Source organism: Streptomyces sp. NPDC047028, assembly GCF_040644095.1.
Classification (GTDB): domain Bacteria; phylum Actinomycetota; class Actinomycetes; order Streptomycetales; family Streptomycetaceae; genus Streptomyces.
Window position 1 is genome coordinate 114,165 of sequence record NZ_JBEYVS010000005.1, and the last position, 57,671, is coordinate 171,835.

Annotated in this window: 44 protein-coding genes and 6 pseudogenes (2 of these 50 cut by a window edge); 21 read left to right on the top strand and 29 right to left on the bottom strand. The window is 70.0% G+C overall.

Annotated elements, in window-relative coordinates; all coding sequences use genetic code 11:
- On the bottom strand, positions 1–465 hold the start of the coding sequence (locus tag ABZ854_RS06920) for an ATP-dependent RecD-like DNA helicase (RefSeq protein WP_361205438.1). It extends 1,857 nt beyond the left edge of the window; the window shows 465 of its 2,322 coding nt (coding positions 1–465); its start codon is at positions 463–465; the stop codon falls past the left edge of the window.
- A 113-nt stretch (positions 466–578) separates the two neighbouring features.
- Between ABZ854_RS06920 and ABZ854_RS06925 the strand changes: the two genes are divergently transcribed.
- On the top strand, positions 579–1,484 hold the full coding sequence (locus ABZ854_RS06925; RefSeq protein WP_361205441.1) for a ribokinase: 906 nt from the start codon (positions 579–581) through the stop codon (positions 1,482–1,484).
- A 58-nt stretch (positions 1,485–1,542) separates the two neighbouring features.
- Here the strand turns inward: ABZ854_RS06925 and ABZ854_RS06930 are convergent, their stop codons facing one another.
- From ABZ854_RS06930 to ABZ854_RS06940, 3 genes are read right to left on the bottom strand one after another with little or no spacing between them, the layout of a single operon-like run.
- Positions 1,543–2,388, bottom strand: coding sequence for a sugar phosphate isomerase/epimerase family protein (locus ABZ854_RS06930; RefSeq protein WP_361205443.1), 846 nt, complete (start codon positions 2,386–2,388; stop codon positions 1,543–1,545).
- Positions 2,388–3,536, bottom strand: a complete 1,149-nt coding sequence (locus ABZ854_RS06935; RefSeq protein WP_361205446.1) for a dihydrodipicolinate synthase family protein — start codon at positions 3,534–3,536, stop codon at positions 2,388–2,390. The genes ABZ854_RS06930 and ABZ854_RS06935 overlap by 1 nt, the downstream gene beginning before the upstream one ends.
- Positions 3,533–4,684, bottom strand: coding sequence for a Gfo/Idh/MocA family oxidoreductase (locus tag ABZ854_RS06940; protein WP_361205449.1), 1,152 nt, complete (start codon positions 4,682–4,684; stop codon positions 3,533–3,535). The genes ABZ854_RS06935 and ABZ854_RS06940 overlap by 4 nt, the downstream gene beginning before the upstream one ends.
- Positions 4,685–4,926: 242 nt before the next feature.
- Between ABZ854_RS06940 and ABZ854_RS06945 the strand changes: the two genes are divergently transcribed.
- The 3 genes from ABZ854_RS06945 to ABZ854_RS06955 all read left to right on the top strand — a co-directional run bounded on the left by ABZ854_RS06945 (position 4,927) and on the right by ABZ854_RS06955 (position 7,616).
- Positions 4,927–5,973 (top strand): LacI family DNA-binding transcriptional regulator, encoded by a 1,047-nt coding sequence (locus tag ABZ854_RS06945; RefSeq protein WP_361205735.1) that lies wholly within the window; start codon positions 4,927–4,929, stop codon positions 5,971–5,973.
- Positions 5,974–6,212: 239 nt separating this feature from the next.
- Positions 6,213–6,755 carry a GNAT family N-acetyltransferase gene (locus tag ABZ854_RS06950; protein WP_361205452.1) on the top strand — a complete coding sequence of 181 codons (543 nt, stop codon included), beginning with the start codon at positions 6,213–6,215 and terminating at the stop codon, positions 6,753–6,755.
- A gap of 60 nt (positions 6,756–6,815) precedes the next feature.
- Positions 6,816–7,616 carry a sugar phosphate isomerase/epimerase family protein gene (locus ABZ854_RS06955; protein WP_361205455.1) on the top strand — a complete coding sequence of 267 codons (801 nt, stop codon included), beginning with the start codon at positions 6,816–6,818 and terminating at the stop codon, positions 7,614–7,616.
- Here the strand turns inward: ABZ854_RS06955 and ABZ854_RS06960 are convergent.
- From ABZ854_RS06960 to ABZ854_RS06995, 8 genes are all read right to left on the bottom strand, one after another.
- A complete protein-coding gene (locus ABZ854_RS06960) occupies positions 7,583–8,275 on the bottom strand; it encodes a hypothetical protein (protein ID WP_361205458.1) in 693 nt (230 codons plus the stop codon). The genes ABZ854_RS06955 and ABZ854_RS06960 overlap by 34 nt on opposite strands.
- A 111-nt stretch (positions 8,276–8,386) precedes the next feature.
- The gene (locus ABZ854_RS06965) at positions 8,387–10,153 is read right to left on the bottom strand and encodes a glycoside hydrolase family 3 N-terminal domain-containing protein (protein ID WP_361205461.1); all 1,767 of its coding nucleotides are present in this window, start codon (positions 10,151–10,153) and stop codon (positions 8,387–8,389) included.
- 228 nt (positions 10,154–10,381) lie between these two features.
- Positions 10,382–11,185 (bottom strand): dienelactone hydrolase family protein, encoded by an 804-nt coding sequence (locus ABZ854_RS06970; RefSeq protein WP_361205463.1) that lies wholly within the window; start codon positions 11,183–11,185, stop codon positions 10,382–10,384.
- A 192-nt stretch (positions 11,186–11,377) separates the two neighbouring features.
- Complete coding sequence (locus ABZ854_RS06975; protein WP_361205466.1) at positions 11,378–11,791, bottom strand: hypothetical protein; 414 nt, start codon at positions 11,789–11,791, stop codon at positions 11,378–11,380.
- Positions 11,792–11,850: 59 nt separating this feature from the next.
- The gene (locus ABZ854_RS06980) at positions 11,851–15,570 is read right to left on the bottom strand and encodes an ABC transporter ATP-binding protein (RefSeq protein WP_361205469.1); all 3,720 of its coding nucleotides are present in this window, start codon (positions 15,568–15,570) and stop codon (positions 11,851–11,853) included.
- Between the two features lie 75 nt (positions 15,571–15,645).
- The gene (locus ABZ854_RS06985; protein WP_361205472.1) at positions 15,646–16,674 is read right to left on the bottom strand and encodes an esterase-like activity of phytase family protein; all 1,029 of its coding nucleotides are present in this window, start codon (positions 16,672–16,674) and stop codon (positions 15,646–15,648) included.
- Positions 16,675–16,735: 61 nt separating this feature from the next.
- A complete protein-coding gene (locus tag ABZ854_RS06990; protein WP_361205737.1) occupies positions 16,736–17,560 on the bottom strand; it encodes a serine hydrolase in 825 nt (274 codons plus the stop codon).
- Positions 17,561–17,732: 172 nt separating this feature from the next.
- Positions 17,733–18,059, bottom strand: coding sequence for a hypothetical protein (locus tag ABZ854_RS06995; protein ID WP_361205475.1), 327 nt, complete (start codon positions 18,057–18,059; stop codon positions 17,733–17,735).
- A gap of 97 nt (positions 18,060–18,156) precedes the next feature.
- Between ABZ854_RS06995 and ABZ854_RS07000 the strand changes: the two are divergent.
- Both ABZ854_RS07000 and ABZ854_RS07005 read left to right on the top strand, forming a co-directional pair.
- A pseudogene (locus tag ABZ854_RS07000) lies at positions 18,157–18,566 on the top strand (site-specific integrase); the annotation flags it as partial.
- 122 nt (positions 18,567–18,688) lie between these two features.
- Positions 18,689–19,147, top strand: a pseudogene (locus ABZ854_RS07005) (tyrosine-type recombinase/integrase); the annotation flags it as partial.
- Positions 19,148–19,258: 111 nt separating this feature from the next.
- Here ABZ854_RS07005 and ABZ854_RS07010 read toward each other — a convergent pair.
- From ABZ854_RS07010 to ABZ854_RS07030, 5 genes are all read right to left on the bottom strand, one after another.
- On the bottom strand, positions 19,259–19,615 hold the full coding sequence (locus ABZ854_RS07010; protein ID WP_361205478.1) for a hypothetical protein: 357 nt from the start codon (positions 19,613–19,615) through the stop codon (positions 19,259–19,261).
- On the bottom strand, positions 19,612–20,043 hold the full coding sequence (locus tag ABZ854_RS07015) for a hypothetical protein (RefSeq protein WP_361205481.1): 432 nt from the start codon (positions 20,041–20,043) through the stop codon (positions 19,612–19,614). Before ABZ854_RS07015 ends, ABZ854_RS07010 begins: the two co-directional genes overlap by 4 nt.
- A 517-nt stretch (positions 20,044–20,560) precedes the next feature.
- The gene (locus ABZ854_RS07020; protein WP_361205740.1) at positions 20,561–20,941 is read right to left on the bottom strand and encodes a hypothetical protein; all 381 of its coding nucleotides are present in this window, start codon (positions 20,939–20,941) and stop codon (positions 20,561–20,563) included.
- Complete coding sequence (locus ABZ854_RS07025; protein ID WP_361205483.1) at positions 20,941–21,366, bottom strand: ATP-binding protein; 426 nt, start codon at positions 21,364–21,366, stop codon at positions 20,941–20,943. The genes ABZ854_RS07020 and ABZ854_RS07025 overlap by 1 nt, the downstream gene beginning before the upstream one ends.
- 46 nt (positions 21,367–21,412) lie before the next feature.
- Positions 21,413–21,820: an NUDIX hydrolase gene (locus ABZ854_RS07030; RefSeq protein WP_361205743.1), complete on the bottom strand. Its 408-nt coding sequence runs from the start codon at positions 21,818–21,820 to the stop codon at positions 21,413–21,415.
- Between the two features lie 110 nt (positions 21,821–21,930).
- Between ABZ854_RS07030 and ABZ854_RS07035 the strand changes: the two genes are divergently transcribed.
- The 5 genes and pseudogenes from ABZ854_RS07035 to ABZ854_RS07055 all read left to right on the top strand — a co-directional run.
- Complete coding sequence (locus tag ABZ854_RS07035) at positions 21,931–22,719, top strand: GntR family transcriptional regulator (RefSeq protein ID WP_361205486.1); 789 nt, start codon at positions 21,931–21,933, stop codon at positions 22,717–22,719.
- Between the two features lie 171 nt (positions 22,720–22,890).
- Positions 22,891–23,247: a hypothetical protein gene (locus ABZ854_RS07040; RefSeq protein WP_361205489.1), complete on the top strand. Its 357-nt coding sequence runs from the start codon at positions 22,891–22,893 to the stop codon at positions 23,245–23,247.
- On the top strand, positions 23,247–24,626 hold the full coding sequence (locus ABZ854_RS07045; protein WP_361205492.1) for an FtsK/SpoIIIE domain-containing protein: 1,380 nt from the start codon (positions 23,247–23,249) through the stop codon (positions 24,624–24,626). Before ABZ854_RS07040 ends, ABZ854_RS07045 begins: the two co-directional genes overlap by 1 nt.
- A 66-nt stretch (positions 24,627–24,692) precedes the next feature.
- Positions 24,693–24,899: pseudogene (locus ABZ854_RS07050) on the top strand (DUF2637 domain-containing protein); the annotation flags it as partial.
- A pseudogene (locus ABZ854_RS07055) lies at positions 24,881–25,546 on the top strand (site-specific integrase); the annotation flags it as partial. The pseudogenes ABZ854_RS07050 and ABZ854_RS07055, both read left to right, overlap by 19 nt.
- Before the next feature lie 565 nt (positions 25,547–26,111).
- Here ABZ854_RS07055 and ABZ854_RS07060 read toward each other — a convergent pair.
- The 4 genes and pseudogenes from ABZ854_RS07060 to ABZ854_RS07075 form a co-directional block, all read right to left on the bottom strand.
- Positions 26,112–26,543, bottom strand: a complete 432-nt coding sequence (locus ABZ854_RS07060) for a hypothetical protein (RefSeq protein ID WP_361205495.1) — start codon at positions 26,541–26,543, stop codon at positions 26,112–26,114.
- Between the two features lie 168 nt (positions 26,544–26,711).
- Positions 26,712–26,933: pseudogene (locus ABZ854_RS07065) on the bottom strand (helix-turn-helix transcriptional regulator); the annotation flags it as partial.
- A 29-nt stretch (positions 26,934–26,962) separates the two neighbouring features.
- Complete coding sequence (locus tag ABZ854_RS07070; protein ID WP_361205498.1) at positions 26,963–27,301, bottom strand: helix-turn-helix transcriptional regulator; 339 nt, start codon at positions 27,299–27,301, stop codon at positions 26,963–26,965.
- Positions 27,298–27,681: a type II toxin-antitoxin system RelE/ParE family toxin gene (locus tag ABZ854_RS07075; protein WP_361205500.1), complete on the bottom strand. Its 384-nt coding sequence runs from the start codon at positions 27,679–27,681 to the stop codon at positions 27,298–27,300. Before ABZ854_RS07075 ends, ABZ854_RS07070 begins: the two co-directional genes overlap by 4 nt.
- Positions 27,682–27,848: 167 nt before the next feature.
- Between ABZ854_RS07075 and ABZ854_RS07080 the strand changes: the two are divergent.
- A pseudogene (locus ABZ854_RS07080) lies at positions 27,849–28,134 on the top strand (replication initiator); the annotation flags it as partial.
- Positions 28,135–28,391: 257 nt separating this feature from the next.
- Positions 28,392–28,694 (top strand): hypothetical protein, encoded by a 303-nt coding sequence (locus ABZ854_RS07085; RefSeq protein ID WP_361205745.1) that lies wholly within the window; start codon positions 28,392–28,394, stop codon positions 28,692–28,694.
- Here the strand turns inward: ABZ854_RS07085 and ABZ854_RS07090 are convergent.
- Together ABZ854_RS07090 and ABZ854_RS07095 are read right to left on the bottom strand one after the other, a co-directional pair.
- A complete protein-coding gene (locus tag ABZ854_RS07090) occupies positions 28,691–29,215 on the bottom strand; it encodes an SMI1/KNR4 family protein (RefSeq protein ID WP_361205503.1) in 525 nt (174 codons plus the stop codon). The genes ABZ854_RS07085 and ABZ854_RS07090 overlap by 4 nt on opposite strands.
- Before the next feature lies 1 nt (position 29,216).
- The gene (locus ABZ854_RS07095; protein ID WP_361205506.1) at positions 29,217–37,916 is read right to left on the bottom strand and encodes a ricin-type beta-trefoil lectin domain protein; all 8,700 of its coding nucleotides are present in this window, start codon (positions 37,914–37,916) and stop codon (positions 29,217–29,219) included.
- Positions 37,917–38,240: 324 nt separating this feature from the next.
- Here ABZ854_RS07095 and ABZ854_RS07100 point away from each other — a divergent pair, with 324 nt between their 5' ends.
- Together ABZ854_RS07100 and ABZ854_RS07105 are read left to right on the top strand one after the other, a co-directional pair.
- Positions 38,241–42,143, top strand: a complete 3,903-nt coding sequence (locus ABZ854_RS07100) for a LamG domain-containing protein (RefSeq protein ID WP_361205509.1) — start codon at positions 38,241–38,243, stop codon at positions 42,141–42,143.
- Between the two features lie 494 nt (positions 42,144–42,637).
- The gene (locus tag ABZ854_RS07105; protein WP_361205512.1) at positions 42,638–43,483 is read left to right on the top strand and encodes a GNAT family N-acetyltransferase; all 846 of its coding nucleotides are present in this window, start codon (positions 42,638–42,640) and stop codon (positions 43,481–43,483) included.
- A gap of 20 nt (positions 43,484–43,503) precedes the next feature.
- Here the strand turns inward: ABZ854_RS07105 and ABZ854_RS07110 are convergent, their stop codons facing one another.
- Genes ABZ854_RS07110 through ABZ854_RS07120 form a run of 3 tightly spaced genes read right to left on the bottom strand, consistent with a single transcriptional unit; the run spans position 43,504 to position 47,681 of the window.
- Complete coding sequence (locus ABZ854_RS07110) at positions 43,504–45,189, bottom strand: thiamine pyrophosphate-binding protein (protein ID WP_361205515.1); 1,686 nt, start codon at positions 45,187–45,189, stop codon at positions 43,504–43,506.
- Positions 45,186–46,154 carry an agmatinase gene (gene speB / locus ABZ854_RS07115; protein WP_129309061.1) on the bottom strand — a complete coding sequence of 323 codons (969 nt, stop codon included), beginning with the start codon at positions 46,152–46,154 and terminating at the stop codon, positions 45,186–45,188. Before speB ends, ABZ854_RS07110 begins: the two co-directional genes overlap by 4 nt.
- A gap of 54 nt (positions 46,155–46,208) precedes the next feature.
- Positions 46,209–47,681 carry a sodium:solute symporter gene (locus tag ABZ854_RS07120; protein WP_361205518.1) on the bottom strand — a complete coding sequence of 491 codons (1,473 nt, stop codon included), beginning with the start codon at positions 47,679–47,681 and terminating at the stop codon, positions 46,209–46,211.
- A gap of 191 nt (positions 47,682–47,872) precedes the next feature.
- On the opposite strand from ABZ854_RS07120, the gene ABZ854_RS07125 reads away from it, so the two are divergent.
- The 5 genes from ABZ854_RS07125 (at position 47,873) to ABZ854_RS07145 (ending at position 54,025) form a co-directional block, all read left to right on the top strand.
- Complete coding sequence (locus ABZ854_RS07125; RefSeq protein ID WP_361205521.1) at positions 47,873–49,507, top strand: helix-turn-helix domain-containing protein; 1,635 nt, start codon at positions 47,873–47,875, stop codon at positions 49,505–49,507.
- Between the two features lie 79 nt (positions 49,508–49,586).
- Positions 49,587–50,375 (top strand): phosphatase, encoded by a 789-nt coding sequence (locus ABZ854_RS07130; RefSeq protein ID WP_361205524.1) that lies wholly within the window; start codon positions 49,587–49,589, stop codon positions 50,373–50,375.
- Between the two features lie 201 nt (positions 50,376–50,576).
- The gene (locus ABZ854_RS07135; RefSeq protein WP_361205527.1) at positions 50,577–50,987 is read left to right on the top strand and encodes a hypothetical protein; all 411 of its coding nucleotides are present in this window, start codon (positions 50,577–50,579) and stop codon (positions 50,985–50,987) included.
- 132 nt (positions 50,988–51,119) lie between these two features.
- Entirely contained in the window at positions 51,120–51,737 is a 618-nt protein-coding gene (locus ABZ854_RS07140) for an ABC transporter ATP-binding protein (protein WP_361205530.1), read from the top strand.
- Positions 51,734–54,025, top strand: coding sequence for an FtsX-like permease family protein (locus ABZ854_RS07145; protein WP_361205533.1), 2,292 nt, complete (start codon positions 51,734–51,736; stop codon positions 54,023–54,025). The genes ABZ854_RS07140 and ABZ854_RS07145 overlap by 4 nt, the downstream gene beginning before the upstream one ends.
- Positions 54,026–54,048: 23 nt before the next feature.
- On the opposite strand, the gene tesB is transcribed toward ABZ854_RS07145, so the two are convergent.
- The 3 genes from tesB to ABZ854_RS07160 form a co-directional block, all read right to left on the bottom strand.
- Positions 54,049–54,915 (bottom strand): acyl-CoA thioesterase II, encoded by an 867-nt coding sequence (gene tesB / locus ABZ854_RS07150; RefSeq protein WP_361205536.1) that lies wholly within the window; start codon positions 54,913–54,915, stop codon positions 54,049–54,051.
- 37 nt (positions 54,916–54,952) lie between these two features.
- A complete protein-coding gene (locus ABZ854_RS07155; protein ID WP_129309055.1) occupies positions 54,953–56,110 on the bottom strand; it encodes an acyl-CoA dehydrogenase family protein in 1,158 nt (385 codons plus the stop codon).
- Between the two features lie 161 nt (positions 56,111–56,271).
- Positions 56,272–56,889 carry a TetR/AcrR family transcriptional regulator gene (locus ABZ854_RS07160; RefSeq protein ID WP_361205538.1) on the bottom strand — a complete coding sequence of 206 codons (618 nt, stop codon included), beginning with the start codon at positions 56,887–56,889 and terminating at the stop codon, positions 56,272–56,274.
- Positions 56,890–56,985: 96 nt separating this feature from the next.
- Between ABZ854_RS07160 and ABZ854_RS07165 the strand changes: the two genes are divergently transcribed.
- Positions 56,986–57,671, top strand: the 5' end (the start) of a protein-coding gene (locus ABZ854_RS07165; RefSeq protein ID WP_361205541.1) for a carboxyl transferase domain-containing protein. Its footprint extends 931 nt past the window's final position; the window shows 686 of its 1,617 coding nt (coding positions 1–686); it begins with the start codon at positions 56,986–56,988; its stop codon lies off the right edge, out of view.

Consider the following 57,671-nt stretch of genomic DNA (forward strand, 5'->3'; position numbering starts at 1 on the left):
CTCCTCCCAGGCGTCGGCGATCTTCCTCGTCCGCTTCGGCCCGAGCCCCGGCACCTCGATCAGCCGCTTGGGCTCCTCCTCGATGATCCGCAGGGTGTCCAGCCCGAAGTGCTGCGTGATGCGGTCGGCGAAGACCGGCCCGATGCCCTTGACCAGCCCGGAGCCGAGGTAGCGCCGGATGCCCTGCACGGTGGCGGGCAGCACCGTCGTGTAGTTCTCCACCAGGAACTGCTTGCCGTACTGCGGGTGGGAGCCCCAGCGTCCCTCCATCCGCAGCGACTCCCCCACCTGCGCGCCCAGCAGCGCCCCGACGACGGTGAGCAGATCCCCGCCGCCCCTGCCGGTGTCCACCCGGGCGACGGTGTACCCGTTCTCCTCGTTGGCGTAGGTGACTCTCTCCAACACCCCTTCGAGCACCGCGAACCGCCGCTCGCCACCCGTGGAACTCCCCGCCTCCTGAGCCATGATCCGACGGTACCGGCGAGGACTGACAACGAGCACTGTTACTGTGCGTGCCCGTGACACCGCGGCCCGGACGGTGGTGCCGGCCTGCGGGGCTGACGGGAGTGGGTGGGCACATGTACGACTACGACCTGTTGGTCGTCGGGTCGGCCAATGCGGACCTGGTGGTGGGTGTCGAGCGGCGGCCGGGTGCCGGTGAGACCGTGCTCGGTGGGGACCTGTCCGTGCACGCGGGTGGGAAGGGTGCCAACCAGGCCGTCGCCGCGGCCCGCCTCGGGGCGCGTACGGCGCTGCTGGCCCGGGTCGGCGACGACGACCACGGCCGGCTGCTGCTCGACTCGCTCCGCTCGGCCGGGGCGGACACGGTGGGCGTCCTGGTGGGTGACGTGCCGACGGGCGTCGCCCTCATCGCCGTCGACCCCTCCGGCGACAACAGCATCGTGGTGTCGCCCGGCGCCAACGCCCGTCTCGCGCCGGCGGACATCCGGGTGGCGGGCAGCCTCCTGTACGCCTCCCACGTCATCTCCGCGCAGCTGGAGATCCCGCTGGAGACGGTCGTCGAGGTCGTGCGGAACCTGCCCGAGGACAGCCGGTTCGTGCTGAACCCCTCCCCGCCCCGCCCGCTCCCCACCGAAGTGCTGGCCGCCTGCGATCCGCTGGTCGTCAACGAGCACGAGGCCCGGGTGATCCTCGGCGGGGCCCTCGTCAGCGAGGACCCCGCGGACTGGGCGCGGCTGCTGCTCGCCAAGGGCCCGCGTTCGGTGGTCGTCACACTGGGCGCACGGGGCGCGCTGGTCTGCGACGGCGCCGAGGTGACCCGGGTGCCGTCGCCCGAGGTGGACGCGGTGGACACCACGGGCGCGGGCGACGCGTTCGCGGCCGCCCTGGCCTGGCGCCTGGGCGCGGGCTCCCCGCTCCGGGAGGCGGCCGCCTACGCGGCCCGGGTGGGCGCGGCGGCGGTGACCAGGCGGGGCGCGCAGGAGTCGTACCCGACGGCGGCCGAGGTCGAGAAGCTGCACTGAACCGGCGGTTCCCACGGCCGTCGGGGCGGGTCGGCGTGCCGCCTCGGACCCTTCCGCGTCATCGCCGGCCCACGTGCGTCACGTACCGCTCGACCGTTTCCGTCAGGACCTCCCTGCCGTCGCGGGTCCACAACTCCTCGTTGAACAGTTCGACTTCGATGGGGCCGGTGTAGCCGGCGGCGTCCACGTGCTCCTTCCACGCCCGCAGGTCGATCGTGCCGTCGCCGAGCTGGCCGCGGCCGTTGAGGACGCCCGCGGGCAGGGGGACGGTCCAGTCGGCGAGTTGGAAGGCGTGGATGCGGCCCGCCGCGCCGGCGCGGGCGATCTGGGCGGGGGCCCGGTCGTCCCACCAGACGTGGTACGTGTCGACGGCGACGCCGACCTGGCCGGCGGGGAAGCGTTCCGCGAGGTCCAGGGCCTGGGCGAGGGTGGAGACGACGCAGCGGTCGGCGGCGTACATCGGGTGCAGCGGCTCGATCGCGAGGCGGACCCCGCGGTCGGCGGCGTACGGCGCGAGGACCGCGAGTGCGTCGGCGACGCGTTCACGGGCTCCGTGCAGGTCCTTGCCGGACAGGGGCAGGCCGCCGGAGACCAGGATCAGGGTGCCGGTCCCGAGGGTGGCGGCCTCGTCGATCGCCGCGTGGTTGTCGCCGAGGGCCTCCTGCCGCTCCACGGGGTCGTCCGCCGTGAGGAAGCCGCCCCGGCACAGGGTGGTGACGGTCAGCCCGGAGTCCCGCATCAGCTTGGCCGCCGCCTCGACGCCGTAGCGCCGGACCGGCTCCCGCCACAGGCCGACCCCGCGTACGCCGGATTCGGCGCACGCCTCGGCGAGTTCGGGGAGGGAGAGCTGCTTCACGGTCATCTGGTTGACGGAGAGGCGCTCCGGTGCCGGGTCCGCGCTCATCACATCACTCCGTACAGGGACAGCAGGGTTCTCATCCGGGCCTCGGCCAGATCCGGATCCGGGAACAGGCCCAGGGCGTCGGCGAGTTCGTACGCCCGGGCGAGGTGGGGCAGCGAGCGCGCCGACTGCAGGCCGCCGATCATCGTGAAGTGGTTCTGGTGACCGGACAGCCAGGCCAGGAGGACCACGCCGGTCTTGTAGTAGCGGGTCGGGGCCTGGAACAGGTGCCGGGACAACTCGACCGTGGGGTCGAGGAGTTCCCGGAAGGTCGCGGTGTCGCCGGTGTCCAGGGCGCGTACGGCCCCGGCCGCCAGGGGGCCCAGCGGGTCGAAGACGCCGAGCAGGGCGTGGCTGAAGCCCTGGTCGTCGCCCGCGATCAGCTCGGGGTAGTGGAAGTCGTCGCCGGTGTAGCAGCGCACGCCCGCGGGGAGGCGCCGGCGCAGGCCGGTCTCGCGCCGGGCGTCCAGCAGGGACACCTTGATCCCGTCGACCTTCCCGGGATGCGCGGCGATGACGTCCAGGACGGTGCGGGTCGCCGTATCGAGGTCGGGCGAGCCCCAGTAGCCCTCCAGCGCCGGGTCGAACATCGGGCCCAGCCAGTGCAGGACGACCGGCCTGGTGGCCTGGCGCAGGAGGTGGCCGTAGACCTCCAGGTAGTCGTCGGGGCCGGTGGCGGCGCGGGCCAGGGCGCGGGACGCCATGAGGACGGCCTGCGCGCCCGACTCCTCGACGACGGCGAGCTGTTCCTCGTAGGCGGCGCGGACCTCGGCCGGCGAGCCCGACGCGATCTGGTCGGTGCCCGCTCCGCAGGCGATACGGCCGCCCACGGCGGCGGCCTCGGCGGCGCTGCGCCGGATCAGCTCGGCCGCGCCGGCCCAGTCCAGGCCCATCCCGCGCTGGGCGGTGTCCATCGCCTCCGCGACGCCGAGCCCGTGGGACCACAGGTGGCGGCGGAAGGCGAGGGTGGCGTCCCAGTCGACGGCGGCGGGGCCGTCGGGGGTGGTGTCGGCGTACGGGTCGGCCACGACGTGGGCCGCCGCGAAGACCGTACGGGAGGTGAGGGGGGCGCCGGGGGTGAGGGCGAGGGGTGCGCCGCGCGGCTCGTAGGTGCTCCATCCGCCGGTGCCGTCCGGGAGCCGGATGCTCACAGCGTGACCTCCGGGACCTCCACGCGGCGGCCTTCGGCGGCGGACTTCAGCCCCAACTCGGCGAGTTGGACGCCGCGTGCGCCGGCCAGCAGGTCCCAGCGGTACGGGGTGCCGGCGTGGACGTGCTTCAGGAACAGCTCCCACTGGACCTTGAAGGCGTTGTCGAAGGTGCCGTTGTCCGGGACGTCCTGCCACTGGTCGCGGAAGACGTCACCCGCCGGGACGTCCGGGTCCCAGACCGGTCTGGGGGTCGCCGAGCGGTGCTGGGCGCGGCAGCCGCGCAGGCCCGCGACCGCCGAGCCCTCGGTGCCGTCGACCTGGAACTCGACGAGTTCGTCGCGGTGGACGCGGACCGCCCAGGAGGAGTTGATCTGGGCGACGGCGCCCCCGTCGAGTTCGAAGACGCCGTAGGCCGCGTCGTCGGCGGTGGCGTCGTACGGCCGGCCCCGCTCGTCCCGGCGGCGCGGGATGTGGGTGGCGGTGAGGGCCTGGACGGAGGTGACGCGGCCGAACAGTTCTCTCAGGACGTACTCCCAGTGCGGGAACATGTCGGCGACGATGCCGCCGCCGTCCTCGGCGCGGTAGTTCCACGAGGGCCGCTGGGCCTCCTGCCAGTCGCCCTCGAACACCCAGTAGCCGAACTCGCCGCGGACGGAGAGGATCCGGCCGAAGAAGCCGCCGTCGACGAGGCGCCGCAGCTTCAGCAGGCCGGGCAGGAAGAGCTTGTCCTGGACGACTCCGTGCCGGACGCCCCTGGCGTGGGCCAGCCGGGCCAGTTCCAGGGCGCCGTCCAGGCCGGTCGCGGTCGGCTTCTCGGTGTAGACGTGCTTGCCGGCCGCGATCGCCTTCCTGAGGGCCTCCTCGCGCGCGGAGGTGACCTGGGCGTCGAAGTAGACGTCGACGGTGGGGTCGGCGAGGACGGCGTCCAGGTCGGTGGAGACGTGCTCCAGGCCGTGCCGGCGGGCGATCTCCCGCAGGACGTGCTCGCGGCGGCCGAGAAGGATCGGTTCGGGCCACAGCACGGTGCCGTCGTCCAGGGCGAGGCCGCCCTGTTCACGCAGGGCGAGGATCGACCGGACGAGGTGCTGGCGGTATCCCATGCGTCCGGTCACGCCGTTCATGGCGATACGCACCGTCTCGCGTGTCACGTGGAGCCCCTTCCAGCCGCTTAGCAAGCGCTTTCTACCGCTGTCGAAGCTAGCCTCTCGGCAGCCGTCCCGACAAGGGCCGGTCGAGTCAAGGTTGTTCGAGGGGGCGAACAACCCGGGTGGTTGGCCGTATGGTCTGCTCGGCACGCCCCGCCGGCGCCCGCGGAACCGGGGCCGGGACGGGCGTGTCCAGGAAGACGTACGACCCGTACGACGAACATGCGCGACCGGAGGACGACGACATGACGGTGACCCTGGCGGACGTGGCGGCCCGCGCGCAGGTCTCGCCCGCGACGGTGTCGCGCGTGCTGAACGGCAACTATCCGGTGGCCGCGTCCACGCGTGACCGGGTGCTGCGCGCGGTCGACGAGCTGGACTACGTCCTCAACGGTCCCGCGAGCGCCCTCGCCGCCGCCACCTCCGACCTGGTCGGCATCCTCGTCAACGACATCGCCGACCCGTTCTTCGGGATCATGGCCAGCGCGATCCAGGGCGAGATCGGCGGGCCGGGCGGCCGGGCCGGCGGGGAACGGCTGGCCGTCGTCTGCAACACGGGCGGGTCGCCGGAACGCGAACTGACCTATCTGACGCTGCTGCAGCGGCAGCGGGCGGCCGCCGTGGTGCTGACCGGCGGGGCCGTGGAGGACGAGCCGCACGCGGCGGCGGTCGCGGCGAAGCTGCGGAAGCTGGCGGACGCCGGCACCCGGGTGGTGCTGTGCGGGCGGCCCCCGGTGCCGGACACCGGCGCGGTCGCGCTGGCCTTCGACAACCGGGGCGGGGCGCGGCAGCTCACCGAGCACCTGACCGGCCTCGGACACCGGCGGCTCGGCTACATCGCCGGCCCCGAGGAGCGGACCACGACCCGGGACCGGCTGGAGGGACACCGCCAGGCCCTGGAGGCGGCCGGCATCGAGGAGGACCCCCGCTGGACCGTGCACGGCCGCTACGACCGGCGGTCCGGGTACGAGGCCACGCTGGAGCTGCTGCGCCGGGACCCCTCGCTGACGGCTGTGGTGGCCGCGAACGACTCCGTCGCGCTCGGCGCCTGCGCCGCGCTCCGCGAGTCCGGCCGGCGCATCCCGGACGACGTCTCGGTGGCCGGCTTCGACGACCTGCCCTTCAGCGTCGACGCCGTCCCCGCTCTGACGACGGTACGGCTGCCCCTCGCCGAGGCGGGCGCCCGCGCGGGCCGCATCGCCATGAACCGCGAGGAACCACCCCTGGGCGGAACCGCCACGGTTCCGGGCGAGCTGATGGTCCGCGGCTCCACGGCGGTCCCGCGCGCGTGACGGGGCATCGGCTGCACCGAGGACGGCACGAGGGCACCTGACACCGCCCACTCCGCAAAGAAGGACACGAGGGCCCACCACACTCCCGCGCCCCCGGCACCACCCGCCCCGCCGAGGAAGGCACGAGGGCCCACCTCGGCCCCGCGCGCCCGACACCATCCGCTCCACCGCTGAGGCCCAAGGGCCCCCACAGCCGGCGCCCCCGACACCACCCGCCCCGCCGAGGAAGGCCCGTCGACTTGCCCGACCCCTTCGCTCCCTACGTCCCCCGCCCCCCGTCCCGTCCCGTTCCGGTCACCGCCGCGCTCAGCGAGGCGGCCCCGGGCGACCTCCCGCGCCTTGGCGCCCTCCAGGCGGAGGTGAGAGGAGGCACGGCGGAGCGGTGGGCCGACCGGCTGCGACGGCTCGTCGAGGGGGCGGGCACGGTCGTCGTGCGGGCGGACGTGGACGGGGAGACCGTCGGCTTCGGCAGTGCCGCCCTCCTCCCTCCGCACGCCGAGGACGGCGCACCCGGCGGCTGGTACCTGACCGGTGTGACCGTGGCCCCCTCGTGGCGCCGGCGCGGGATCGGCCGGGCCCTCACCCGCGCCCGCATGACCTGGGTCTTCGCCCGTGCCCCCGAGATCTGGTGCTTCGTCTCGGCCCGCAATCCCGCCTCCCTCGACCTCCACCGCGCCCTCGGCTTCCACGAACTCAGCCGCGGCCCCTCCTTCCAGGGCGTCCCCTTCGACTGCGGCGAGGGCGCCCTCCTCCGGGCCGGGCGGGAGGCACGGACACCCTGATCCTCGAATGGCGTCCGTGTTCTCCGTGGAACGCGGCGGCGGCGAGTAGGGTCGCTCTGCATGAAGCTGGCGTTTTCCACTCTGGGGGTGCCCGGGCTGCCGGTCGCGGACGTCGTGGCTCTGGCGGCCGGGCACGGGTATCACGGTGTCGAGATCCGGGCGCATGCGGAGGAGGCGGTGCATCCGGGCCTGGCGGTAGCCGAACGCGCCGACGTGGCCGGGCAGTTCAGGGCGGCCGGGGTGGAGGTGCTGGGGGTCGCCGGATACGCGCGGGTGGCCGCGCCCGGGGACGACGGCGTCGTGCTCGGTGAGATCCGGGAGCTCGTCCGGCTGGCGCACGACCTGGGCGCCCCGTACGTCCGGGTGTTCCCCGGCGCTGACCTCGGACGGCCGCGCGAGGAGTCGGACGCCATCGCGGCCCGGCGGCTGGGCACCGCCGCCGAGGACGCCGCCGCGCTCGGTGTCCGCGTTCTGCTGGAGACCCACGACTCGCACCGCACCGGCGCCGACGCGATCCGGGTCCTCGGGCCCGTCGGGCACGCGCACGTGGGCGCCCTGTGGGACGTGATGCATACCTGGCTGGGCGGGGAGCAGCCGTCGGAGACGTACGCGGCGCTCGCCCCGCATCTCGGGTACGTCCAGGTCAAGGACATCGCCTCCGCCGAGGACACCACCCCGCTGGCGCTCGGCGCGGGCGTGCTGCCGCTCACCGAGTGCGTGGACGTCCTCTCGCGGCACGGCTGGGACGGCTGGCTGTGCTGGGAGTACGAGAAGCGGTGGTACGAGGCCGCCGCCCCGCTCCCGGGACTGCTCGCCGGCGGTCGCGATCACCTCGTACGGCTGCTGGGCGAGGCCGCGTAGCGGTCGGCTGCGCGGATGCGGCGCGCGCAGCCCACAGGCTGGGCGCCGCCGAGTTCGACGTACAGGACCGTGCTGGCCGGACAGCGGGCACGGGTGGTGGTCGCGGTGGTGACCTTGTACTGGGGCCGGTGGTGCCCCGAGCCGTCGCACGCCGTCTCGCGTACCGCGCCGCGGCCCGCGCCGTAGACGCAGTCCCCGGCAATCGTGCGCGGCCCTCCGCCGCGGCCGGGGTCGCCGGGGTGCGGGGGTTCCAGGTTGCGCATGCAGGCGTAGCCCTGCGGGATGCCGGCGGTGCCGGAGGTCCGCTGCGCGCCGATGTGCAGGACGAAGTCGGTGGTCGGCGGGCAGCGGGGGCCGTCGCTGGTCGTGCCGTCGTAACGGGCGACGACCCTGGCGGCGGCCCGCTCGCCCGCGCAGGGCACCTCGGTGAAGCTGGTGGTGCCGAAGGAGCTGCACTCCCCGACCGCGAGGAACCGGGCGCCGTAGCCGGCGGGTGCGGTGGACGCCGGGGAGGCGGGGCGGCCGCCCACCGGGCTGCGGCAGCCGGTCAGGAGGAGCGCCGCGACGGCGAGGACCGCCACGAGGACGGGGCCCGCCGGCGGGAAGCCCGCCAGGACGGGCGTGGCCGGCGGGCGACGGTCCGCCGCGGTCCCGCGCATCGCCATTCCCCACTCACCCCCGCCCAGCGTGGCCCGCGGTGGCCGGGCCACGCCAGACATGAGCGGCGATTTCCGCCTTTTGGGGCGTTATGGGCCAAGTAGGGCGTACATCTAGTACGTCAACCCGTGACCGATGGGATACAGCACCTGCGCCGGATCGTCCGCCCGCTGCACCGGCACCGGCAGGGTGCCGCGCGGCGACACGCGTCCGGCGATCACCCGCGCGGCGGCGCGCAGTTCGACGTCGGTCCAGGAGTAGGACGCCAGGCAGCCCTTCACCGAAGGGAGCTGGGCCACGTCGTACGGGTTGCGGACGGCGATCGCCACGACCGGGCGGCCGGTCGCGGTCAGCCGCTCGACGAGGGTCCGCTGCGTGCTGCCCGCCGTCACGTTGTACGTGGCGACGACGACCGCGTCCGCGTCCCCTGCCGCGTCGACCGCCTTGGTGATCGTCGCGGCGGAGGGCGCAGTACCGGTGGACAGCGCGGTCGCGGTGAAGCCCAGTTCGGCGAGGGCGGCGGCCAGGACACCGGTGGGCGGGCCGGTGGTGCCGGACGGGGAGGCCGGGTCGGCGCCGACGACGAGGACCCTGCGCCGGGTACGGCGGTCGAACGGCAGGATGCCGTCCTCGTTGACCAGCAGGGTCGTGGTCCGCTCGGCGATCCGGTCGGCGGCGGCCAGATGGGCACGGGTGCCGACCGTCCGCTCGACGCCGGCGCTGCTCGCGTACGGCCGGTGGAAGAGGCCGAGGCGCGCCTTCAGCCGCAGGATCCGCAGGATCGATTCGTCGAGTCGCTGTTCGGTCAGCTCGCCGTCCTGGACGGCCTTCAGCACGGCGTGCCACGCCACGTCCAGCGAGGGCGGGTTGAGTAGCTGGTCGACGCCGGCCTTCAGCGCCAGCACCGGCACCCGGTCGTCGCCGTACTTGGTGCGCACGCCCTCCATGCCGAGGGAGTCGGTGACGACGACGCCGTCGTAGCCTAGTTCGCCGCGGAGGATGCCGGTGAGGATCGGGTGGGAGAGGGTCGCCGGGTCGCCGGAGTCGTCCAGGGCCGGGAACTGGATGTGCGCGGTCATGATCGCGTCGATGCCGGCCCGGACCGCCGCCCGGAAGGGCACCGCGTCCAGCTTCTCCCACAGCTCGCGGCTGTGCGTGATCACCGGGAAGCCGGTGTGGCTGTCGGTGGCGGTGTCGCCGTGCCCGGGGAAGTGCTTGGCGGTCGCCGCGACCCGGGACGCCTGGTAGCCCTTCACCTCGGCGGCGACCATCCCGGCGACCGCGTCCGGGTCGGCCCCGAACGACCGTACGCCGATGACCGGGTTGGCCGGGTTGACGTTGACGTCGGCGTCCGGGGAGTAGTCCTGGTTGATGCCCATCGCCCGCAGTTCGGCGCCGGAGATACGGCCGAGCGTGCGGGCGTCGGACCGCGAGCCCCCGGCGCCCATGGCCATCGCGCCCGGGAACAGCGTGGCCGGCTCCCCGACCCGGCACACGATCCCGTGCTCCTGGTCGGTCGTGATCAGCACCGGCAGGCCGCGCGGCTGCTCCAGCGACGCCCGCTGGATGCCGTTGGACAGGGCGGCGATCTGCTGGGGGTCACGGGTGTTGTGCGCCCACGCGAAGTAGATGATGCCACCGACCCGGTACTTGGCGATCAGCTCGGCGGCCGTGCGGACGCCGATCTCGTCGAGGTTGGCATCGATGTCGGCCTGGTCCGGGTCGGTGGCCGAGTGGCCGTAGACCCGCATCACGAACAGCTGGCCGACCTTCTCCTCCAGCGTCATCCGGGCGATCCGGGCGCGCAGTTCGCGGTCGTTCAGGGCGGCGGCGTGGGCGCTCGCGGGCAGGGCGAGTGCGGTGGTGAGGCCGGCCGTCACGGCGAGGACGCTGCGCCTGGACGGCCGACCGGTGCTTCCCGTGCCCCCCGTGCTGCCCGTACTTCCCGTGCTTCCCGTTGTTCTCGTTCTTCCCGTGCTGGTGTCGTGCACGTGCGCTCCTTCCGGAGGAGAACCGCTGAAGGAAACTTCCAGGGATCACGAATATCCGGGAAGTTTCTTTCCGTCAAGGGACCGCACAGGAACCGCGAGCCGCATGCGGACCAGGCGTCAGGCCCCCGTCGCCACCCCCGGGCCCAGGTGCCGGGCGAAGAAGCGGACCGCGCTGTCCGCCTCGAAGCGGGGCATCTCCTTGTGGGCGCCGCTGTTGGCGTGCAGGGTCTTCTCCTTGGAGGCGAACGCGTCGAACAGCGCGAGCGCGGACTCGCGCGGGATGTGCTGGTCGTCCCACTGCATGGCGAACTCGATGGGGATGGTGATCCGCCTCGCCGTCTCGGCCACGGTGTCGGGCCAGAAGAGGCCGAACACGGCGGCGGCGATACGGGGTTCGGCCGCCGCGAGGGGCACGCCGATCGCGGTGCCCATGTTGAGGCCGAAGTAGCCGACCGGTCCGTCGGGGCCGATCTCCGGCAGTTCCTGGAGCGCGTCCAGGGTGGCCCGCCATTCGGGTACGGCGCGCTCGGCGATGTGGGCGTTGTAGCGGGTGACGATCGGGCCGACGGGCTCGCCCGCCCCCATGGCCCGCTGCATCACGTCGATCTCGCGCTCGTCGTGCTCGGTGCGGGGCCGGCCGCCGTGGCCGGGCGCGTCGACGCAGACGACGTGGAACCCGCCGTCACTCACGAGGCGCTGGGCGCGGCCGACCACACCGGGCCACTTCTTGTGGGTGCCACCGCCGTGCCCCAGCAGGACCAGCGGCGCACGGCCGGAGCCGGGGGCGGGAGCGGATGCAGGGGCAGGGGCGGCCGGGGACCAGAGGATGCCGGGGATGTCGCCGAGGGTGAACTCGCGGGCGCGAACGCCGTTCGCCGAGGTCTCGGCGGTGAACCGAAGAATGAATTGGGAAGAAGACATGGCTGTCGCCTTTCGGGAGTGCCTGAAACGAGGCGCTCCCGGCGACGCTCTAAGTCAGTCGCCGACCGTGGGAGAGGAGGGGAGCACCCACACGGATCCTGCGTTCATGGGTCTCACCTCCTGGGTCGGTCGCACGGCCTCAGCGAGGCTACAGCCCGGCCGGCCACCCGCTCAACGCGATTACCCCTGGCCTCAGCAGAGGATCCACCCCGAGCTGACCGACCGGCCCCCGATCGTCCCCTTGACCCGGACGCAGCGGTGCCCGGCGTGGACGGTGACCGGGCCCGCGAGGAGTTTGTAGCGGCCTTTGTCGACGACCGCCCGGTTGCCGCGGGCCTGGATGCTGACCGACATCGTGCGCCGCGCGCCGGGCTTCGAGGCGACGGTGACCGCGCAGACGTAGCTGTCCCGCTTGTAGACGTGCACGCTGCCGGCGCCGAGGGACAGGGTCCGCACCTGGCGCCCGGCGCAGCCGCTCGCCGCCTCGGCGCTGCCGGGGACGGCGAGGGCGAACGCACCGGCGGCGGTCAGGACGGCCACGGCGAGCGCCAGGCGCCGCCGTATCGCACCACTGTCCACAGTCTCCCGCCCCTCGCTGCCGTGCATGCATCTGACGTACGTACAGATGTACGGACGCCCCACCCTTCCCGATGGTTGCACGGCCCTCAGCGGGTCACTCCGACCGGCTCCTCCGGTTCGGCCTCGCCGACGAAGGTCCGCCACAGCTCGGCGTACCGGCCGCCGCGCGCCAGCAGTTCCTCGTGGGTGCCGTCCTCGGCGACCCGCCCGTGGTCCATCACGACCACCCGGTCGGCGCGGGCCGCGGTGGTCAGCCGGTGGGCGACGACCAGCGTCGTACGGCGGCCCGCCAGACGGTCGGTGGCCTGGTTGACCTGGGCCTCCGTGGCCAGGTCGAGGGCGGCCGTCGCCTCGTCGAGGAGCAGGACGTCGGGGTCGACGAGTTCGGCGCGGGCGAGCGCGATGAGCTGCCGCTGGCCGGCCGACAGGTTGCGGCCGCGTTCGGCGACCTCGTGCAGGTAGCCGCCGTCGAGCGTGGCGATCATCTCGTGCGCGCCGACCGCGCGGGCCGCGGCCTCCACCTCGGCGTCGGTGGCGTCGGGGCGGCCGTAGGCGATGGCGTCGCGGACCGTGCCCGGGAAGAGGTACGCCTCCTGCGGGACGACCCCGAGGCGGTGCCGGTACGCGGTCAGGTCCAGGGTGCGCAGGTCGGTGCCGTCGACGGTGACCCGCCCGGCGGTGGGGTCGTAGAACCGGGCGACCAGCTTGACCAGGGTCGACTTGCCGGCGCCGGTCTCGCCGACGAAGGCGACGGTCTGCCCGGCCGGGATGGTCAGGTCGATGCCGGTCAGGGCGTTCTCGTCGTCGCCGTAGGCGAAGTGCACGTCCTCGAAGGCGATGTTCCCGCTGAGCGAGCGCACCTCGCGGGGCTGCTCGGCCGCCTTCGTCGACGTCGGCTCGCGCAGCAGCTCCTGGATGCGGCCCAGCGAGACGGTGGCCTGCTGGTAGCCGTCGAAGACCTGGGAGAGCTGCTGGACGGGGGCGAAGAACAGGTCGATGTAGAGGAGGTAGGCGACCAGGGCGCCGGTGGTCAGGGTGGCCGCCTCGATGCGGTGCGCGCCCGCGACGAGGACCGCGGCCGCCGCGACCGACGACAGCAGCTGCACGAACGGGAAGTACACCGAGATCAGCCACTGGCCCCGGATGCGGGCCGCGCGGTAGCTGTCGCTGCGCTCCGCGAACCGCCGGCCGCCGTCCGCCTCGCGCCCGAACGCCTGCACGATCCGCAGCCCGGACACCGACTCCTGGAGGTCGGCGTTGACCACGGACACCCGTTCACGGGCGAATTCGTACGCCTTCACGCTCGCCCGGCGGAAGAAGAACGTGCCGACGACCAGCGGAGGCAGGGTGGCGAAGACGACCAGCGCGAGCTGGACGTCGAGCACCAGGAGCGCGACCATGATCCCGAAGAAGGTGACGACCGCGACGAACGCCGTGACCAGCCCGGTCTGGAGGAACGTGGACAGCGCGTCGACGTCCGTGGTCATCCGGGTCATGATGCGGCCGGTCAGCTCGCGCTCGTAGTAGTCCAGGCCGAGCCGCTGGAGCTGGGCGAAGATCTTCAGGCGGAGCGCGTACAGCACCCGCTCGCCGGTCCGGCCGGTCATCCGGGTCTCCCCGGCCTGCGCGGTCCACTGCACGAGCACGGTGACCAGTCCGAGCAGGGACGCCGTCCACACCGCGCCGAGGGCGAGCTTGCTGACGCCCTGGTCGATGCCGTGCCGGATCAGCACCGGCAGCAGCAGGCCGGCCCCCGCGTCCACGGCGACCAGCAGCAGGCTGAGCAGCAGGGGCCGGCCGAAGCCGCGCAGCAGCCGGCGCAGGCCGTACGACTCCTCGGGCCGGACCGCCTCGGTCTCGTCGACGTCGGGGGTGTCGGTGGCCGGCGGCAGGGCGTCGACCTGGGCCAGCAGCTCGGGCGTGGCCGGGGTGCCGCTGAGGGCGGTGTCCTTGGGCGCCCGGTCGCCGGTCCACAGCCGGGGCGTGAGCCCGCGCTCGGCGTCGAACTCGGCGTCCAGCTCGTCGCGCACCGAGGTGTCCTCGCGCGGCTCGGCCGGCGGGGTGTGACCGGGCGAGACCCCGCCCAGCTCGTCCGGGTCGGTGAGCAGCCGGCGGTAGAGGGCCGAACGTTCCTGCAGCTCCTCGTGCGTGCCGATGTCGGCGAGCCGGCCGCCATCGAGTACGGCGATGCGGTCGGCGAGGTTCAGGGTGGAGCGGCGGTGCGCGATGAGAAGGGTCGTACGGCCCTCCATCACCTCCTTGAGCGCCTCGTGGATCTCGTGCTCCACGCGCGCGTCCACGGCGGAGGTGGCGTCGTCCAGGACCAGCAGCCGGGGGTCGGTGAGGATGGCGCGGGCGAGGGCGACGCGCTGGCGCTGGCCGCCGGAGAGGGTCAGGCCGTGCTCGCCGACCTTGGTGTCGTAGCCCTCGGGCAGCTCGCGGATGAACCGGTCGGCCTGGGCGGCGCGGGCGGCGGCCTCGATCTGCTCGTCGGTGGCGTCGGGGCGGCCGTAGGCGATGTTGCTGCGGACGGTGTCGGAGAAGAGGAAGGAGTCCTCGGGCACCAGCCCGATCGCGGCGCGCAGGGACTGAAGGGTCAGCTCGCGGACGTCGTGCCCGCCGACCAGCACCGCGCCGTGGGTGACGTCGTAGAAGCGCGGGAGCAGCAGCGAGACGGTGGACTTGCCGGAGCCGGAGGAGCCGACGACGGCCAGGGTCTCGCCCTGCCGTATCTCGAAGCTCAGCCCGTCGAGCACGGGCCGCTCGTCGTCGTAGCCGAAGGACACGGAGTCGAACTCGACGGTTGCGGGCGCGTCGGCCGGCAGGGTCCGGGTGCCGTCCGTCATGGTCGGCTCGGTGTCGATCAGCTCCAGGACCCGCTCGGTGCCGGCGCGGGCCTGCTGGCCGACGGTGAGGACCATGGCGAGCATGCGGACCGGGCCGACCAGCTGGGCCAGGTAGGTGGAGAACGCGACGAACGTGCCGAGCGTGATGTGCCCCTGCACGGCCAGCCAGCCGCCGAGCGCCAGCATGGCGACCTGCCCGAGGGCGGGGACGGCCTGAAGGGCCGGGGTGTACTTGCTGTTCAGGCGGATCGTGCGCAGGCGCCCCGCGAAGAGCCGTCGGCCGACCGCCCTGAGTTTCCCGGTCTCCTGCTCCTCCTGCCCGAAGCCCTTCACCACCCGGACCCCGCCGACCGCGCCGTCCACCACGCCGGCGACGGCGGCGGCCTGCGCCTGCGCGTACCAGGTCGCGGGGTGCAGCCGGCTGCGGCTGCGCCTGGCTATGTAGCCGAGCGCCGGGGCGACGGCGAGGGCGACCAGGGTCAGCGGCCAGGACAGCCACGCCATGATCACCAGGGATATCAGGAAGAGCAGCAGGTTCCCGATGGTCATCGGGAGCATGAAGAGCAGGCCCTGGATCAGCTGGAGGTCGCTGGTGGCGCGGCCGACGACCTGCCCCGTGGACAGCTCGTCCTGCCGGCGCCCGTCCAGCCGCGTGATCGTGCCGTACATCTCGGTGCGCAGGTCGTGCTGCACGTCGAGGGCGAGCCGGCCGCCGTAGTAGCGGCGTATGTAGGTGGCGGCGTAGACGAGGACGGCGGCGCCTATCAGGGCGCCGGCCCAGGGGGCCATCGAACGGGTGTGCGCCCCGATGACGTCGTCGATGATCACCTTGGTGAGCAGCGGGACCACGGCCATGACGGCCATGCCGGCGAGGGAGGAGCCGAGGGCGAGGATCACGTCCTTGGGGTAGCGCCAGGCGTATCCCGCGAGTCGTCTCGCCCATCCCCGTTGCGGTGTCACGCTGGCGCCCTCCGTTTGGCCTGGTCTTCCGCAAGACACCAACGCGTTCGGGGTTCGGCCGTATTCCGGCTGGGCTCAGGACGTATGAACGTGCAAGTAGTAGAACCGGGTGGTCTGGGCCGGGTTCTGGTTGTCGTCGCTGACCAGCAGGACCCGGAGTCGGCCCGTCCGGTCACGGCCTGTGACGACCATGCCCTCGATGTTGTCGAGCAGGGGATTGGGCTGGGGCTGTTTGGCCGTGGCGCCGAGGCTCGGGCAGTCGGCGATGTCGGCGAGGAGCCGCTTGTGGACGAGACGGACGCCTGGCTGCCCGGTCAGGTTCTCGATGCCGCTCGTGTCGGTGGCGCGGCGGGGGTCGGCCAGGTAGAGGCGGACGGTGTTGCCGACGCCGGCGGTGAAGCCGCGTTCCAGGACGAGGAGGCGGCCGTCGGGGGTGGCCTGCACCTCGGGGACGCCGAGGCCGGGGTCGGTGCGGTAGGCGTACTGGGCCGCGAGCCGGAAGTGGCCGTGGTGCCGGGTCCAGGTCTGGAAGCGGACGATTCCGTCGCTGTCCCCGGCGAGCGCGTCCTCCATGGAGGCGAGCAGGGTGTGGCCGCCGGGCAGGAGGGTCAGCCCCTCGAAGGTCTCGTTGGCGGTGGCGCGGCCGGCCGGGGCGACCCGGAGGTCGGACGGCACCGGGAGACGATCGAGGATCGTGCCGTCACGGGAGTAGCGGCGGACGGACGGCTCGGTCTCGGAGGTGACCAGCCGGGTGCCGTCCCGGTCGATGGCGAGCCCCTCGGAGTCGAGGGCCGCGCCCTGCTCGTCGCCGAGCGGCACGACGGCGGTGGGCCGCAGTGTCCTCGGGTCGAGGCTGAAGAGGGAGGAGCGGTCGGCCAGGGCGGCGAGGGAGCCGTCCCGGTCCACGGCGAGGGCGGAGAAGTTGCCGACGAAGGTGCCGTCGTACGTCGTCTTGTCGAGCACGTCCGAGAAGCGGTCGATGCTGACGGCGGAGGAACAGGCGTGACGTGACTGGGCGTTGGCGGAGGCCGGTCCAGCGGCGGTCAGGCAGGTGGCCGCCGCCAGTCCGGCGGTGAGGGTGGCGAGTACGGTTCTCAGGCGCATGGGCGCCACCGTAGATCGGGCGGGTGGACGCTGGGTAGACGGCGCCCTGGCCCGTCGGGGCTCAACTGGCCGCGAGATCCCGGTGGATGACCTTGGCGATGCCCTGGATGGTGGAGATGCCGTAGCTCATGGTGCTGTTGCCGTGGGTGAGGACGCTCATCATGTAGTCGTGGCCGTGGCCGGTGAACGTGCCGAGGCTGTGTACGCGCCAGCCGTGCGTGGACCGTTGCAGCCAGCCGTTCTTGACGTGCACGGAGACACCGGAGGGGGCGCCGTACGGGGTGCCCCAGCGCTGGTCGGCCTCGACCTGCCCCATCAACTTCAGGATGTACGCACGGGAGTTGTCGCTCAGCACACTGTTCTTGGCGGTGACGAGCTTGAGCAGCTTCTGCTCGTCGTTGACATTCTCCTGGGTGAGTCCCCAGTAGCCGTCGGCGCCGGGCACGGTCTTGGTCATGCCGGCTGCGGCGAGGAACCCCTTGACCTTCGTCAGGCCCAGCTGCTTCCACAGCTTGCTGGTGGCGTCGTTGTCCGACTGAGTGATCATCGCCTTGGCGAGGTCGGCCTCGGTGTCCGTCAGGTACCGGTTGTGCTTCTTCGCGTCCCACAGCAGTGCGGCGAGGACGGTGACCTTGACGGTACTGGCCGAGTCGAAGGAACTGGTGCCTTGCAGGGTGCAGGTGGTCTTGGTGGACCGGTCGTAGAGCCCGACGGCTATCGTCCCGGAGCGGTGGGCGATGGCGGCGGTGATGTCCTTCTGCAACTTGGCCGCGAGGCCGGACTTGGCGGACGTACAGCTGACGGCGGTCACGGCGGAGGCCGGGGTGGCGGCGGCGACGGCCAGGGCGGGCACGAGCACCGCGGCGCCAACTGTGGCCGCGAGCACACGCGTACGGCCCGATATCCGATATGTCACGAAGGTTCCCCCTATGGACGCTGGTCGGCGCTTGGTCGTGCGCCTCCCTCGACCCGCCGGGAACCGTGAAGGTTGCACGCGCGTTCCACGAGCGGAAGTTCGAGGGAGCATACACAGGTGCGAGTGCGGGTACGCCTCGCGGTCAGACCGGTCGACCTGAGCCTTCGGGGACGGTCAGGTACGCACCCCGGCCCTCCGCGACCCGGTGCACGTCCCGCAGCGCCTCGACCAGCCGGGACGCCAGGAAGTGGAGCTGCGCCGCGGTGGCCCTGCGATCGGCGAGCATGTCGGCGGCGTGCTCCAGCAACTCGCCCGCCATCCCGAGTTGCACGCTCTCGACGCCGTCGGCGACGCGGGAGAGGTACCCGGTGCCGTCACCGATGAGATAACAGGGCTTGCCACCCTCACCGGCCCAGGGCAGCAGGCGCGCGCTGCCCGTACCGGGGACGTCCGCGGTCCCGCCCCGCACCGGCCGGCCTCCGTACTGCTGCTGCTCAGCGCGAGCATGCCGCAGGATCCGACACCGATGCCGAACAGGGCGACGGCGCCGTAGGCCGACGGGGGTGCTCCCCGCCATCACCGCCCAAGACAGCGTGGCCGCCTACCTGACCTACTGGCTGAACAACGTCGCGTCCACCACCTCCGCGAGACCACCCACACCCATTACACGGCCGTCGTCGAGCACTACCTGATCCCCGGCCTCGGCCGGAAGAAGCTCGCCAAGCTCACCGCTAAAAACGTCCGCACCTGGCTCAACGGACTGCGGACCGTCTGCCAGTGCTGCGCACGCGGCATCGACGCCCGCCGCAAGCCCAACGCCCAGACTGGCCGCCGCCCACGCTACTGCGCACTCGGCCAGTGCTGCCGAAAGCACCTCTCCCCGCTCACGCTCGCCTACATCCACTCCGTACTCAAATCCGCCCTGGAACACGCCGTCCGCGAGGAGGAGATCCCCCGCAACGTCGCCCGCAAGATCGGAAGTCGCGACTTAGGCCACTTCCCCAGAAGCTCCTGTGCGAGCTGGATGCTCTCCTTGGCAATATCAACTGAGCCACTTGCCGTGACTCTTGGCCAGCGTCTCGTCACGAGCTCAGGGGTGAAACCCCCGCCTCCGAACGACGCATCGCACTCCCCGACGCCTGCATCACCGCCCTTGCCCAACACCACCACACCCAACAAACAGAACGCCACACCGCCGGAACCAACTGGCACGACACCAACCTGATCTTCACCACCCCAGACGGCACCCCACTCCTGCCCAGCTCCGTCACCCACCACTTCCGCGTCCTGCTCAGCCGAGCCGGAATCCGCCGCACCCGTTTCCACGACCTCAGGCACACGTGCGCCACCCTGCTCCTGGAGCAAGGCGTCGAACTCGTCGTCATCAAAGACCTGCTCGGACACGCCCACATTTCCATCACCGCCGAGATCTACGCACACGTCCGCCTCCGCCTCCAACACAACGCCATCGAAGCCCTCGGACGCGCCCTCACCGACCCAACCGGGGATGGTCCCGAAGACGACGAACCGCCCACCGACGGGACCATCGTCCACTGACGTTGCCGTCAGCGTTGCCGTCAAACCACCCCACTCACCACAGTGGCCCCACCGGAAACAACTCCGGTGGGGCCACTCTCGTGCTCTACGAACTTTGCGACAACCCTAATCTCAGAGAGATCGAAACGGCGCGTACCAGTCGCGCGGAAGTCCTTCAATCGTTTCGATGACTCCAATTTCATCATTGACGATTCGAAACGACCTGAATGTCAGCGAGTAATACTCGGCGGACATCGCTGGCATCGTAGTCTTCACAGTGAGTGTGCACTCTCCCGACGCCGTGGCCTTCAACCTTGACTCAAACCCAGATCCCGCCTCGGATACGATCTCGATCGCCTCGTCCGGAACCTGGGAGGTGTCCATCGTGAATCGCCACGTCGTGACCCATCCGCCGCCTCGGTCCGGTTCGACATGACCCCAGACCGTCTTTCGGATCTCGGCCACCGAGTAGCCGTTTCCGCTGCTCATGGCGTCAGAATCGTCAGCCACGTCATATCTCGATTCAATGTCGGGAAGGCATCTAGATGGAAGATTGTCTCATCTGGAACACCTTCACCAACGCTACGGACGGTCACGAGTCCCTGTTCGGCCAGACCATCATAGGTCGCCTGTGGCAGTCGGCCAATTAGCACCGAGGAAGGTGACTCCGGGTCAACCCGGAGGCCCCACTCATAGGCGGATTGAACTCCAGGGTCAGTCGGACCGGAAATTTGATGGGCATAGAAGGACCCTGGCCTGTTCAGCTTCCCGCCGTTCGCATTCGCCCGAGCGAGATCAGTATTCAACCCGTTATCCCGAATGTTCTGCGCATTCTTCAGCGACGTACCGTGCGCAAAATCGACAGTCGGACAGCCGCCATCGGTGTTATGCACCAAGATCGGCGTGGTGCCAGCCATCACATAGTACGTGTGGAAGCGCGGCGTGCCCTACCTGGGTTTTTGCAGGTCGGCGCGGAACTTGCCGTCCGCTGACGTCCGTTGGAGTGCGCTGACGTCCGCCTCTGTTGCCGTCAGCGTTGCCGTCAGTGGTCTATACCTCGCCACGTGGCGGGCGGCAGTCGACAACGGCGGTCGGTGGAGCGATTTTGGGCGGGAGCTGCTTTGGCGCGAGTGATCATGGCCCAGTAAGCTGATGGCGCGTCGGGCAGTCTGTGGACCTGCCCGGTAAAGCACGACGTTTGGGCCATGATCTTCGAGGCTCGCGCCAAAGTGGCTGCCTAAAATCGCGGAGCCGACCGCCCCCGGCCACGGCGTGCCCCTTTTCTCTGACGTCTGGTGGCTGCTTGCTGTGTGCGCGGCTCGGACACCGGCCGGGCTGGAGCGGGGCGGAGACAGGAGCGCAGGCCCGGCCGGGGGCCGGGCCGCGTGCGGGGAGCGGAGCGAGCCGCCTTGAACCAGTAGAGAAAGTTGTAACTCACTCGGGCCTGTGGGGCTTGAAGGCGTATGCGCAGACTGGGAGTTCGGTGCCGTGACGGTGAGCGAGTGGCACGAAGAGCACGGGGCGGATCGTCCATGTGATGCGGGTGCTGGCCTGGGTGACTGACACCGTGCAGGGTTCTAAGCGCAGGAGGGCTCGTCGGGTTTCGGCGCGGCCGTCGTGGAGCCATGCCCACACCTCGTCCGAGGCGTCTGGGTCGAGTGCCGGTGAGATGGTGCGCAGTGCGATGGCGACCCATCTGTCTGCCTGGGGTGCGGAGTAGGCGTCGAAGGATGCCCGGAGTGCCGGCCACTGCATTCCGTCGGTGAGGTCCTCGGTCCAGCACTCGCACCAGAAGCCCCGTCGGGGTTTGTCCATCAGCACGGGTGGTCTCCCCGCTGGGCGTTCACGAAGAGTTCCGCGGTGACGGTGTAGCCGCCGTCGGTGCCCTGGACGACGACCCTGTGGGCGAGGGCGCTGACCATGTCCAGGCCCCGGCCGTGCTCGGCGTCCTGGTCCTGGTGCTCGACCTTCGGGGCGCCGCCTCCTCCGTTGTCCGTCACCGACAGCGCGATCACCTGCGGCGCCACCGCCAGAGCCAGGTGAAAGCTTCCGCGTTCGCCGCCGCTGCTCGTGTGGAGCAGTGCGTTCGTGCTCAGCTCGCTCACGATCAGGGCTGCGTCGTCGGCCAGGGGCGATCCGCGCAGGATGTCTCTCGTCCAGCGGCGGGCCCGGCTGACCTCTTCCGGACATCCTGGGCAAGTCAGTCCCCAGACTCGGACTCGACTCGTATACTCGTGCATACAAGTTCCTTCGTGCTGGTAGGCCGCCATGTGCAGCGGGTTCGGGCTAGACGAGTTTCACGCCGTCGTGGGCGCGGACGGCCGGCGGGGTCATGGCGTCGAGTGCGTCGGTGACGCGGATCGCGTATGCCTCGTCGGCAAGCTCGGAGACTTCTTCGCGGGTGGCCCAGCGCAGGGCGCGGGTCTCGTCGCCGGTCGTGGGCGTGCCGTCGGCGGCCTCGCAGCGGAAGACCAGGGAGACGATCAGGCCCGTCATGTTCTTGTAGACGCCGGTCAGGGTCGCCGGAAGGGCGATCTTGATGCCGGTCTCTTCGAGGACTTCGCGTTGCAGGGCCTCGGGGATGGTCTCCTCGCGTTCGAGGACACCGCCCGGCGGCTCCCACTTGCCGTTGTCACGGCGCTGGATCAGGAGGGCACGGCCCTGGGCGTCGACGACGACCCCGGCGACGCTCACGGAGTGCGGGCGTTCTGTGCTCACGTTCCTCGGCCCTCCCGGATGGCTAGGCTCTCCACCGTAGCAACTTCACTCGCCCACTCGTCTAGATACCTAAAGGAGTACACACAGTGAGTCCTCTTTCTTCGGGCCTCCTCGGCGATCTCGACCCCACGAGCGATCGTGCGGTCTTCCGGCAGATCGCCGACCAGCTGCGCGAGGCGATCGACCGTGGGCGATTTGGCGAGGGCGAGAAACTGCCCTCCGAGGCGGAGCTGGTCGAGCACTACGGGGTCTCCCGGATGACCGTCCGCAACTCCTTCTCCGTCCTCACCGGCGAGGGCCTGGTCCACGCCGAGCACGGCAAGGGCGTCTTCGTCCGGCCCCGGCCGCCCGTGCGGCGCCTGGCCTCGGACCGGTTCGCCCGCCGCCACCGCGAGCAGGGGAAGTCCGCGTTCATCGTGGAGGCGGACGCGGCCGGCAGTCACCCGCAGGTCGACAGCCTTGAGGTCAAGGAAGAAAAGGCCAGCCAGGACGTCTCCACCCGGCTCGGCTCCGTACGGCGCGTGCTGGCCCGGCGGCGCCGGTATCTCCTGGACGGACGGCCCGTGGAGTTCGCGACCTCCTACCTCCCCCTCGACATCGCCCGCGGCACTCAGATCGCCGAACCCAACCCCGGCCCCGGCGGCATCTACGCCCGCCTCGAAGAGCTGGGCCACCGCCTTGACCACTTCGAAGAGGAGATCCGCGCCCGAATGCCCTCGCCCTCCGAGGTCAAGACGCTCCACCTGGCGGCCGGCGTGCCCGTGATCCACCTGGTCCGGACTGCCTTCGACACCGAGGGGCGGGCAGTGGAGGTGTGCGACACGGTCATGGCGGCGGACGCCTACGTGCTGTCGTACCAGCTTCCGGCGACCTGATCGTCATGGTTTGCGGTGGTGCGCGGGGGACGCTTCCTCGACTCGTACACCCCAACACGCTTACTCGTATAGACGAGTGGGCAAGTTGTGTGGCAGGGGTGATCGTCGTGAGCCCGGGAGATCGGGTTCGCAGATCGCTACATGTATAGACGAGTAGATAGGAAGTGTCCTGTGCGCACCATCCGTGTGGAGACCACCGCCGCCACGATCCTGCTGACCGAGGCCCCCGAGCCGAAGGTTCGCGACCGCCAGACCGGCGAGATCGCCAAGGACGCGGTGAGCGGTGAGGCGCTGATGACCATCGGCGTCGTCTACATCGAGGACGGCGAGTCCGCTCTGATCAAGGTCACCGTTCCCGAGGGCGGCGTGTCCGAAGGACTCGTCCTGGGCTCGCCGGTCTCGCTGCCGGGGCTCATCGCCCGGCCGTGGGAGTCCGTGTTCAACGGCCAGCAGCGTCACGGCATCGCCTACCGCGCCGCCGCCGTCACCCCGGCCGCCTTCCCGGTCAGCACCGGGGCTGCCGCCTGATGTCCGACCTGACGACACTCCTGGAGGTGGGTGGTCCCCTCGCCGCGCTGGGCGGTGGGGCCGCCTACACCCGGGCCAAGCACCCGGCGGTCTACTGGTCCGCAGTTGGCGGCCCGATGTCCACGGTCCGCCTGCTCAGCTCATACGGCTCCGTCATGGACGCCTGCGGCCTGACCGTGGCGCCCTCCCGGCTTAGGGTCCTCGCCGTCAAGGCCACCACCCGGCGGGAGATCCGGCCGGTCCCGCCCCGCCGGGGCATCCTCCGTCCCACCTCAACGGGGTTACGGCTCCGCCTCCGGCTCGCTCCCGGGCAGGAACCCGCCGACGTCGCCGCCTCGGCCGAACGCCTGCGGCATGCCTGGGGCGTCCACGCCGTCTACGTCACCACCGTCAAACCGGGCGTCGTCGAACTGCGGCTCGTCGGCTACGACGTACTGCGCCGCGTCCGGATGCCCCGCAAGACCGGCAGCGGCTTCCTCAAGATTCCGGTCGCGCTGCGCGAGGACGCCATGCCCTTCGTCCGCGACTACCGCACCGTCCCCCACCAACTCACCCTCGGCGCCACCCTGTCCGGCAAGTCCATGTACCTGCGCCACCTCATCTCCGGACTCGCCCGGCAAGAGGGTGTCGCGCTCGTCGGCATCGACTGCAAGCGGGGCGTCGAACTCGCGCCCTTCGCCGCCCGCCTCTCCGCCCTCGCCACCGACCCCGACGAAGCCGCCGAACTGCTGCCCGTGCTCGTCAGGGAAATGGAAGACCGATACGACCTGATCAAAGCCCGCCAGGGCATCGCCCCGGACACCCCCGACGAGGAGATCACCTCCGACATCTGGGGCCTGCCCGACAATCAACGCCCCACCCCCATCGTCCTGTTCATCGACGAGGTCGCCGAACTCTTCCTCACCGCAACCCGCAAGGACGAAGACCGCCGCGACGAGATGGTCACCCAGCTCATCCGCCTCGCCCAGCTCGGCCGCGCCGCCGGCATCTACCTCGAAGTCTGCGGCCAGCGATTCGGCGCCGAACTCGGCAAGGGCGCCACCATGCTCCGCGCCCAGCTCACCGGCCGCGTCTGCCACCGCGTCAACGACGAAGCCTCCGCCAAGATGGCCCTCGGCGACATCGCCCCCGAAGCCGTCTACGCCGCCTGCTCCATCGCCCCCGAGACACCCGGCCTCGCCGTCGCGGGCGACACCTCCGGCGGCTGGTCCCGCATCCGCACGCCCTATCTCTCCCTCGCCGACGCTGCGGCCATCTGTCAGGACTCGGCCGGCCTGGTCGCCGACGTCCCTGCCCTCAAGCCCTTCCGGCTCGACGTCCCCGTACGACCGCACACCCCACCCGTCCCGGTCGTACAGCCGCACCCCGTCACCGACTGACCCCCTCCCGGCCTCTTCGCGCCGCGTCCCTACCCCTCCATGCCCGAAACCGGAAGGAGTCGCATCATGCGCGCCCAGCTGGCCCGCGTCGACGCGGTGCTCGTCCAGGCGCTCATCGCCGCCGCACTGTCCTTCGCCCACCTCCACGACGTCGCCTCGGCGGCCGGACAGGACGGATGGAAAGCCTGGGCCTACCCCGTCTCCGTCGACCTGCTGCTCGTCGCCGCCTGGCGCCGACTCCGCACCGGCACCACGAAAGCCGCCGCCTGGTGCTCGCCGCCGCCCAGAGGCACCGGCACGCCACACTCTTCGAACTCGCCCTGCGCACCGGCCTGCGCAAGGGCGAACTCCTCGGCCTGCGCTGGGAAGACCTCGACCTCGACGGCGGCACCGCCACCATCCGCCGCACCCTCCAACGCACCAACAGTCGCGGCCTGGCCACCCTCCCCACCAAGACCATCAGTTCCGAACGCCGCATCGCACTCCCCGCCTCCTGCGTCACCTCACTCCGCGGTCACCGTGAGCACCAGGCAGAGGAGAAGGAGGAGACGGGCTCAGGCTGGCATGACACCGGCCACGTCTTCACACGACCCGACGGACACCTGATCGAACCCGCCACCCTCACCAAGCAGTTCAACGCCCTGCTCCGCGACGCCCATCTACGGCCGATCCGATTCCACGACCTCCGCCACTCAACAGCGACACTCCTCCTGGAGCAAGGCGTCGAACTCGTCGTCATCAAGGAACTGTTGGGCCACGCCCACATCGGCGTCACCGCCACCGTGTACGCACACGTCCGCCTCCGACTGCAACGCCAGGCCATCGACCTCCTCGATCGGGCGCTGCGCAACCCCTCGGACGCCACCGCCGAGCCCGATGACGGTGACGACCTGCCGTATTGTGCAGCACCCGTCCACTGACGTTGCCGTCAGCTACTGCCGTCAGACGCCTACGGAGCCCCACTGGAGGACAATCCAGTGGGGCTCCGTGTCATGGATCGAATACTTGCCAGAGATTCTCAGCCCTCCCGACGAGGTCGAGATCAAGCGGTATTCATCAGAGGGCTAAGACCTCTCACCTAGGTCTTTTCCGGAGCCTGGGAGTGACAAGTTGAAAAACTGATACACAGCAGCTTTCTGGCGCTCCACAGAGACTACTTCGTACGGCTTGGCGGCGGCGAAAATGTCTACCTCCCCCCGCCGATCTACATCTCTCGTTAGCACCCTGGCCACGCGACCGAGCTCCATCTGTCGCTGCATTCCAGAAGGAAACACATCAGATCGAGCACCCTGACAGCATAGGAGCAATCCGCGTGATTCCAACACGAGTCGAGCATCAATCAGGCAGCTGAAGAAGTCAGATCCAGAAAACTCCTGGATTGGGCCACCTTCGACTGACATCTGAAGATGCGCATCCGACTCCGAGGGAAGAAGTAGCACTACAGGGACCTCCTCCCCTTGGGCATCGACCGCAACGAGAGAGGCTCTATCCATTGCCCCCACCTCCATAATTTGGATTCGGGAGCCACTCCCCCGAGCCTTCAAGCCAACAGCCTCGTATGTAGCACGAGTCTATTCCGTGGGGAACTGCTAGCTCCATCTCGTGGGCATCCACGTTATCCGGAATAGCCCCGTTGACATCTACCCCGCCAGAAATCCCTTCCCGGTCAATCACATAAGTATTGCCGCGCCTAGTCAGCGCATGTGACTTTGAAGTCGTCGTGGCCACATATCCCGACTCTTCAGTGTAGACACCGGAAACGCCGGCGACATGCTCCTCAAGGTTCATATTGCCACCCTTGGGCTGGAATCCCTCATCGAAGATGACATTGGCGTTGCGCGTGTCACTCCGATAGACGGTTTCACCATGATCGGGTCCGCAAGAGTTGTGGACCAAGATCGGGACGCCGCCCGCCACGACATAGTACGTATGCGGGCCGGGGTTACCTGCAAGTTTGCTGGTCAGTGGGTGATTTGAAAGTCGCCGGTGATTCGGGCTCGTGCGCTGGAGTCTGCTGGTGTTGTCGTCACTACTGCTGTCAGTGGTCTGTACCGACTGGGGAATTCCGGGAATTCCGAATGTCTGTCAAGCGGCTTTGTCGTGCGGGGTGAGGCTGATGGTCAGGTCGGCGCCAAGGGCCTGAGCCAGGCGGCGCAGGAGGGGAAGCGTGGGCACGGTCCCACCGCCTTCGAAGCGGGAGATCTGCGGCTGCTTCATCCCGCACCGCTCGGCCAACTCGGCCTGGGACAGCCCGAGCTCGATGCGCCGGTCGTGGACGAGTTGCCCGAGCTCACGGGCGAGCGCGGAAGGCGGGCCCTGCATGGATCCTCCCCGCCTCAGGCCGCTGGGGCGACGATGGTGACGGTGGGCTCGTCTCCGCCTGCGAGGTGCACGTCCACCGTGAGGTCCAGTGCCCGGGCCAGGCGCATGATGACCGCGATGGGCGGCAGCTCGGTGGCCGTCTCGATGCCTTCGATGTCATCGACGCCGACGTGCATGCGCTCGGCGAGGTCGGCCTCGCTCAGGCCCAGCTGCTTACGCCGGTCGTAGACGGCCTTGCCCAACGTCATAGCGAGACCCGCCTCTTCGTAGGCCCGGTCGTACTCGGGGTCAGCGTCCAGGTGTTCGCCCAGCAGTTGGCGGTGGCGACGGGTCCTCCATTCACTGTGGTTCATCGGTTCTCCTTGAGGTTGCGGCTGTAGAGGTCGTGCTCGGCAGCGGCTTCATGCTCTGCCTCGCACAATCGCTGTGCGACGTGGGCACGGTCCACTTCGGCGTGCTCGCGCATCTTGGTCTTGCGGAACACGGTGAGTAGCACGACACGTCGGCCGGGCGCCAGCCAGTAGGTGATCCGCTGATGGGAATCGCCGAGTCGGAAGCGCAGCTCGCGGAGCTTGCCGCCCAGGTGGCGGGAGTGCGGTTCGTCGAGCGTGGTGGGTTGCTCGGCGAGCAGGTCGGCGACGCGTTCGGCCTGCTTGTAGTGATAAGCGGGAATGGTCTCCAGCCACAGCCGCACCTCCGGCTCGATCTCGATCGAATACCGCCCGCTCTCCATAGCGTCGATGATATATCGCACGGGGCGTGAGAGGACGACCTCTGACTCAGGTCGTATGCCGTCGCCGCGACCGCAGCCGCTCCTGCGTCGCACACCCTCGCCGTTCTCCCCCCTTCGTCCTGATGGCACGGCGCCACCCGCAAATCGGCTGCAACCTGCCGAGGCGCCCGTCCTGCTAGACCGTCTACCGCTACGACACCTATCAGCTCATCGCCGCCGGACTGTGCGGCGGCAAGACCCTCCCCGCGAGTGTGAGCGCACCCGGGCGTGTTCGCCACCCTGACCGCACCCGACTTCGGGCCCGTCCACAACCGAACTGATACCCGCCACTGCCACCCCGGCCACGCCCACCCAGATGACGACCCGCTCCTCGGCACGCCGCTCGACCCGAACGCTCACCTGCGACGCGAGACAGCCAAGGTGGCAGGTCTGATGCAGCGGGCTCTGCGTGACCAAACCATCAGCTCCGAACGGCCCATCGCCCTGTCGGCTTCCTGCGTCACCGCGCTTCGCGCACACCGCGCCCGGCAAGCGCAGGAAGAGGAGGATGCAGGCTCGCGCCGGCAGGGCAACGGCCACGTCTTCACGCGCCCCGACGGGCGCCCGATCGAACCCGCCACCCTCACCCGCCACTTAACTCGCTGCTGCGCGACGGAAAGCTACGACCGATCCGGTTTCACGACCTCCGCCACTCGACGGCAACTCTGCTCCTGGAGCAAGGCGTCGAACTCGTCGTCATCAAGGAATTCCTCGAACACGCTCACATCGGCGTGACCGCGACGGTCTTCGCACACGTACTCCTCCGCCTCCAGCGCCAAGCCATCTACCTCCTCGGCCTTACCCTCGGCACCCTCCCCGAGACTCCTGGCGACCTGGATGACGGCGACGAGACGCTACCCCTTCCGACACCTTGTCCGCTGACGTTGCCGTCAAATACTGCCGTCAGACACTCCAGAGGCCCCACCGGAAAGAAATCCGTCGGGGCCGCTGACGCAATTACGGAAGGCTGCTAGTAAGATTCAAAGATCGGTTCCATTGACGGGAACCGTCGCGGGAAAATAGGAACAATAATTGCGCGACCTAGGACCTTGGCCAAGAATCCCGACATGTCACCTGAGAATTCGAACCACTCTTCACCCCGAGGCTCCTTAACGAGAACAGTCCATGTGTCGGGAGCATCGATGTCCGCACGCCTCCAATAGAGTACGTCTCCATTGTCCGTTCGACCGAAAGCGAGCACTTCCGCTGGATCGTCGATCCGATACGGAATTGACTCACCGGCGTCCCTCAGATACCTGAGCGCCCACAACGACTCGCCAACTTGAGTAGGAAGATCAATGGCACCCAATTCACTCGACGGCTGATAGATGTGAATGAACTGCGCGAAGCAGCCCGGGCCGTATCGCCGAACCATCTCCTTATAGTCGGCGGGCAAGGCGCAGCCAATCAGGTGCTCGACAGCCTGCCAGTCGACTTCACCGAGCTGGACACCCGGGGGAGGCGACACGACAGACGCTAGTTCGTCGATACTCACGCTACCTCCTGTTCAAAATTGTGACATTTAGACTGAAGCCTCCATTGCCATACGCCGAAAGGGTTACGGCACGCGGCACTAGATTACTTCCCTCATATATAGGAGTGACCGAGTATTGGACAAATTGACCACCTTCTACGGCTAGTCGAACTTGCCTTTCAAAGCCGCTCATGATGGGAGTATTCACGGGATTCTGAAGAAGCGTTACCAAATTCTCTGGAATATCACCAGAGCCCCCGAGTTGCCTGCCAAGCAAGTGTCCACGCGCCTGATCTCCAATTGGACGCCCTCCGGTGAATCCCGGCGGACGAATGCTAGCGTCTGCTGGTGTACCTTCCCCAATCATTGGGCGACTAATGGCAGCGGACATGCCCTGAGGGCGCCCCAAGGCGTCCAGCCCCGCAAATTGTACGCTGCCGCCCCACGTCGGATCTGTTTCGCAGCCCTTCGTGTTATGGACCAAGATCGGCGTGGTCCCCGCCACGACATAGTACGTGTGGAGTTGTTGGACGGTCAGGTTCCACCGGTTGGCTGTGCCCGGTGTGGGGTGGGCCGAGATGACGTGGGCGTGGTGGTGCGTGGGGGTGTTGAGGGCGTCGCCGGGGTGTAGCTTTCCTGCGGGGACCCAGGTGTGGGTGGTGTCGTCCCAGAACGGATGGTTCGCCGTGGTGTGGAGCGTGGCGGTGTGACCGTCGGGGGTGCGGACGGTGAGGTCGAGGAGATCGTGGTCGTGGTTGATCCAGATGTGCTGGACAGTGCGGGCGCCTCGGTGCTTACCGGTCCCTGGATCAGCGGCCTCGACCCTGTCGCCCTTCTTGATCTTCCCGATCGGCTTGGTCTTGCCGCCGGACATGAGGACTGGCGTACTCGGGGCGAAGCTGCATTTCGGGTTGCCTCCCCCGCCAGAACCGCTACGGCCCGTCCCCGAGTTGCCCGTGCCCGGGTCGTCCGCGGTGGCTGCCGCCCTGCGTGAGGCGGCCGCCTCGTGCTGGGCGTCGGCCTTCTTGGGGGCAGCCGCGTTCGTGCCTGCCGAGTCGCTCGTCGACTCCTTGCCCGCGCTGGAAGCGGCGGCCTCGTCGCCGGCTCCGCCCGAACTGCCGGAGGCGTCGTGCGGCGCCGGCTCGGCGGCGGACTTGGGTGCCGCGTCCGCGCCGCCTCCCGCAGCGGGTGAGTCTCCTTCTCCGGCGCTGAACCCCCCGCCTTCACCGCAGCCCACAGCCGCACAGTCCGCGCCGTACAAGCCTCCGACCGCGCCTACGGCGTCTGCCGCGGCAAGGACGCAGCCGGCCGCCAGGACGACCGTGTCGGCACACGCCACGGCGACCGGCTCGATGGCTGTCTGGACGACGGTCACGACGACGACGGTCACGACTACGGTCTTGACGACGGGCAAGGCCTTCTTGAAGTAGTGCCCGGTACAGCCCCAGAAGCCGTGGCAGCCTCCGCTGCTGTGCTTGTGCTGGCCGCTGGAGGTGCTGGTGTCGTACACCTGTTCGTAGGCCTTGTCGTTGGCCTCAGCGCAGGCGGCGTCGCAGCCACCGTCGCCGCCCGGGTCCATCTCCTCGACCAGCCCGCTCGGGTCGGAAGAGGAGGCGGGGTTGTCCCCGGCGTAGGTGTAACCGCCCATCTGGTTGGGGTCGCCGGATTCGAAGAGCGGGTCGGGGGTGAGGAAGCGGCCGGTGACGGGGTCGTAGTCGCGCGCGCCGAGCAGGCTGAGGCCTGTAGTGGCATCGGCAGGCTGGCCCAGGAATCCGTGATTCTCGTCCGGAGCCACCCACGAGGTGGGCTTGGTGCCTCGTGGGTTGCCCCAGGGGTCGTAGGCGCGGCGGGTTACGGCGAGGGTGGCGGCGTCGACGGCCGTGACGGCGGTCCCCTGCCCGTTGGCTATCTGGTATTTGACGTCGCCATCACTGGAGACCGTCACGGTGGTGCCGTCGGGCCCGGTTAGGTTACGCAGTCCGGTCAGAGTCTTGGTACTGACGGTGAGAGTGATCTGCTCGGCACCGCCGAAGAGGTACAGGACGCGGGTCTTGTCGGCGCCGTCGACGGCGGCGGTCTGTTCCAGCAGATTGCCCTGGGCGTCGTACAGGTACTTGCTCGTACTGGTATGGGTGCCCGAGGTCGTGGCGACCGTGGCGGTACGGCCCTCGGCGTCATAGGTGAAGGTCTGGCTCTGGCCGGCCGCTACGGCGCCGGTCGCGGCGCCGCTCCACTTCTGCCCCGCGCTGCCGCATGCGGCCAGTGTCAGTTGGGTGCCCGCTGTTGCGGACGCCTTCGGGTCGGTCAGGCACTCGGCGCTGTTCGCCTTGCTGGTCACGGACCCGGTAGCCGTGAACTTCCACTGCTGCGTGGCGTCGCTCTTGCAGGTGTCGAGCACGACGTGCGTGCCGGACGCGGTCGCGTTGGCGGTCGTGTCGAGGCAGAGTCCGAGAACGCGAACCGTGCCGTCGGTGCCGATCGTCCACCGTTGGCTGGTCGCACCGCTGCACGTGTTGATCTGAACCTTGGCGCCTGCCGTCGTGGAACCGCTCGCGTCCTCGACACACCGCTTGCCGCCACCGGAAATCGTGAACGCGCTGGACAACGGGCCGACCGAAGTCACCTTCCGGCTCATCGTGTCGCCCGCGTTCGCGGCACCGTGATCGGGATCGGCATAGGACGTACTTGTCGTCGAGGTGCCGTTCGCCGGGCTCGTGGTGGTGGCCTTTCCGGCCTGATCGGGCAGTGCGGCGCTCGTGGTGCCGTCCGTACCGGGATAGCTGATGCTCTGGGTTCCGTCGTTGAGAGCGTTGCCGGAGGTGTCATGGCTGACCATGCCGGTGCGGTCACCGAGCTGGTCGTAGGTGTACGTCTGCCAGTAGGGCGCCGGACCACCCACGGTGGTCGTCTTTACCGGGGCCGAGGCCGTCGTCTGCACTCGATCCGTGGTACAGCCGCCGACCGCGCCGACCGTGGCCGCGGCCGGGTCGGTGATTCCGGCGGTGTCGGTCCACGCGGCGGTCAGACGCTGGAACGAGTCATAGGTGAAGCACTGGGTGTCGTGCGTGGTGTTGTCCTGCAGGTCGTCGATCGCGGTGAGTTCGCCGGCCTGGTCGTAGCGGAGTTTGCTGACGTCCAACGCGGTGGCGGACGTCTGCACCATGCTGCTGGTCTGGGTGACGCGCCCGGTGGTGGCGTCGTACTGGGCGAAGGTAGCCATCTCCTTGCCCACCCGCCCGTACACGGACTGCAGCACACGCCCGAACGCATCGTGCACGACATCGTCCAGGTAGGCGGGCGTGTTGGCGTTGTTGATGAAGCCGCCGATCCCGTCGAGGTTGCCCTGCTGGGTGTAGCCGTAGTCGATGTCCTCCTCAGGCAGGTTGCCGTCTGCCTGGTAGTGCGTAGAAGACAGAAGCCCCACGTTCGGGGTGTAGCTGGCCGTGGTCGTGTAGGTGACCGTGCCGGACGATGGCGCACTGGACTGTCCCGCGGCGGCGAAGCCGTCGGCGGCCGGGACGGTCAGCGTGGTGGCCGTCGGCTGGTATGCGGTGTTGTAACCGGTGACCGCCTGCGTGTACGCCTTGCCCGAGGCGCCGCCGACGTAGCGTGTGGCTGAGGTCTCGTACCCCTTCTCCAACGTGTCGTACACGTGCGAGGCGAGCAGCTTGCCCGGATCGGGACTGGCCGACCAGGCGGCCGCGTACTCGGCGGTGGGGCGGTTGTCCCAGTCGTAGGCGAAGGAGAGTTCCTGCCCTCGCGGGTCCGTGGTCTGCAGGAGGTTGCCTGCCACGTCGTACTTGTCGTACGTGGTGGTGCCGGTGTTCGGGTCGGTCTGAGTCGTCTTCTGGCCGAGCAGGTTGTAGCTGTACGACCAGGTGTTGCCCGCGCTGTCCTTGATCGACTCGACTTGGCCTGCGGGAGTGTAGGTGTACCGCGTGGACGAGTCGGCGGCTGGAACCGCGCCGGACGTGCCCTGCTTCCACAGCAGGGAGCCTGCGGAGGAGACGACGGCCACGGTGGAGTCGTTCCGGATCTGGAGCGTGGCGTTGGTGGTGGCGGTGAGACCGGTGCTCCACAACTGGGTCGCGGCGGTGCTGTAGACGGTCAGGTTGCCGTCCGTGCCGAACTTCGCCCAAGCGCCCGGCTTGCCGCTGGTGCCGGAGGACCAGATGGTCTTGCCGGTGTTCAGCGCGGACAGCACCAGGTTGCCGTCACCCTGCATGGTGAGGCGCACGCTGTCAGAGGTCAGCGAGGTACCCGACGGGATCACCGAGCCGCCGTGCAGCGTGACCGTAGAGCCGGTGTTCTTCACCACCGTCTTGGTGGTCTGGCCGACGGCATCGGTGTATGTGGCGGTGGAACGGCCGCCGGTCGGTGCCGTGCTGTCGACCTCATCGGCGCCGGGGTAGCTGGTGGAGCTGTGCCACTGCTCTACAGCCTGGTGCCAGAGGGTCTGCCGCACAGGCCGGCCTTGGCCGTCGTAAGCGGTCGTGGTCTCCGAGGGGATCTGGTTCTCGTTGGCGGCGTAGAGAGTGGTGGAAGGGAAGTCGTTCGGCTCCGAATAGGCGGCGTACGACGCGGTCTGCCAGCCGTGCGAGTCGTAGAAGGTGTCCGAGATGACCCGACCGGAGTTCGAGTCACCCATGGCGGTGGACTGCGTCTGCCGGGGCTGCAGCATGCCGTCGTAGATCGTGACGGCAGTGGCGTACGAGCCGTCCTCGCGCAGCGTCTTGGAGGTGACCGCCGTCGGCGCACCGGGCTGCGTGACAGTGCCGCCGGGCGCGGGCACGGCGCCCGGGTTGATCGAGTAGGTGAAAGTACTGTCGGGGCTCTGCCCGGCCGACTTGTCCCGACCGGGCAGCCACACCGCGGTCCGGCGGCCGAGCGCGTCGTACGTCATGTCGGTCTTGCGGCCGTTGGCGTCAACGCTCTCCAGCGGCAGCCCTCGCAGGGCGTCGAGGGTTGATTTCACCACCCAGCCCTGGCTGTTGGTGGAGGCTTTCGCGGTGGCGTTGGTGTTGTCGCCGGCGCTGCTCCAGGCTGGGGTGAAGTCGGTGTGGGTCTTCTGCCCGGTGGCATCGTAGGAGTCGGTGATGCGGCCGGCTCCGTCGTATTTCGTGGTGGATGTGGTCCGCCAGTTTTCCGTGCTACCGGAGAAGCTGGTGGCAGTCTGGGTGGCGGTGGCCTCGCCGAGGGCTGTGACTTGTCCGAAGGCACCGAGCCCTGACGGTGTGCCGTCTCCCGCGTAGTAGATCTTCTTGTCCGCCAGGAGGGTCGTTGCGCTGGGCGTGGTGCCGCAGGATCCGACCACCGAGGTGACCTGGTCGGGGTACGACAACATCATCTTGTTCGAGGCCGGTGGGCCGGCGTACGTGGTGGTGGCGCACTTCTCCTGCTTCGGGTCGGTGCCGTCACCGTGCCCGTTCACCGTGGAGACGCGGCCCTCGCCGTCATAGGTGACATCCGTCTTCGTATGCCGCCAATCGCCGTTCGCGAGCAACTGGTATTGCGAGGAACCACTCGACTTGATCCGGTGCGCGACCAGGTCGGGCAGGGTGGAGGAAGCCGGCTTGGTGCCACCGGGGTTGTCCTCCTGGGTCCAGGCGGACCAAGGCGTCTGGTGGGCGGATGCCGTGGTGCTGAAGTTGAAGGGACCGTTGACGCTGACGCCGTCAACGGTGCCGCCGGCCCGGGTGTATGTCTCGTCCATCAACGCGGTGCCGGACAGCTGATCGGAGTCCGGAACGCTCAGCACGGTGCTGCCGCCGACCGTGGCGTCGGCGGTGACGGAGCGGCGGGTACCGTCGGCCTTGTAGTCACCGTCCATGCCCTGCAGATAGGTGGTGGTCTGCTGAGTGACGGGTTCGGGTGCCTGCCCCGTGCGCACGGTGACCGTACGGAAGCCGCGGAACTGGTCCCAGGTGCGGTACTGGTCGTCGGTCAGAGCCGAGTCGTCACGGTGCCAGGCAGGGCCGGCGTAGCTGTACCGGGAGATCTGGGTCTCCGAGCCGGCCGGGTTGTTCTGCGCGTCCGGCTTGTACTGTCCCGCGATCGTCAGGTCGGAGGTGGCGACGCTGTTGACGGTTACCTTGTTGAACCAGTCCGCGATCGGCTTCGACGCTCCGGGGACGGTCCAATAGACGGGGTAACAGGAATCTGTGTTGCTGTCGGCATGTGAGAGGGAGAGAGTCTTGCCCGCGCACGGCGCCGAGTTGTACTCCACCGCGATCGACTCACCGGTCTCCGTCTGCACGCTGGACATGCGGGGCCGGTACAGCGGCGGGGCGGACGGCGAGTCGTCGTTCACCCTGTTGTCGATCTCGGTGCCGGTGAACGACACCTGGTTCAGTTTGATGTCGCTGTTGTCGTTGTCGTACGTGTCTTTGCCGGTGTGCTGGACTGACTGCAGCCACATGACGGCCTGGAGCATTCCGGCGTCCTTCGGATCCACCGTGGTGCCGGTGACCGGGTCGACCGTGCCCCCCGCGTCCGAGTAGACCTGGCCCAGTTGGTAGGAGTCGACCGCGGTGAGTTGGTCGCTGGCCTTCACATGGACCTTGGTGGTGATGGAGTCCAGCCGGGTGGTGGTCCAGAAGCTGGGGCCCGCAGTGACGCACACGTCAGCGGGAACCTTGGTGGCACCGTCCGGCAGTTTGGTCTTGTCCGTCGCGTCGCAGTGCAGGTCCCAGGGCACGTCCGGCCAGTGGGTGGCCGTGTCGTCCTTCAGGTTGCCGGCGCTGCAGTCGGTGAAGGCCGTGGTTGTCTGGCAGCGCTGGGCCAGACCGAAGTCCACCTCGGCCGCCGGGGTACGGCCCGCCTTCTCGTCCGCGAGCGTGTATCCGTAGGAGATCAGCGTGAGAGCGCCACCACGGGTGTACGACACCAGTGTTCCGGTGTCGTCCGGGTCGTCCGTCGCGGCCGCCTGCCCACCACCGAGGTCGTAGTAGTTGCTCTCGCTGGTGTAGTCGTAGCGCTGCACGAAACCGTTGGGCGCCACCACGAAGTCGAGGTTCCACCGCCAGCCTTCGGCCTTGTCGCAGCGGGACGCGGTGCCCTTGGCGTCGTCGTGGCAGGGATCCGAGGAACGGGGGTGCAACACCGGCACTCCCCATGCCGAGTGTGTGGAGGGGTCGCCAGGACCGGACGGCATGGTGGCATCGGTGCCCGCACCGCTGGGGGCGTGGTCGGCACCGAAGTAGGCCGCAGTGCCGTCGGTGGTCAGGACCCGGTAGTAGACGCCGTCGTGGAGGCCGTTGTCAGCGCCGGACAGTTCCTGTACGACCGTGCCGTCATCGCCTTGCAGTCGCCACTGCCGAATCTCGCCGGTGACGCCGGTGTCCACTCCGTCGGGCACCAGCACGCCCGAATGCGAGCCGAAGGAGAGTGTGGCGTTGTCGCCGCCCCAGCACTCGTCCCCGGACCCCTTGACGAGCTTCTTTCCGTCAGAGTCCAGCAGGGTTCCACAAGCGCGGTATCCGCGCTGCACATAGCCGACCTGGTAACTCCATCCGTCGCCGACCCAGGATGCCTGCGAGTTGCGGGCGGTGGTCTCGCCGTCCACGGACTGCGAGTCGTAGCTGAGGCCCACCGACGGGGCGTTGCCCCCGATCGCGGCGGGGACGGAGATGGGATAGGCATAGGTAAAGGAACCGGTGGCAGAGGCCTGCCAGGTGCCCGCGGCCGACAGGGTCGTCGCTCCGTAGTCGCCCTGGGAACCGGAGGTGCCGGAAGTGACGGCCAGCGCCGTGGTACCCGCTGTGCCGACGGCCATCGGCGCGGTACGCATCGACATCGTCTTGGGGCCGTCGGATCCCTGTTCCGTGTCCGTGCCGTGCGTGCTCGGCACGGGATCGGGGAAGGCCGTCCCTGTCGTGGATGTGGGGCCGCCCTTGTCCCCTGTTGGCTTGGGCGTTGCCGTGCTGCGGTCCGGCTTCGAGATCTTGCCGCTGCTGCCCCCGCGCTGCTGGGCCGCGGAAGTCCCTCCCAAGGTGATGGTCGCTGTCAGCTGGCGGGCGGTGGGACGGTTGGTGAAGCTGATCGGGGTGCGCTTCTGGCACTCCACTCGCTCCGGTGTGGTGAGTGCACAAGCCGGCAGTTTCACGACCCGGAGCCGGGAACCGTAGCCACCACCGTAGGCCCTGGCGATCTCGGAGTAGTCGATGACCACCTTCACCCGGCCGCCCGAGGCCAGGCCGCCGGGCGTGCTGACGCCCAACAGCATGCCGTTGGCACCCGCCTTCAGCGACTGAGCGTGTGACGCGGTCCGCACGCGCACCTTGGTGGCGTTGTGTTCGTGACCGAGAGGCGCGATCCAGACGGGCAGTGCGCCTGCCTTGACCGGCTTGGTCGTCCCTCCGGCGTCGAGGGCGACCGTCGCGGTACCTGCCTCGGGCCAACGAGGGGCGCGCGCCTCGTACATTCCCAGCGGCTTGTACCCCTTGGGGTGCTTCCCGATCGCGGGCCGCACGGTGTGCTCCCCCACGGCCGGGATCACGGGCAGCTTCTTCGGCCTCCACACCGAGCCGTCGAAGTGGAAACCGCCGTGATGGCCGAACCCGTCATCCGTGTGGCCGGGCAAGAAGCCGGGCGTGCCCAGGCCCGTGGCGATGGCTACAGGCAGGAGCAGTGCCAGGAGCGCGACGGGGATCACCCACAGCCCGAGCCCACCCAGCAGTCTCCGATGCCAGACACCCGCGAACCATCGCCGTCTGCCGCTCACGCGTAACCCCCCGCGGACGGCCCTGACCGGCCGTCACTCAGTCAGATCACACGTGCGCGTGATCGAGCGGAGACTAGGTTCGTTCATGATCACGCCTCAAGACCCTTTGCCATATACGTGAAAAGACCGTGCCGCAACTTGGAAGAGAGTGTGTAGTTTCTGTACCGAAATTGATCACTTACCTCATGGCAAACGGGCTTCCCCCGACCCGCTGCCCGCGAACAGAAGGAAGCCCGCCACGTGTTGAGACCGCCTCGGCGCACGCTCAGACCGTCAGCAGCCGCACGCCGCTGGGCTCTGCTCACGACAGCACTGGGTGTGTTGATGTCGCTCGCACCCCAGAGCGCCTCCGCCGACGACTCCGCGGACCCGCCATCCGACCCGCTGCTCGCCGCTCAGACACAGGCCATGAACACGGGCAATTCCGTCCCTGTGGACACGCTCACCACCGAGGTCTCCACCACCCAGGCGCTTCCCGACGGCACCTTCACCAACATCACCAGCGTGCTGCCCACCCGGATCCGCAGGGACGACGGTGACTGGATACCTGTCGACGCCACCCTGACCGCCGACGGGCACGGAGGTTACGAGCCCAAGGCCACACCCAACCACGTCACGCTCTCCGGAGGCGGTGACGGCCCGTTGGTCAGCCTCACCCACGCCGACGGCCCCGGCATGTCGCTGAGCGTGCCCTTCACCCTCCCGACACCGAGCGTGAGCGGCGACACCGCGGTGTACGCCTCAGTACTGCCAGGTGTCGACCTCTCCGTCTCCGTCACCGACCAGGGCGGCTTCAGCGACGTGCTGATCGTCCACGACGCGGCAGCCGCCGCCGACCCCCGGCTGAGGAAGCTCTCGCTGGCCGCCGACACCCGCGGCCTCGACCTGGCCACCACCGACTCCGACAGTATGCAGGCCACCACCTCGGACGGCGGTCTGGACTACACCAGCCCTCAGCCGCTGATGTGGGACTCGGGCTCCAAGCCCGTCAGTGCCCCGGAGCCCGGCCCTGTGGCCGGGCTGGTGTCCACCGTGGACGGCCCCGGGCCCGGGGCCGACACCAAACCCGTCGCCATGACCGCCGACGACCAGGCGCTCACGCTGACCCCCGACGCCGGCATGCTCAGCGACCCCGACACGACCTACCCGGTGTACATCGACCCGTACACCAACCCGGTCACCTCCACCGCGGGTCACTTTACGGAGGTCTACTCCAACTCCGCCTGCGACAACGCTCCGCAGTACGACAAGGCACAGACCAACGGGCAGGGCGCGGGCTACCAGCGGTGGGGCGGTCGCTGTGGAGCCGGAGTGGAGCGCTCGTACTGGGCGATCAACACAAGCGGGCTGCACTCGTCGTTCGTCGTCGACGACGCCTACGTGCAGGTATCGACCACCTTCGCCGCCAGTTACGACTGCACACACAACCAGCCGCTCACTCTGCACACCACGGACGCGATCAACTCCGGCACCGACTGGCTGTCACGCCCCCTAACCCACGACTCAGCGTTCCCGCCCGAGACCGACACGGTGCCGAGCGGCGCCAACTCGGGTAGCTCGTGCAGCAACAGCACCGCCACCTTCCACGTCGGGAAGCAAGCCCAGAAAATCGCTGATCACGAGGGCAACGGCTACGACGCGGCCGGGAATCTCGGCGCCGGCACCAACACCTGGACGATCGGCCTGTACGGCAACGAGTCCGATTCCTCGAGCAACGATGACTACCTCCGCATGTCCACCACGCTGACCCTGCACACCAAGTTCGACATCCCGCCCGGCGTCCCCAGCAGCCCTCACACGACCCCGTCCGCCGCTGGAGCCTCGGCCGCATGCACGACCAGCAGCCCAGGTTGGATCGGCGCCACGACGTACTCGGACGCCGGTAGCGAGATCACTCTGCACTCCACCGTGACGACCAGCCTGTCCGGCGAGAAGGCGCGAGCGCACTACAGCTTCTGGGACCGCACCGTTGATCCCGACGGCGACGGCAACGGCACCGTTGTCTCGACCCCGGACAGTGGGTGGCTGGCCTCTGGCACCGACGCGGCGATGAAGATCGGCGCGCATCTGAAAGACGGCCACCAGTACGGGTGGGACGTCTACGCGGAGGACGATTCCAGCTCCGGACTGAAATCATCGCTGTCCGAACACTGCTGGTTCAACACCGACTTCTCCGCCCCGCAAACCCCTGAGGTGGCCGACAACCCCTCCTTCCCGCCGGTCGGCTCCGGTCCCGCCGACCCCGTCGTCTATGCCGGGCCCGGCAAGACGGCCGACTTCACCGTGGCAGACACCGACAGCCCTGCAGGCGACACAAGCTGTGTCCCCAATGCCTGCAAGGCCAGCGGAATGCACTCATTCCTGTGGCAGCTCGACTCACCGCCGAGTGCCGCCGACGGTCACAGCACCGCCATCAGCGGCACCGACAGTCAAGGCAGGTCCACGGCCACCCTCCATGTGCCCATCACCAACTGGGGCGTGCACACCCTGTACGTGGCCGGAGTGGACAAGGCAGGGAACATCTCCGAGAGCCCCTACGGCTACACCTTCACTGTCCCCTGGAACCCCGCGACGCCCATCAAACCCGGTGACATCTCCGGTGACGGAGTGCCCGACCTGCTGGCCACCACCCAGACCGGCGACCTCGACCTGATCCCGGGGAATCAGGACCCGGGCCAAGCTCCCGCCCCGGCCCCGAGTGGAGCAGTCACGGGTATACCTCCGGCGGTCACCGGCCCCGCCATCGTGGCGACCAAGGACGACTCCCCCGACGGCACCGGCTGGAACACCTACCTCATCGCACATCGAGGCAACCTGCACGGCTCGGATGTCGACGATCTCTTCGCCTACAAGAACCACCAGCTCTACGTGGTCAAGAACGACCTGGACCCGGTCGACGACGCCTCGTTCCCCCGCGCGCCCTACTCCACCGTCGGTGGCTTCACCGGCCGACGGTTCGACGTCGTACCCAAGGCAGACTGCGCCCCCGCCACCGTGCTGGCTGATGACACGCGCTGTCGCAGCACCGCCTACGACGGCGACAGCTGGAATATCAGCCAACTCATCACCCCTGGCAACGTTTTCGGCAACACCGACGGCTACCCGGCGGTTATCACCGTCGAGAACAGTGAGCTGTGGATCTACCAGTCGGACGGAGGCCGCGAACTCAGGAACCCGATCCTCCTAGGGGACGGCGACTGGTCGGGGCAGACTCTGATCGCTGCGGGAACCGTCGCGGGCAAGCCCGTCCTGTGGTCCCGCGACAAATCCACCGGGGCCCTCTACAGCTACCCGCTTACCGTCGACCCCGAGACGCTGGTGCCCTCGCTGCTCCACTCCACGAGCCATAGCGTTCTGCCCCTCACGCTGCCGCCCTCCGACTTTCCCGTGGCTGTCTCGCCCGGCGACATCAACAGCCCCGCCGGCGCCACCTCCAGCGGCCCGGACGGTCTGCCCGACCTCTACGCCGTGGACCGTTCCGGAAGGCTCGTCGAATACAACTACCGCGTGAATGCGGCGTCCTCGTCCACCTACGACTTCGCTCCAGGAGTCACGCTCGGCTCGGTCACGGACACAGCCACGCATCTCTGGAAGCTAAACGAAGGCAGCGGCGCAACCGGAGTTGACAGCACCGGCTTCTCAGACGCCACCCTCGCCGGCGCCTTCGCCTGGACGACCGACACGACCCGGGGCACGGTCCTCGGCCTGTCCGGCACCACCGGCTACGCCTCCACTACGTCATCGGCTGTGAACACGTCCGGCAGCTTCAGCGTCTCCGCGTGGGTCAAGCTCGACTCGCTGTCCGCGAACAGTACGTTCGTCTCCCAGGACGGCACGAAGAACAGTGGGCTCCAGCTGTACTACTCGTCCAACGTACACGCCTGGGCCTTCGGCAGGCACAGCACCGATCAGAGCGACGCAGTCTGGCGTGCTGCTTACGGCGGCGAGCCTGCCAAGGGCAGATGGACCCACCTCCTGGGCGTCTACGACGTATCCGCCAAGGAAGTGCGCCTGTACGTCGACGGCAAGCTCGCCGGAACCAATGACTGGAAGTACCCCTCCTGGAACGCCACAGGTCACTTGCAGATCGGACGCGAGATCGCCTCCGGCACCTATGGTGAATACGCCACCGGCGCCATCAGCGATGTGCGCGTTTACCCAGTGGCTCTTCCCGCAGCGGACGCCACGGCAGGCGGTGACTCCCCCAAGGTCGCGCAGCTCGGCTGAGGGCACGAATGGTGGTCATCGAGGCCCGTCCCGGACCCTCCGGGACGGGCCCGTTTCGATCGGCGACGCCGACCGGCTCGTGGAACCTCCTCATGCGCCTTCGGTATCCAGAGGCGGCTCCGCTGAGTCGAGCAGGTGCCTCGGCAGTTTCGAACTCCCGCGAGCACCACGATGCCTATGAGACGCCCTTGGTCGTCGAAGTCGAGATTGATCATGCCGTCGACGTCCACCGGATCACAGGGATACGTGCGAGCCGACCGCGCACAAGCCGGAGGTACGAAATACACCTACGCTGCATCCACCGTCTTGTCGTAGGTGACCGTGACGTCTGCCATAGTCGGCGCGCTCCCTTGAATGATCGAGGCCGACCTTGGCCGTGCGGTGTCACCTCGGCCCGGCCCGTCCGAGGGGTCAGCCTACTTTCCGGGACCCGTTGGGCGGCCGGCGTCGAATCCCTGATGCGGCGCGGCGTCGTCCCGTGGTGGGATGCGCCGATGAATGAGTCACTGCGCGCCCGTATCGAGCGGTACTACGCCACCGTGCCGTTGCTGTTCTCCGATGCCGAAGAGTACGGCTCGTTGCGGTTGTTCGTCCGGAAGGCTCCCGGTGCTCCGTACTACGGCGGGCCCAGCCACGCTCAGCCCACCGCAGCAGGGTCTTCGGAGGTTGCCGCCGCCGATATCGCCCGGGTACGGGCCCGGCAGCGCGAGTTGAGTGTGCCGGAGGCCTTCGAGTGGCTGGCGGAGGCGGCGCCGGCCATGCGGGCCCGTGTCGAGGATGCCGGACTGCCGGTGGCGGAACGCCCGTTGATGGCGGTGAGTCCCGACCAGCCGGTCGTATCGGGCCCGTTGCCGGACGGGGTGACGGTCCGCGCGCTGACGGCCGACGATCCTGCGTTGCCCGCGGCCCTCGCCCTTCCCCGTCTGGCCTTTGCCGAGGTGGGCACCGCGCTGGGCTCTGCGGGCCGCGAGGAGTTGGCGGCGGTGGCCGGGGAACTGTCCGGGGACGGCACGGTGGCAGCGGTACGGCCCACCATCCGCGCGGGGCACAAGACGCTCGTCGCCGCCCTCGACCCGGACGGCACCCCCCTGGCCGTCGGTCACTACCACCCGGCGAACGGCACCACCGAGATCGGCGGGATCGGCACCCTTCCGACCGCCCGTCGTCAGGGTCTGGCCGCCGCTGTCACCGCGGCCCTCGTCGAGCACGCCCGCGAGCACGGGGTGCGCACCGTCTTCCTCGCCTATGCGGAGGAGACCGTCGCCCGGATCTACGCACGCCTCGGCTTCCGTCCCGCCGGCAGCACCCTCCTGATCGCCAACCAGCCTGCTCGGTCATAGGCCCGGCCGGCCCCGGCCTCTCACCCGAGATGCGTGGGCGCGAACATCCGCAGCACCGCCGGGAGTACGACGACCGAGGGGCCGGGGGATGCCAGGGCCTTCGCCAGGTCCGATTCAAGGGACTCGGGGGTCGTCCTGACCCCCGGAACGCCGAAGGACTCCGCGAGGGCGGCGTAGTCGGGGCGGGTCAGCTCTGTTGCTGTGGGGCGGCCGAAGGCGTCGGTCATGTATTCGCGGAGGATGCCGTAGCCGCCGTCGTCGACGATCAGCCAGGTGACGGGGAGGTCGTACTGGCGGGCGGTGGCGAGTTCGGCGATGGAGTAGAGGGCGCCGCCGTCGCCGGAGACGGCGAGGACGGGGCGGCTGGGGTCGGCCGCCGCGGCGCCGAGGGCCGCGGGGAAGCCGTAGCCGAGGCCGCCCGCGCCCTGGGCCGAGTGCATGGTGTTGGCGCCCCGGGGGTCGAAGGCCGACCAGGCCCAGTAGGACAGGATCGTCATGTCCCAGAAGGACGGGGAGGTGGCGGGCAGGGCCCGGCGGACCGAGGCGAGGACCGCCTGTTCGAGGGTGAGGTCCTGGGCCTCGATGCGGGCGTGGACCTGGGTCAGGACCTCGTGGACGCGGTCGGGGGCGGTCGCATCTTCGCGCTCCTCCACCGTTTCCAGCAGGGCCTGGAGGGCCAGGCGGGCGTCGGCGTGGATGCCGAGGGCCGGGTGGTTGGACTCCAGTTTGCCGAGGTCGGCCTCGATCTGGATGACCCGGCCGCGCGGCTTGAACGTGTGGTAGTTGGAGGAGAGTTCGCCCAGGCCGGAGCCCACCACGAGCAGGACGTCTGCGTCCTCCAGGAAGTCCGTCGTGTGGCGGTCCTCCAGCCAGGACTGGAGGGACAGGGGGTGGTTCCAGGGGAACGCGCCCTTGCCTCCGAAGGTCGTCACCACCGGGGCCGACAGGCGCTCGGCCAGGGCGCGCAGCTTGCCCGAGGCGTCCGCGCGTACGACCCCGCCGCCCGCGATGATCACCGGGCGGGAGGACGAGGACAGCAAGTGCGCTGCCAGCGCCGTCAGTTCGGGGCGCGGGACCAGGTCGTCCGGGAGGGCCTCGGGGGCTGTGACGACGGGAAGCTCCGTCGGTGCGAGCAGGACGTCCTGGGGGATCTCCACCCACACCGGGCCGTGTGGTGCCGTGAGCGCCGACTTCCAGGCCTCGGCGATCGCGGAGGGGATCTGGGACTGGGTGCGGGCCGTGTGGACCGACTTGACGACGCCCCGGAACGAGGCCGCCTGGTCGGGGAGTTCGTGCAGGTAGCCGTGGCGGCCGCCGCCCAGGCCGGCCGTGGGGACCTGGCTGCTGATGGCCAGCACGGGGGCTGAGGCGGCCGCCGCCTCCTGGAGTGCGGCGAGGGAGGTGAGCGCGCCGGGGCCCGTGGAGAGGAGCAGGGGGGCCGCCTCGCCGGTGACACGGCCGTACGCGTCCGCCGCGAAGCCCGCGTTGTTCTCCACCCGCAGGCCGATGTAGCGCATGGAGGAGCGGCCGAGGGCGTCGAACATGCCGAGCGCGTGCTGGCCGGGCAGGCCGAAGACGGTCGTCGCGCCCAGCCCGGCCAAGGTCTCCACGACCAGGTCTCCGCCGATGCGCCCCGGGGGTGGATTCAGGGCGGCGGCCGTCTGGGCGGGCGTCGGGCGGAGTTCCAGGTCGTGGTCGTGCGTCACTTCTCGCGCGCCTCGGCAATCTGTCGGCTCATGATCGTGGTCAGTTCGTACGCGGTGTGGGAGGCCGCCACCGAGGTGATCTCCGCGTGGTCGTACGCGGGGGCGACCTCGACGACGTCCGCCGACACCAGGTTGCACGAGGCGAGTCCGCGCAGGATCTCCAGCAGCTCGCGGGAGGTCATGCCGCCGGCCTCCGGGGTGCCGGTGCCGGGGGCGTGGGCCGGGTCGAGGCAGTCGATGTCGATGGAGATGTACAGCGGGCGGTCGCCGATGCGCTGGCGCAGCTGGTCGGCGACCTCGTCGGCGCCCCGGCGGTAGACGTCCGCGGAGGTGACGATGCCGAAGCCCATCTTCTCGTCGTCGGTGAGGTCCTGCTTGCCGTACAGCGGGCCGCGGGTGCCGACGTGGGAGAGGGCCGAGGTGTCGAGGATGCCCTCCTCCACCGCCCGGCGGAACGGGGTGCCGTGCGTGTACTCGGCGCCGAAGTAGGTGTCCCAGGTGTCGAGGTGGGCGTCGAAGTGGAGCAGCGCGACCGGGCCGTGCTTCTTCGCGACCGAGCGGAGCAGGGGCAGGGCGATGGTGTGGTCGCCGCCCAGGGTCATCAGGCGGGCGCCGGTGCCGAGGAGGTCGTCGGCGGCCGCCTCGATGGTGTCCACGGCCTCGTTGATGTTGAACGGGTTGACGGCGATGTCGCCGCCGTCCGCCACCTGCGCCAGGGCGAACGGGGAGGCGTCCTGCGCCGGGTTGTAGGGGCGCAGCAGCCGGGACGCCTCGCGGATGGCGTTGCCGCCGAAGCGGGCGCCCGGCCGGTACGAGACACCCGAGTCGAACGGCACGCCCACGACGGCGACGTCGGCGGTACCGACCTCGTCGAGGCGGGGCAGCCGGGCGAAGGTGGCCGGGCCGGCGTACCGCGGGACGCGGGAGGAGTCGACGGGGCCGCGGGGCGTCTCGTTGCTGCTCATGGGATGTGCCTTCTTTCTTGCGCTTCGTCGCGCTTGTGGCGCTTCGCTATGACTCTACTGGTGAGCCGGGACGGGTTCGGACACGAGTTCGGGGGCCTTTCCGGCGAGGCGGGCCCGCCAGGCGGTCAGGACGGCCTCGTCGGTGGGCTTCGTCGCCAGGGACACGACGACGTAGGCGGCCAGGGAGGCCAGCAGGCCGTAGTAGACGGGTTCGTTGGCGAGGATGCCGTAGCCCGCCATCAGGCCGATGACGGCGAGCCCGCCGACGATCACTGCGGCCAGCGCGCCCTGGACGGTGCCGCGCTTCCACAGCAGGCCGCCGAGGATGGGGACGAGGAGGCCGCCGACGAGGAGGTTGTACGCCACGGTCAGCGCCTCGACGACGTTGTTGAGGGCGATGGCCGTCCCGATCACCGCGACGCCCATGATCAGGATGAAGGCGCGGTTGCCCCGGACCTCGTCGTGCGCTTCGTCCCGTGTGGCGTCGGTGCGGCGGATCGCGCCGCGCAGCCGCGACCAGATGTCGTTGTTGGCCACCGTCGCGCAGGCGATCAGCGCGCCCGAGGAGGTGGACATCACCGCGGCCAGCGCGGCGGCCAGCACCAGGCCGCGCACACCGACGGGCAGTTCGTCCTTGACGATGGTGGCGAAGGCGTCGTCGGGACTGCCGAGGGTGGGGTAGAGCACCTTGGCGGCGGTGCCGATGACCGCGCCGGCGAGTGCGTAGAGCAGGCAGTAGGTGCCGGCGACCGTGCCGCCGAGGCGGGCGGTGCGGTCGCTGCGGGCGGTGAACACGCGCTGCCAGATGTCCTGGCCGATGAGCATGCCGAAGGTGTAGATCAGGACGTAGGTGAAGATCGTCTCGCCGCCGATGCCCAGCGGGTCGAAGTAGGAGGTCGGCAGCTTCGCCTTCATCGCGCCGAACCCACCCGCCTTGACCACGGCGATGGGCAGCAGGAGCAGGAGCACGCCGATCGTCTTGACGACGAACTGCACCATGTCGGTGAGCGTGATGGACCACATACCGCCGAGCGTGGAGTAGGCGACGACGATGGCGCCGCCGAGGATGATCGCGACGGTCCGGTTCATGTCGAAGAGGACGTCGAAGATGGTGGCGTAGGCGATGGTCGAGGTCACCGCGAGCATCAGCGTGTACGCCCACATGACCACACCGGAGATCACGCCGGCGCGGCCGCCGTAGCGCAGGTCCAGCATCTCGGAGACGGTGTAGACCTTCAGGCGGGCGATCCGGGCCGAGAAGAACACCGACAGGGCGAGCAGGCCGACGCCGATGGTGAAGACCATCCAGGCGCCGGAGAGGCCGTACTGGTAGCCGAGCCCGACCCCGCCGATGGTGGAGGCGCCGCCGAGGACGATGGCCGCCATGGTGCCGGAGTACATCACGGGGCCGAGGCGGCGGCCCGCCACCAGGAACTCGCTCTTGGACCTGGCGCGGCGCATGCCCCACCAGCCCATGGCCAGCATGCCGGCCAGATACAGGACGATCACGGTGTAGTCGACGGCCATTCAGGACCCTCCTTCGCGCACTTCCGGTGGCGTGTCGTGCAGATGCGGCGGGGACGTGACGGCAGCGGCTCGCGGGGACATCCGCCCGTACCCGCGGCTACCGTGCGCCCTTGACACTAGGTGGCCGGAAAGCGACTGCGAAGTGTACGTTTCATCCATTCGAGCCGTGCGGGATGGAGGAAACGCACACCATGCCGGACCCGGCCCCCTCCCCTGTCGTCCCGCCCACCCCGGCGATCCCGCTGTCGGCCCTGCTGGCCCGGGAGGACCTCGCGCTGCGGCAGATCGCCGGGCCCTCCGGCCCGGACCTGGTGATCCACGCGGCCCACACCTCGGAGATGTCCGACCCGTACCCGTACCTGCTGGGCGGCGAGCTGCTGCTGACGGCGGGGGTGCACGTCCCGGAGACGGCGGTCGGGGAGCCGGCCGGGACGGACACGGCGGTCGGGGAGCCGGCCGGGACGGACACGGCGGTCCGGGGGCCGGCCGGGACGGGAGCCGCCGGGACGGGAGCCGCCGCCCAGGATGCCCCGGGCCCGGATGCCACCGCCCCGGATGCCGCCGACCCGGGGTCGTACTTCGACACCTACGTCTCCCGGATCGTCGCCGCCGGTGGCGCCGCCCTCGGTTTCGGGCTCGCCCCGCTCCACGACACCGTGCCGCCCGCGCTCGTCGCGGCCTGCGAGGCGTACGGCCTGCCGCTGCTGGAGGTTCCGCCGCAGACCACGTTCTCCGGGGTGGCCCGCGCGGTGTGGCAGCTGATGGCCCGCGCCCGCATGGCGGAACTGCGCCGGGTCACCGACGCCCAGCAGGGCCTCGCGGCGGCCGCCGCCCGGCCCGACCCGGTCCCCTCGGTCCTGCGCCGGCTCGCCCGGCGCCTGACGGGCCGCGCGGTCCTGTACGGCCCCGACGGCACGGAGGTCGCGAGCGCGGGCCGGGACCCGGCCGAGGGGGTGGGCGCGGCCCTGGCGGAGCTGACGGCGGTCGTCAGGCCCGGGCCGGACCAGCCGCAGCCCCCCGCCTCCGCGACCGACACCCTGGCCGAAACCCACCTGTCGGCCTACGCCCTCGGCGCCGGGGACGGCTTCGTCCTCGGCGTGGCGACCGTCCACCGGGAGCCCGGCGACCACACCATCGCCTCCGTCGCCGCCGTGCTGCTCTCCCTCCTCACCGGCGAGCACCACAGCGGGGCCGGTACGGCGCGCTCCTCGGCGCTGGTGCGGCTGCTGCTCGGGGCGCCGCCCGAGGAGGTCGCGCCGTTGCTCGGTGCGGAGCGGTGGGTCGTCGTGCACGCCCGCCCGGAGCGCCGGCTCCCGGACGCGGTGGCCGCTTCCGCCCTGGGCGCGGCGCTGGGCTCCCCGCTGCTCGACCTGGCCCACGACGTCGTACGGCTCCTGGTGCCGGCCGAGCGGCGGCCGGACGGTCCACATCCCGGGTGGACCCTCGGGGTCAGCGCGGCCGTCGAGCCGCCAAAGTGGCCGGCGGCCGACACCCAGGCGGCGCACGCCCTGGCCCGCGCCCGCGCCACCCGCGCCCCACTGGTCCGGCACGGCGACCGCATGGCGCTGGACGACCTGGTGCCGGGTGCCGACGCGGAGGCGCACGCCCAGACGCTCCTCGCACCCCTCGCAGGCCACCCCGCGCTGCCCGGGACGCTGCGCACCTGGCTGTCGCTGCACGGCAGTTGGGACCGTACGGCGGTGGCACTCCAGGTGCACCGCAACACCGTGCGGCAGCGGATCGCCCGCTGTGCGGCGCTGCTGGACGCCGACCTGGACGATCCGGACGTACGGATGGAACTGTGGTTCGCGCTGCGGAAACACTGAGTGCTGAGCCGGGTGACCCGTGTCCCAGCGCTCGATATGGCGGAGACGCGCCCCCGCGGGCTGCCTCACAATGGGGGGCATGCCGATATCCGGGACACCCAGCCGCGCCCAGCTCGTCGACCACCTGGTGAGGACCCGTATCGCGGGCGACGTCGCCACGCCCCGCGAGAACAACCTCTCCCACTACCGCAGGCTGGCGAACGGCGACCGGAACTTCTGGCTGGGTCTTGAGCTGGGCGAGCGCTGGACGGACGAGCAGGACGTGCTCGCGGTGATGGCGGAGCGGGTGGGCGTCAGCGACGACCCGGAGCACCGGTACGGGCAGGACACCATCGACCCGGAGCTGACCGTGGACGCGCTGGAGCGGCTCGCGCGCCGGCTGCGCAAGGCGGCCGACGCCCGCCAGCGGGTGCTGTTCGCCACCGGCCACCCCGGCGGACTGCTGGACGTGCACCGGGCGACAGCCGCCGCGCTGCGCGCCGCCGGCTGCGAGATCGTCGTCATCCCGGACCAATTGCAGACGGACGAGGGGTACGTGATGCAGTTCGCCGACGTGGCCGTCCTGGAGCACGGCGCGAGCCTCTGGCACACGCACTCCGGTGAGCCGATGCGCGCCATCCTGACGGCACTTGAGCGCGAGGGCCGCCCGCTGCCGGACCTCGTGGTCGCCGACCACGGCTGGGCGGGATACGCGGCCCAGCACGGCATCGACTCCGCCGGCTACGCCGACTGCAACGACCCGGCCCTCTTCCTCGCCGAGTCCGAGGGCACCCTCCAGGTCGCCGTCCCCCTCGACGACCACGTCATCAGCCCCCGCTACTACGACCCGATGACGTCGTACCTGTTGTCGGAGGCGGGGTTGGCCTGATCGCCGCGGCCGCGCCCGACTCAAGATCAAATCCAGCTCAACAACAAGCAAGATCATCGCAAAGTCCTGGGCGGCGAATCGCCCCAAAAGGTTCTCTACTGACCAGTAATTCCTCTCTCGTTCTGCTCGGAGTCGACTAGTTTCGACGCGGCCCTGACATGACCGCCAGGGCCCACAACAGAACACAAAACGGGAGAAACCATGCGGAAGCTGGCAGTGGGCGCCATCACGGCGGCCCTCTTCGCTGCGGGGGCAGGAACCGCGTTCGCCGCCTCTTGGCACACCATTCCGACCCTGTCGACCGGTGGCGGCAAGTTCTACGCCGGGCAGTACAAGTTCTGGCCGGCCGGCCAGCACCACGGCTCCTTCGAGTGGAAGGGCAAACTCCAGGACACCGACAAGGGTGACGGGCACAACGTGTACATGCAGGTGAAGGTCGAGGGTCACAGCTGGAGCCGGTACAACGGCAAGCAGAAGAAGACCGTGCCGCTGGACTACTACAACTGGGACGGCGCCGAGCGGTACACCGAGGACGCCTACATACGCGTGTGCCGGGACAAGGGCTCGTTCCACCCGGACAACTGCTCCGTGACCAAGCACTACAAGCGGTAGCGGCGATCCACCGGTGAGACCATGGGGCCCAGGTGCGAACCTGGGCCCATCCGCTTCTTGGGGGAAGTCATCACTACGTCAGAAATTCTGTCTGCCACGGGAGTTGACCTCTCCTACGGCAGTCACCTCGCCGTGCGCGGTGTGCATCTGTCGGTCGCGCGCGGGGAAGTGGTCGCGATCACCGGGCAGAGCGGGTCGGGGAAGTCGTCGCTGCTGTACTGCCTGGCCGGAGTTCTGCCGGCGGGGCGCGGGCGGGTGCGTTTCGAGGGGCGGGTGCTCGCGGACCTCGACGACGAGCAGATCAGTTCGCTGCGCCGGGAGAGCTTCGGATTCGTGTTCCAGTACGGGGAGTTGCTGCCCGAGCTGACCATCGAGGAGAACACCGCGCTCCCCCTCCGCCTCGCCGGACAGCGCAAGAAGCCCGCGCTGGCGGCGGCGGGTGCGGTGCTGGACCGTCTCGGACTCGGCGAGCTGCGGGAACGGCGGCCCTCACAGGTGTCCGGCGGCCAGAGCCAGCGCGTCGCCGTGGCCCGGGCGCTGGTCCACCGCCCGGCCGTCGTCTTCGCCGACGAGCCGACGGGCTCCCTGGACAGCGCCAACGCGTCCGCCGTGCTGGAGGAGTTCCTGGACCTGGCACGCTCCCAGGGCACCGCCGTCGTCCTGGTGACGCACGACCCGGCGGTCGCCGCGCGGGCCGACAGCCGTTACACGATGGCCGACGGCGTCCTCACCCCGCGGGAGGCGGCGTGAGGGAGCTCCTGCTCGGCCTGCGCCTGCTGTCCGGCGCCGGCCGGGGCAACCGCGTCCGCTTCTTCCTGATGGCGGCGGGCAGTTCGCTCGGTGTGTGCTGCCTCGCCCTCGTCCTGACCATCCCGGCGATCCTCGACGCGCACGACGGCCGGGCCGCGGCCCGTGAGCCCCGCACGACGTCGGCACGGCACGCGGGGCCCGGCGCCACGCTCGTCCTGGAGCGGACGGACCCCCACGGGTCCAGACCGTTCACCCGGGTCTTCGTCGCCAGGGGAAGCCGTGGCAGGCAGGCCCCGCCGCCCGGGCTCGGCGAACTCCCCCGTCCCGGGCAGCTGTTCGTCTCGCCGCGGCTGCACGACCTGCTGCGCTCCGAGCCCGCCCTCAAGGGACTCCTGCCGGGCCGCGAGAAGGGGCTCATCGGCCCGGCCGGCCTCGCGGACCCCGACGAGCTGTACGCCTACGTCGGCACGACCCGGCCCCGGATCACCGGCGACTCCGACACCGCGGCCCTGAAATCCTTCGGCTACCCCTACGCCCCGGTCCCCGTCGTCGAGCCCTCCACCCTCACCAACCTCCGCTTCGCCCTGGCCACCCTGGTCCTGCTCCCGCTGGCCGTCTTCCTCTCGGTCTGCGCCCGCCTCTCCGCCGCCAGCCGCACCCGCCGGCTCGCCTCGCTGCGCCTGCTGGGCCTGAGCACCCGGGGCACCCAGCGCGTGAACGCCGCCGAGACCGTCGCCGCGGCGCTGCTCGGCTCACTCCTCGGACTCGGGGAGTACTGGATCCTCAACCAGGTCATGGCCCGCTCCGGCCTGCCCTCCCTGCGCTGGTATCCGGCCGACGGCGCCCTGTCCTGGACGACTGTCGCCCTCTGCCTCCTCGGCTGCCCGGCGCTGGCCTGGTTCACCGGCCGGGCCAGCGCCCGCAAGGCCGCGGCCGATCCGCTGGCGGTACGGCGGACGGCCGTACCGAAGCCGCCGCGCAGGTGGGGCGGGCTGCTGCTGGTCACGGGGCTCGGCGTCGTCACGGGCTACTGCGCGACCGGGCTCACGAGCCACCCCGCCACGAGCGACGGCGTGAACGGGCTCCTCGTCGTGGCCGGCGTGCTGCTCACCGGCGCCGGACTCGTGCTGACCCTCCCGTGGCTGTCGTACCTGCTCGCCCGGAAGGTGGCCGGCACCACGCAGTCCCTGACGCTCAATCTGGCGATGCGCCGCACAGAGGTCGAGCCGGGCAGCACCCTGCGCGTGGTCACCGGGCTGGTGCTGCTCGTGTTCGCCGCGTCGCTCGCGCAGGGCGTGCTGATCGAGTTCGAGGAGGTCAGCAGGCCCAGCAATCCCGTCCAGGACTACTCCCTGCCGCTCTCGGCCGTCACCGGACAGGAGCAGAGCCGGCTGGCCGGACTGCCGGGGATACGCGCCCACGCCGTCACGATGGACTCCTGGACCGACCCCCGTTCCTCCGACGTCCCGACCCAGGCCACGGCCCTGGTCGCCACCTGCGCCCAGCTGTCCCGGCTGGTCGAGCGGGCCGACGGCTGCGAGGACGGGCAGGTCATGCGCCTGGTCGATCCGAACAGCGCCGCCGACCCGGACATCCGCCCGGGAGCCGCCTTCCCGTTCCACCTGCGTGAGGGAACGCGCCAGGTGTCCCTGAAGCTCACGATCCCGACCGCCACGGTCGTCTTCCGGCCCTACGACCCCTCCGCGGTGGGCGGCGCGTCGGTGATCCTGCCGCCGTCGGCGCTGCCGGCGCACGCCCGGCCGCAGTCGGGCGCGTTCGTCCTGGACAGCGCCTCCGACTCCGGCACGGTCCGCTCGGTCCTCGACGGCATCGGCGCGGTCGCGCCCACCGTCGCCGTGGAGCCGGTCGGCGTCAACGTCGACAGCCTCCAGCAGATCGCGGTCATCGAGACGCTGCTGGTCCTCGGCATGATCATGGGAATGGTGATCGGCGTCGGGGCCTTCCTGGTCTCCGTGACGGACCGGGCCGTCGAACGCCGGGCGCAGATCACGGCGATCACCCTCATCGGGGCCCGGACCCGCACCCTCCGGGCGGTGCAGAGCACCCAGGTGGTCCTCCCGCTGACCATCGGCCTGGTCCTCGCCCTGGTGAGCGGCAAGCTCGCCGAGTCCAGCTATCTCGTCACCGGGGGCGGCGCGGTCCGCTGGGACTTCGCCGGGATCCCGCTGCTGGCGTGCGCGGCGCTGGGCGTGGTGGTCGCGGCGACGCTGGGCACCCTGCCGCTGGTGGGCAGGCGCATCGACCCGGAGCTGATCCGCAGGGACTGAGGGGCCCCGGGGGGGAGGGCGGGTCAGCGGGGGACGCGGACCACGCCCTCCTGGATGACCGTGATGGCGAGGCGGCCGTCCTGGGTGTAGATGCGGGCCTGGCCGAGGCCTCGGCCCCCGTGGGCCGACGGGGACTCCTGGTCGTACAGGAGCCACTCGTCGGCGCGGAACGGGCGGTGGAACCACATCGCGTGGTCCAGGGAGGCGCCGACCACGTCGCCGACGGCCCAGCCGCCGCGCCCGTGCGCGAGCAGGACCGAGTCGAGCAGGGTCATGTCGGACACGTAGGTGGCGAGGACGACGTGCAGCAGGGGGTCGTCGTCGAGCTTGCCGTTGGTGCGGAACCACACCTGCGAGTGCGGCTCGCGCGGCTCGCCGAAACTGCCGTACGGCGGCTCCTCGACGTAGCGAAGATCGATCGCCTCGCGCGCCTCCAGGAAGCGTTCGACGACCTCGGAGCCGAGGTGGTCGTAACCACGCAGGCGTTCCTGCGAGGTGGGCAGGGTCGCCGGGTCGGGTGAGGCCGGCATCGGCGCCTGGTGGTCCAGGCCCTCCTCGTACGTCTGGAAGGACGCCGAGAGGTGGAAGATCGGCTTGCCGTGCTGGACGGCGACGACGCGGCGCGTGGTGAAGGAGCGGCCGTCGCGGATGCGGTCGACCGTGTAGACGATCGGCGCGCCCGGGTCGCCGGGGCGCAGGAAGTAGGCGTGCAGCGAGTGGGCGGGCCGGTCCGCGGGGACCGTGCGCCCGGCGGCGACCAGCGCCTGCGCCGCGACCTGCCCGCCGAAGACACGGGGTACGACAGCGGAGCGGGACTGGCCGCGGAAGATGTTCTCCTCGATCTGCTCCAGGTCGAGCAGATCGAGGAGATCCTGGAGTGCCTGGCTCATGGGATCTAGTTGTACAGGCCAGCGATGACCGGTGGTCCTACAGGCCCATGTCCTTCGCGATGATCGTCTTCATGATCTCGCTGGTGCCGCCGTAGATGCGGTTGACGCGGTTGTCCGCGTACAGGCGGGCGATCGGGTACTCGTTCATGTAGCCGTAGCCGCCGTGCAGCTGGAGGCAGCGGTCGATGACGCGGTGGGCGACCTCGGTGCAGAACAGCTTGGCGGAGGCGGCCTCGGCGGGGGTCAGCTCACCGGCGTCCAGCGCCTCCGTCGCGCGGTCGGCGACGGCCTCGGCGGCGTCCACCTCGGCCTGGCAGGCGGCCAGCTCGAACTTGGTGTTCTGGAAGTGGGCGACCGGCTTGCCGAAGACGGTGCGCTCCCGCACGTACTCCTTGGCGAACCGGACGGCGGCCTTGGCCTGCGCGTAGGCGCCGAAGGCGATGCCCCAGCGCTCGGACGCCAGGTTGTGGCCCAGGTAGTAGAAGCCCTTGTTCTCCTCGCCCAGCAGGTCCTCGACCGGCACCTTCACGTCGACGAACGCCAGCTCGGCGGTGTCGGAGGTGCGCAGGCCCAGCTTGTCCAGCTTGCGGCCGATGGAGTAGCCCTCGGACTTGGTGTCCACGGCGAACAGGGAGATGCCGTGGCGGCGGTCCTCGGCGGTCGGGGCGGAGGTCCGGGCGCAGACGATGACCTTGTCGGCGTGCACACCGCCGGTGATGAAGGTCTTGGCGCCGTTGAGGACGTAGTGCGTGCCGTCCTCGGAGAGCTTGGCGGTGGTCTTCATGCCCGCGAGGTCGGAGCCGGTGCCCGGCTCGGTCATCGCGATGGCCCACATCTCCTCGCCGGTGACGAACTTCGGCAGGAACCGCTTCTTCTGCTCGTCCGTGGCCAGCATCTTGATGTACGGCAGGGCGAGCAGCACGTGCACACCGGAGCCGCCGAACTGCACACCCGCGCGCGCGGTCTCCTCGTACAGGACGGCCTCGAACTTGTGGCTGTCCATGCCGGCGCCACCGAACTCCTCGGGCACGTTGATGCCGAAGATGCCCAGCTCACCGAGCTTGTAGTAGAAGTCGCGCGGGGCCTGCCCGGCCGCGAACCACTCGTCGTAGACGGGAACGACCTCGGCCTCGATGAAGGCGCGAAGGGTCTCCCGGAACGCCTCGTGATCCTCGTTGAACACCGTACGGCGCACTTCCGCCACCTCCACGTACCTTGGCTGGACAGCCCCTGTCTAAGCGCTTGCTCACACAAAGGTACCGGCGAGTAGTACAAGGAGTAAAGAACCGATCCTCGTAACCCCGGTCACGCGGACCCCGCCAGGGGCACGGGGTGAAGCCCCGCACCCCCTCCGGCTCAGCCCGCCGCGGCGAAAGCACCCCTCGCCATCCGGTGCAGCAGATCCGCGGTGGTCCCCCGACCAGGCAGTGTGCCGGCACGACCAAGATGCGGCGTCGAGTTCAGCAGCCCGAACACCGAATGCACAGCCGACCGCGCCGCAGGCTCCCGCAGCCCGGGATACACCTCCCGCACCACCTGCACCCACAGCTCGACGTACTGCCGCTGCAACTGCCGCACCAGCTTCCGGTCGCTGTCGCGGAGGCGGTCCAGCTCGCGGTCGTGCAGGGTGATGAGGGGACGGTCGTCGAGGGCGAAGTCGATGTGGCCCTCGATGAGGGAGTCGAGCACCGCGGCGGGGTCCGCCGCACCGTCGGCCCCCGCCCCGGCCGCCGCCTCCGCCTCCGCCAGGCGCCGCTTCGCGCCCGTCAGGAGCTGCCCGCTGATGCCCACGAGCAGTTCGGCGAGCATGGCGTCCTTGCCGGGGAAGTGGCGGTAGAGGCCGGGGCCGCTGATGCCGACGGCGGCGCCTATCTCGTCGACCCCGACACCGTGGAAGCCGCGCTCGGCGAACAGCCGGGCGGCCTCCTTCAGGATCTGCTCGCGCCGGGTGGGGGCGTCGGTTCTGGTGACCATGCCGCCAATTCTAGACAGGGAGGTTAGCGGTCGTTAACCTGTGAGGGATGGTTAACGCTCATTAACAGTCGACCACTGGGTGAGGGGTACCGCAGGATGCACGAGGCACCGGAGCTTCACAGCGCGGCTGATCCCGCGTCGGAGGCCTGGCGGGGCAATGAAAAGGCCCACCTCGCCCTCGTCGAGGAGCTGCGCGGCAAGCTGGCCGCGGTGGCGCTCGGCGGCGGCGAGCGGGCGAGGTCCAGGCACACCGCGCGCGGCAAGCTGCTGCCGAGGGACAGGGTGGACACCCTGCTCGACCAGGGCTCACCGTTCCTGGAGCTGGCGCCCCTGGCCGCCGACGGGATGTACGACGGCCAGGCCCCGGCCGCCGGTGTGATCGCCGGGATCGGCAGGGTCAGCGGGCGCGAGTGCGTGATCGTCGCCAACGACGCCACCGTCAAGGGCGGCACGTACTACCCGATGACGGTGAAGAAGCACCTCCGCGCCCAGGAGGTGGCCCTGGAGAACCGCCTCCCCTGCCTGTACCTGGTCGACTCCGGCGGCGCGTTCCTGCCGATGCAGGACGAGGTCTTCCCCGACCGCGAGCACTTCGGGCGGATCTTCTACAACCAGGCCCGCATGTCGGGCGCCGGCATCCCGCAGATCGCGGCGGTCCTCGGCTCCTGCACGGCCGGCGGGGCGTACGTGCCGGCGATGAGCGACGAGGCCGTGATCGTCCGCAACCAGGGCACGATCTTCCTGGGCGGCCCGCCCCTGGTGAAGGCGGCCACGGGTGAGGT

Coding starts and splice junctions, on each gene's coding strand:
- ABZ854_RS06925 (WP_361205441.1), top strand. CDS start 579: ATGTACGACTACGACCTGTTGGTCGTCGGGTCGGCCAATGCGGACCTG.
- ABZ854_RS06930 (WP_361205443.1), bottom strand. CDS start 2,388: ATGAGCGCGGACCCGGCACCGGAGCGCCTCTCCGTCAACCAGATGACC.
- ABZ854_RS06945 (WP_361205735.1), top strand. CDS start 4,927: ATGACGGTGACCCTGGCGGACGTGGCGGCCCGCGCGCAGGTCTCGCCC.
- ABZ854_RS06955 (WP_361205455.1), top strand. CDS start 6,816: ATGAAGCTGGCGTTTTCCACTCTGGGGGTGCCCGGGCTGCCGGTCGCG.
- ABZ854_RS06960 (WP_361205458.1), bottom strand. CDS start 8,275: ATGCGCGGGACCGCGGCGGACCGTCGCCCGCCGGCCACGCCCGTCCTG.
- ABZ854_RS06970 (WP_361205463.1), bottom strand. CDS start 11,185: ATGTCTTCTTCCCAATTCATTCTTCGGTTCACCGCCGAGACCTCGGCG.
- ABZ854_RS06975 (WP_361205466.1), bottom strand. CDS start 11,791: ATGCACGGCAGCGAGGGGCGGGAGACTGTGGACAGTGGTGCGATACGG.
- ABZ854_RS06985 (WP_361205472.1), bottom strand. CDS start 16,674: ATGCGCCTGAGAACCGTACTCGCCACCCTCACCGCCGGACTGGCGGCG.
- ABZ854_RS07010 (WP_361205478.1), bottom strand. CDS start 19,615: ATGAGCAGCGGAAACGGCTACTCGGTGGCCGAGATCCGAAAGACGGTC.
- ABZ854_RS07015 (WP_361205481.1), bottom strand. CDS start 20,043: ATGGCTGGCACCACGCCGATCTTGGTGCATAACACCGATGGCGGCTGT.
- ABZ854_RS07020 (WP_361205740.1), bottom strand. CDS start 20,941: ATGGACAAACCCCGACGGGGCTTCTGGTGCGAGTGCTGGACCGAGGAC.
- ABZ854_RS07025 (WP_361205483.1), bottom strand. CDS start 21,366: ATGCACGAGTATACGAGTCGAGTCCGAGTCTGGGGACTGACTTGCCCA.
- ABZ854_RS07045 (WP_361205492.1), top strand. CDS start 23,247: ATGTCCGACCTGACGACACTCCTGGAGGTGGGTGGTCCCCTCGCCGCG.
- ABZ854_RS07070 (WP_361205498.1), bottom strand. CDS start 27,301: ATGAACCACAGTGAATGGAGGACCCGTCGCCACCGCCAACTGCTGGGC.
- ABZ854_RS07075 (WP_361205500.1), bottom strand. CDS start 27,681: ATGGAGAGCGGGCGGTATTCGATCGAGATCGAGCCGGAGGTGCGGCTG.
- ABZ854_RS07100 (WP_361205509.1), top strand. CDS start 38,241: ATGTCGCTCGCACCCCAGAGCGCCTCCGCCGACGACTCCGCGGACCCG.
- ABZ854_RS07105 (WP_361205512.1), top strand. CDS start 42,638: ATGAATGAGTCACTGCGCGCCCGTATCGAGCGGTACTACGCCACCGTG.
- speB (WP_129309061.1), bottom strand. CDS start 46,154: ATGAGCAGCAACGAGACGCCCCGCGGCCCCGTCGACTCCTCCCGCGTC.
- ABZ854_RS07120 (WP_361205518.1), bottom strand. CDS start 47,681: ATGGCCGTCGACTACACCGTGATCGTCCTGTATCTGGCCGGCATGCTG.
- ABZ854_RS07125 (WP_361205521.1), top strand. CDS start 47,873: ATGCCGGACCCGGCCCCCTCCCCTGTCGTCCCGCCCACCCCGGCGATC.
- ABZ854_RS07130 (WP_361205524.1), top strand. CDS start 49,587: ATGCCGATATCCGGGACACCCAGCCGCGCCCAGCTCGTCGACCACCTG.
- ABZ854_RS07135 (WP_361205527.1), top strand. CDS start 50,577: ATGCGGAAGCTGGCAGTGGGCGCCATCACGGCGGCCCTCTTCGCTGCG.
- tesB (WP_361205536.1), bottom strand. CDS start 54,915: ATGAGCCAGGCACTCCAGGATCTCCTCGATCTGCTCGACCTGGAGCAG.
- ABZ854_RS07160 (WP_361205538.1), bottom strand. CDS start 56,889: ATGGTCACCAGAACCGACGCCCCCACCCGGCGCGAGCAGATCCTGAAG.